Below are 57671 nucleotides of genomic sequence, written 5' to 3'. Positions count from 1 at the left end.
CCCTGCCGAATGGGTGACCAAATTAAACGGCAAGCAGGAGAATTCCATCGGGACCTACAGCTATGTGCAGGCCAGGGGAGCACTAGGCAGTTATCCTGACGGATCGACGGCGGTGACGGCAAAAGATTACGACAGGGGGCATGCCTATGCCATCGGCATCGATCTCGGCGCACTGTTGTTGAAAGGCTATAACAACCGTACCGATGGATTCACGGCCAGCTTTGATAATCAATTCGACCCAACGTTGGATGTCTGGTTGCGTGTGCTGAAAAGGATGTATCAAACGGGAGAGCCGAATGCGGTGACCATCGGCACGGTGCCGTACGGGAAGTCGCTTTCCGTCATGTTCACGCACGATGTCGATTTTACGGAGTCCATGGCGAATGCGGTGGCCTATGCGGAGTTTGAACGAAGCAAGGGCCTGACCGGAACCTATTTTGTCCAGGCGAAATATATCCGAGATTACAACGACGACATTTTTTTTAATGAGCAAGGAGTACGACATCTTGCCAGACTGGCAGACCTCGGCATGGAGTTAGCAAGCCATACTGTGGCACATTCCGCCTCATTCAACAGTTTTGCAATGGGGACGGGAGTGGAACAGTACCCCAGCTATCGTCCGTTCGTGAAAACCCGCTTGAAGGCCTATGGTGCGACGATTCTCGGTGAACTGCGGGTGAGCAAATTTCTCATTGATCGGCTGGGCGGCGGTCCTGCGATGGTTTCGTTTCGGCCCGGTGAGCTCTCGAATCCGTTCGGCCTGCCTCAAGCCTTGGTTGCGACCGGATTTCGGTATAGTTCCGCAGCGACGGCCAACAATTCATTGACGCATTTGCCGTATCAGATGACCTATGACCGGTTGTCTGAAGCGGAAGTCGAGATATTTGAATTTCCTGTGACGATTGAAGACGAAGAACTGCCGCCGATGGGGGAGCGAGTCCCACAGGCTCTAACACTGGCGAAGCAGATTGCCCGATATGGTGGCAGCGTCGTGGTCTTGATTCATCCGAACATACTTGGTCACAAGCTGGAGTTCGAGAAGCAATTTTACGAAGCGGTCAAAGGCTGGGCTTGGTTCGGATCAATGCGAGAGTTCGGAGATTGGTGGTCGGCTCGCAACGCGTTGCAGGTAGAGGCAGCCGCCGAAGCCAATCGAATGACAGTGTCCATCAATGCGTCTCGACGTATGTCCGGTATGACACTAGAAGTTCCCGCCGGGTGGACCGTATTACCGCAGGCGGGAGTGAGGCAAGACGGACGTATGATTATTTTGGATGTGGTTGAAGGGGCGCATGAGTTGCACTTCGCTGTCGATAGATCATACGGTGGGATGGAGTCGGGATCGTCTGTGACCTCTCGCTCATGGGGAAGGGCCGCTCTGAATTAGTCTGTTGCACCACCAAACACCGAGTCCTTATCCATCCTGACAGAAGCGGCTCTGATAGGCCGAGTCAGCGTGTCGTTGATAAGGCGAGAGGCTCACGCAATGTAATGACGATAGTACTGAGACCAGCTTCCGAGGCGAGCCTGTCACGACGTTTTGGACCGTTATGCCGCCGGCTTACTTTATCCAAACCAGGAAGGTGTATTGACGGAAATCGAACAGGGTACGAAAGTCGACGCAGCGGATCGGTTCTTCGAGGAGGGGGCGGGCCGCAGAGCAGCCTGCATGATTTCACGTGCTCATGTGAAGTCCTTTCTGATGACACAGCCTACGCATTCCCTAGCTGCCGCCGTATAGATAACTGTCTCCTGCAGCCCAATAGACTTCTGCCGAGTATCTCTCTAGGTGCACCCGCGCACAGAATGTGTGTCCCTACACAGTAGGTGTGCCTACACACAGTAGTTCCTCGCTTTCCCTGCTTTTAATTATAATGAACACCACATTTCTTCGGGTACCGTTCTTGCTGAGACTTTTGCTAGAAATCAACATCGAGGTGTTATGCAGTTGGTTGCGGCGCTTATCACGATCCTATCACCGTTAGTTGCGAGTTCCCTGGTCATGCTCTTTGGGTCTTCCCTTGGGGAGCGTGTGGCCAAGATTGGAATAGCGGGCCTGTTTATTTCGACAGGAGCTGCACTTTTCTCACTGTATGGGCTGGTGTACGGTCCTCCGCTTCATCTAGTTCTCCCTGGTTTCCCTGATCTCATTGCTCCACATCTGCTCATCGATCGCCTCTCGGGCGTCATGATGGTGCTGGTGGCCGGAGTCAGTCTCGTGATCCATGTCTATTCAAGTCGGTACATGCAGGGCGATCAAGGCTATGTGAGGTTCTTTGGCCTCTTGACCCTCTTGACCTTTGTTTTGTTGGTGCTCGTCACCAGTGGGCATCTCTTGTGGTTGTTTGTGGCTTGGCATGCCGTCAGCTGGCTATTACAGACACTGCTCGCATTTAATAGAGATAGTCGGGCAGCCCGGGAAGCCGGACAAACAACGTTACGCGTGCACGGAGTGGGGGACACAGCACTGCTGGTGGGTATCGGATTAATTTATACAACGTTCGGAACATTCGACTTGTCGATCCTGTATGAAAAGTGGAGCAGCGGCATAGTGGTTCCAGCTTTTGGCGAGGGAACCTGGTGGGAGATCTCTGCCGCCACGCTCATCACACTCATCATTGCCGTATCCGTCCTGACAAAGTCGGCTCAGTTTCCGTTTCATATCTGGTTGCCCGGAACAATCGAGGCCCCGACCCCGGTTTCCGCCATGCTGCACGCCGGCATCGTGAATGCGGGCGGGTTCCTTGTGAACAGACTCGCCCCGCTCTACGGATCCTCACCGACCACATTGTATCTCTTCTTTGCCATCGGTGCTCTTACGGCTCTGATCGGGGCATTAACCATGCTGACACAGTCCAGCATCAAACGAACCTTGGTCTACAGTACGATGGGACAGATGGGGTACATGGTGATGGAATGTGGTCTGGGGGCATTTGCCTTGGCCATCTTTCACCTGTGTGCGCATGGGCTTTTCAAGGCAACGCTGTTTCTCAACTCTGGAACAAACATCCATAAGGCGAGAACTGACTTCGCAATGCCAGAACAGCATGCGGTTGCTGAGACGGCGAGCTTTCCTCTTGCGACCTGGGTCGTCGGGGTACTCCTTACGCTTGTGATGCCGCTGGTGATGGTATTGCTTGCCCATGGCGCGATCAACATCCCGCTATTCGAGGCCCAGGGCACGATGATTTTCATGTTCTTCGCATGGGTCACGTCTGCCCAAGCGATTTTCAGCCTCTATCGGTTGAGTTCGCAGGCTTCATGGAAAGTCTCTACCACGATGATCGTGACGGTGGTGTTTGTCGGCTTCACCTATCTCTGGGCTGGGGAATCCTTTACCCATTTTCTGTATCCGGTTCCCGGGCAAGCTGGTGCGTATTTTCAGGCCGCTGCATGGCATCAAGGGTTGTTCGAGGCCTTCGTTGCCGTCACCTCACTGGCTATCGTGGCTGTCTGGGGAGTGCTGTACGCAAATGCCCATGGCATGAAAATGCTGTTTCCTGGATGGCTGGAACACCTGCATCGAAAACTGTATGTGACTTTCCTCAACGCGCTGTATGTAGAAGACATTTTTCGTGCACTGAATCTGTTTGCGGGTCGTACACGTTCTACAAAGCCTAATCGTATCTGAACGAGGAGCGAATCCTGTGACGACACAGTGCGGAACGGATCGATTCACTGACGCGCAACGAATGGAGCTGCGCTCATATGTGCAAGTGGCGGGGGAGTGTGTTTCTCAGTACTGGCCCATGCGAACCTTTATCCACCACAATCCGCTCCATGGACTGGAAGGGATGCCGTTTGAACAGGCCGTACAGCATGCAGAACGGTTGTTCGGTGGAAGAGGATATTTGAGTCACGAGGAGTATCGTCGTCATTTCAGAGAAGGACGTATCACGCGGGAAGATCTTCTCGCCGCACTCGAGTCGATTGCTCTGGATAAGAGTATTACGTTTGCAGGCCAACGTTTTAGCCATCAAGAAATTCTTGCAGCCGTCATGATGTCCGGTCTTGCCGACTCGGATAGGGCGGCCGATCATGCAGATGGCGAGTTTGATGCAGAACGGGTACTCACCTGGCTTCGCACTCAGACCTGCGTGGACATCGGGTTCAGTCATAATCCGACTCCTTCGGCAGGAATATCGCACCTATCGGTACAGGAAACACTCAGTGCCTGGTGCGATGCAACACTGGGTACCACCCTTGTCGAGGGTATCAACCGGGAAATGGTGAAGTGGTGCAGCTCGTTCCTCGATGAGGGCGAGGCAGGCTGGAGCATGCCGGGGCGCGATCAGACGTTCTACCGCACATGGAAGTCGCTTGCCGTCCATGATTTTTCCCTGCGCCTCATGGGCATTACGGAGGCGGCTGCAAAGATTCGTGCATTGCCTGACCGCCCTGAAGAGGCTGTCCTGGAACATCTTGCGCACATGCGGATTCCCAAATCAGCCTGGGAATCCTATCTTGCATTGCATCTAGCTACCCTACCGGGATGGACTGGTTATCTTAAATGGCGGTCGCAACAAACTGATCACCCCTGGCAGGCAGCGTACCCGGCAGACCTCGTCAAATACCTGGCTGTCCGGTTATTCTATGAACGAGAACTTGCAGATGCTGCCTGTCGAGATGGGTTGGGGATTGAAGGCCATGAGGAGGCGATCCGCCGCTTTGTCGAAACTCATTCCCAGGCCTATCGCCTGCGTTGCGCTTGGGTCAACGGGCAGGTGGGTGACCCGTTCCGACAACAGGTTGGTCAGATGCTGAAGGTGAAGACCCGGCATGCGCATCACACATGGGATGAACTCGGTCTCCGGCACGAGGCTCATTGCCATGCCCACCAAGTTCAGCAACGCCTTCAGCGATTGGCCTCACAGCTCGTGGGTCTGTCGAAAGCGCTCGAACGAGATCCGGGGGCAATCGACACGACTACGCAGTCGGATCTTCAGACGCTAGGCGAATGGTTGGACGGCTTTTCATCGTCTATGCAGTCTTCAACATGGTTGAGCGCGTTCGAGGGGGGATACAGAAGGCGGATTCTCCAGGAGTTAAGCACAAGCCTACAGCATGGGGAGACGGAGGCCTCGGTTCGTCCCTCGCGTGCCCTGGCCCAGGTCGTGTTCTGCATCGACGTACGAGCTGAAGTATTTCGTCGGCACTTGGAGCAGTTGGGCGGGTATGAAACATTTGGCCTTGCTGGATTCTTCGGCGTCCCACTCGACTATCAGCCCTTTGGTGCCCATCAGCCTGTCGCGCACTGTCCTGTTCTGCTTAAGCCGAAAAATCGAGTTCATGAGATCCCACGAAGTTACCAGGGACTTTTGGTAGAAGAGCGGAAACAAGCTGACCAGTTGACCCGCACAGCCACTGAACTGCTGCATGACTTGAAGGGTAATGTGGTGACACCCTATGTCATGGTCGAGGCGATCGGCTGGTTTTTTGGCGTTTCTCTGTTAGGCAAGACGCTCTTTCCTACTTGGTATGCCAAGGTAAGACGGTGGGCCCAACGCGTGTTCATGCCATCGCTGGCCACCACTCTGACAGTAGAGAGACTGCAGCGGGAAGAAGCCAAGGAAATGGTGGCCACCGAGCAGCGCGCGATCATTCGGGAGGTTGTCCGCCAACGGTTCGCTCTCGACGGTGCCGTGCTCTCGCCGACACTGCTCGAGAAAATCAGACAAGCAGCGATGGGTGACGTCGAAAGTGGTCATGGAGACATTGCGAATGCTCTCAGTGTGACACCTGAAATGGAGTCGGCCTTCTATCAGGAATTACGCGATCGCCATCGCATCAGCCCAAGGGGAGTTGCCGCATACTTAGATCGCCTCACACACGCAGGATTTTCCTCAGGGGAACAAGCCTACATTGTTGAGGCGGCTTTACGGCTCATGGGTCTCACGGCCAATTTCGCGCGCATCGTCCTGTTCTGTGCGCACGGCAGCACCTCGCAGAACAATCCCTACGAAGCGGCGCTGGATTGCGGCGCCTGTGGTGGAAATCACGGATTGCCGAACGCTCGTACGATCGCGGCGATGGCGAATAAACCGACTGTTCGGGAGTTATTGAAAAAACGTGGCATCATGATTCCCGCCGACACACAATTTTTGGCCGCAGAACACGACACGACGACTGACGATGTCCGCGTCGTCGATTTGGAAGACGTTCCGGCCACTCACCGGAAAGATCTCGAGCGATTACTGCTCGATCTCGATCGAGCCGGTGAACAGGTGTCGCTGGAACGAGCGCAAGCCTTGGCGCCGTGTAGTTCCCGTGATGCTCGTTCAGCCCGGCAATCAGCCAGACGAAGGAGTGAGGATTGGGCGGAAGTGAGACCTGAGTGGGGGCTTTCAAAAAATAGTCTAATTGTGATCGGCCGTCGGGTTTGGACCCAACACCTGAATCTAGAAGGTCGCTCGTTTCTTCATTCGTATGACTACCGACAGGATGCGGCGGGCAAGATCCTAGAATCGATTATGACCGCCCCACTGGTGGTCGCGCAATGGATCAATATGGAGCATTATTTTTCGTCGGTCGATAACGAGGTTTACGGAAGTGGCAGTAAAGTCTACCATAATGTCGTGGGCCGTATCGGGGTCATGACCGGAGTGTGGAGCGACCTCAGACTTGGGCTTCCGGCTCAAACCGTCCTGAACGGGTCCGTGCCGTACCATGAACCGATGAGGTTACTGACTATTATCGAAGGACCGAAGGATCGAATCGACCGGGTGATCAACAAGCACCCCCTCTTGGACCAGTTGACCACTCTGGGGTGGATTACCATAATTGCTCTCGATCCGGCCGACTATCGATGCTATCGGTATGATCGCGTCAAGGGTTGGACAAAGGAAACTCAGCAGCAAGGAGGAGGTAGCCATGGCTGGACTGACATTGCACCCGATGAAGGAAATCAAGATCATTGTGCAGGGCGACCAACTGAAATTTGTCACTGAGCTCTTGGACCGGACCGGCGCCACCGGCTATACCATCATCAACAACGTATCCGGTAAGGGGCATGATGGCTTTCATGAGGGGCATCTGGTGTTTGATGATACCAGCAGCCAAGTGATTGTATTTACCGTCGTGCCTGACAGCAAGGTTGAGCCTATCTTGGCAGGGCTCGGGCCACTTTTCCATCGGCACTCCGGTGCCATGTTCGTGAGCGATGTGGCAGTCAGCCGACGCGAACACTTCACTCCAAAGTAAGGAGTGATCGGGCCACTGATTTCACGTTAGTTTTTCCATGCCGCATGCAGCGGAGGAGTTGCCAAGCCGAGACCTTCTCTGGTTCAGCAAAGTCCGACCGATCTTGATGCTCTTTTCCAGCTCAGGTTATGGGTGCCCTCAAAGGCGGTCCAAGACCTCGTCGAGGTTATGAACTTCAGCCTCAGGAACTTGTCGATTCGGCTCAACTGACCGGGGCAATCTGCGGGTTCCTCGTGAGGCATGTCTTGTCTTGACCACCAGGATATGCAATCCGACATCTAATATTTTTCAATGGAGAGGGTACTCACAACACGAGAGGGCAGCCATGCATTCACGTGCTGCGCCCAAGATACCGGCTGCTATGGTGAGACGAAAGAATATGTGGACAATAGAGTCATAGGCTCAAGCAATTTGATAACGATAGTGCTGATGCCAGCTTCTGGGTCGAGGTCTGTCACGATGTTTTGAACCCTTGCGCCGATGGCATGCTCAATGCGTGCTTGTAGTACGTGCTGACAGGAATCAAACAGGGCGCGGTGAAAACGACGCAACAGCTCGAGGCCTTCCGGTGAACGTGCGAGTTCCTTCTCCGCGGGAATGGAAGCGCTTCTCGTTGAGGTTACGTAGATCAGTTCATCGAACAGGTGAGCTTGGATATTTGAGTACGTGGACTTCATGAACTCGGTTTGAAAACCTAAGACCGCGAGCATGACGGCATACTCGATCTCAGCTTTGTTTGTGGCAGCTTCCGCCATGGTTACCCCTCTACGCGCCAGGATTGAATCCACTGTCCAGTTTGAGGATTTTCGAGTTTGATGCCGAAGCGATCACGGAGAAATGCTTCTTGCTGTTCAGTCAGGACCGTTGAGTCTGTAGGGGGTCGAGGAGAGGATGGTTCCAGTTCGGGCATAGGAGCTTCTATGCCTTCCCACGTTGCAATTCCAAGGTCTTCAGTCGTCAAGACTTTCATGCCTCACCTCCAGTGAGATGCGTGCCGCTCCATGGCTGAGGCGATGGCGCTCCCGCGAACGTCCATCGCCTCGATGCAGGCGTCAATAGGCCTTGCTGAAGCCGGGCTCGCCGTCGTAGTTCCACAGCTTTTGCGCGGCAGACCACCACCAACCCTTCTTGGTCAGGGTGTCCAGGAAGGTATTTACATCTGCGTCCTGCACCTCCTTGGTCGCCATGAAGCGGCATCGGTACCAGTTAACCTGAAGTAAATCGGGACTGACGAAGCCAGGCCAGACCTTCGTGCCTCGGTTCGAAATGAATTCACATTTGAATGGTCCGACATCATCGAATTTCGGGATGCCCTTCTCCGTGATGATGTACATGTCCACTCCGACGAGCTTGATGTCTCTCTTCTTCTTTGTCGCCTTGGCGGTTTCGGTAAATGTTGGCATAGGATATCTCCTTGTTCGGTCTTTGCGCTGAGGCTCAGGCCTTCGCGTGCATCTTGTCCACGATTGCTTGTGCATACTCGTCTGTTTTGGCTGTGCCACCGACGTCGTACGTGACATGTTTCCGTTCGTCGAGCACGGCGTGCATGGCCTTTTCAATGCGCGCGGCAGCCGCCTCTTCGTTGAGCCACCGGAGCATCATGATGCCGGAAACCAACACGGCCGAGGGGTTGACCTTTTTCATGCCGGCATATTTCGGTGCCGAGCCATGTACGGCTTCGAAGATTGCGCAGCCGTCGCCGACGTTGGCGCCAGGTGCAAATCCCAAGCCTCCCACCAGTCCAGCGCAGAGGTCGGTCAGAATGTCGCCGTAGAGATTGGGGAGCACCAAGCAATCAAACTGGGCCGGATTTCTCACCAGCTGCATGCAACAGTTATCCACAATAATGTCGCCGGACTCGATGTCCGGGTATTTTTTTGCGACCTCCCGGAACGCGTCGAGAAAAAGGCCGTCGGTCATCTTCATGATGTTGGCCTTGTGGACGCAGAAGATCTTCTTGCGCCCATTCGCCTGAGCCCATTTAAAAGCGAAATCGGCAATCCGGTAGGAGCCCGGCCAGGTAATAACTTTCAGACATTGCGCGACTTCATCCGACACCATGTGCTCAATGGCGGCATAGCAGTCTTCAGTGTTCTCGCGGAAATTGATGATGTCGATCTTGTCCCAGGGCCGTTTGAGTACGGGGATGAGCTTCGCCGGCCGGACATTCGCGTAGAGATCAAATACTTTACGAAGTGTCACATTGGCACTTTTGTGTCCGGTACCGATCGGCGTCGTCGTCGGACCTTTGAGTGCCACTTTGTTCTTGGCGATGTTTTGAATGGTCTTGTCAGGCAAGAGTGTGCCGTACTTTTCCAGGCAGTCCAAACCGATATCTTCGTACTCCCACTTGATGTCGACGCCGCTGGCGTCGATCACCATTCGCACCGCTTCGCAAATTTCCGGGCCGGTGCCTTCTCCCGGTAACATCGTGATGACATGCTGTTTTCCCATTGAAACCTCCCTTAAGCAGCAAGGGCGATCGGACCATCCGCTCCCTTCTTGTTATGGGAGGAACAGTGCAAATGCGATTCCAGTCGAATCATGTTGCTGCGAGGAACAAAACGAATTGCAAATGCACACAAATAAAAGCAGGTATGCTGGGAGTGAGGGGGTCAGAAATTATCCTGAGCTTCTGAAGCGTGCGCCCATACACGTGTTGCACGGAACATCGTGCGCGTGTGCTCATCCTGCGAACCACTCAGCGAGTATCATGAAACGCAGAGTCGGGTGTGTCCGGCCGCAAGGGTATGAGGGAGTGACATGGGCCCAAGCTTTCGCACCGTGAGATCGGCGGCTCCCTTCTGCGATCGACGTCACGTGGAGCTCGGAAATGATTTGAGGAATGCTAGAGGTGCAGGACGCAACCGTACCGATACAAGGTACGCACCCCAGGCTTCGATGCCGCAGCCCGTTGCTTTGATCGAAATAGAGCGTGGGGAGCGGAATTCGATCGAGATTCAAGTATTCCCAGATATTTAGCCCTGTCCGATCCTGTAGCAGATGGACACGGATATGGGAGCCGGCAGGGAATGTCGTATTGAATTGGTCTCACAGCTCCGGCGGCTGGTCTCGAAAACCCATTCGCCGTGTTTATCTCGTAATGAAGTTTTGCACGGGCTCATTCCTCATCGGCGTGAATGCCGAGGATGACGGTAGTCCATTTGTGTTTGACCATGGTCTGCTTGAGGTCCTCGATCTGCATGGCTGTACAATGGGTGATGCGTCCTTGCTCCAGCCCCATGCCAGCTGCCGGTGCCTCCGTGTTTTTGGTAACGACCAGGCCGAGGTGCCATTCGCGACGGAGCCGATCCCGATACTCGATCAGTTCGGGCATTCCATATCCGGTATCGGTATGTACCAATGGAAACGGTGCATGCTCGAGGAACGCTTTTCTCCCGAACCCACAAGTGTTTCATGGTCGTTGTTCCAAGCCCTCAATAGGCTGCGGGTTTCGAGAATGTCTGGTTTGAGACCAAGTCCAATACGTGGAGCCCGTGAAACTGTGCCTCAACTGGCCCCAAGGCGATGAGTCCTACTTGTCCGTCCTGGGGTAAGACTGCATCATCGACGGCAGCCACTTGGGCGCCATCGATGTAGACGGCAAGCCTCCCCTTATCGAGGTGCAAGAAATTGACTCGTTGGACTCGTATCGTATGCCAGGATTTTGGCGCGAGCTTCGCAGTGACTTGTCCCAGGACGGTCACGATGCCATTCACACTGCGTCTGGTCGTAACCAAGCCGGTTCCTGGCCGAAGCGTGATGGCGTAATAATTGGACGGGTCTGTGACGGCGATCGCGAGCCCAAGTTCACCTTGCTCAGTAGAACTGGGGGTACGTACCTGAACGGTTACATCTGGGTAAGTGGTTCTGACCTCCGTGGCAACGAGGAGCCGGGCACAGTCCTGTGCCCGGCAGGGGGCGGCGCGGACCAATCGCTGTGATCCATTCGGCAGGACCTGATCGACTTGGACTTGCCATCCATCAGCTTGTTCGCTCTGTCGGTCCAGCGTGGCGAATCCGGCAGGAAGGCGCCCCAGTTGGTCTTGATCAAAATTCCATTGCCAGATGATATTCTGCTTAGGTGGATTGGCGTGGACCGCCACATCGAGGACTTCACGTGAACGCGGTGGGCTCGGCAAGACGATTGCGGCAGCTTCCGGAGTCAGTGACTTGACGAGATCGTTTGCAACCAGTTGCCCTTGCAGACCTTTGACTCCAGCAATCTCATCCAGATCCTGTCTGGTCTGCCGCATCCGCTGCTGAAACCGATCCAGATGGCGCGGCACCGAGAGTGATTCCACTGCAACCAGTGCATAATGCGCATGGAGCATATCGTGAGGTTGCGTCAACAGCTCAACAGCTTGTTCCGCTTCGGCTTGGGCCTGTTGCAGCCAAGGATGGTCATAGCGTCGGTTCCACGATACAAACTGGATGCGATCCCAGGCCATCTCCGTCAAGATCCTCGCGTACTCGGCCGTACCAGGGGTTGTATCGCGTAGCAACGCCTCATGGATGCCGAGGGCATCGGTCGGATCATTGTTCCAGCGGGTCAATACACCAAGACGTCGGCGCTGCTCTGCCGTGGTTTGATGAAGTTGTCCCAAGGCCTCGTACGAGGCGAGGGATCGATAGAGTGCGTCTGCTGCCGGTTCATAACCCTCCGTCACCGCCGTTAATTCCTGCCGCCAGGTTTGGGCTTGGATTGTCCAGTACAGTTCAGCGATTCGCTGTAGTGCTTCCCCGTCATTGGCTGCTAAGCCACCTTTTACAACGCCTTGCTTGAGGAAGGCCTGATACGCGTCCTCACCACGCAGACGGTGGGCGTCTGTATGGTTCGGATCAATCAAGAGGAGTCGAGTCAGCAATTCCGCCCGTGCGGTCGATGAAAGATGAGAGGCTCGCCCCAAGGCTGCCTGTATGATAGGCGTAGCCTCAGTACGTTTCCACCACTGCGCCGACCCTGGGACGAGTTCTCCCTTTACTAAAGGCTGGGTCGGATCAGCTCGGTCAAACTTCCTCCCATTGTCCGGACGGAGACCATAGTGGGTAGTTGCAATCAGTGGGGTGCCGGGCAACACCTCATTCATCACGGCTCGATCCACGCTGAAGCCGAACGTGCGCAAGCCGGTCACTACAATAAACCGAGCCGTAACCTCGCGCACTGGTCCAAACTGACGTTGAGATCCATTCACCCACCAGATTTCTTCTGGGCTGAGGGCGAGCGGGGCGGTGAACGGATCAGGGTAGACGATCTGAATATCGACGGCTTGACCGGATACGGAGACTAGCGAATCATTCTTGATATTCGACAGGGCAAATGATTGCACCGGACTGGTTCGTATGACTGTTGTCTGAGGAATCGGAGCGTGGTCGTTCAAAATGATCGGTGGAGAGACGAAGACCGTCGGTGGGTAGTCTTTCCAATTTTCCGTGGTACGGTGGCGGTCAGCCAGGAGCCCAAGCCCGATTCCTCGTCCAGTCGCGTTGAAGACGCCGGATTCCGCTTGCTGGCTCACCATCAGGATGTGACCATGTAACGTGTCGTCCCAGCAACGTCGGGCCATCTCCGGCGATAATTTGGCTGGGTGCATGCCTGCAGTTTCCCGAGCGCGGTTCAGACAGCCTAAGTCGGCTGAAGCCCACGTCTCGATCTGGGAGTGGGACAAGGCTTCAACGTAGCGGAGGACAAAGCGGCCGGCGTCCTCGCTCGGCTTCATTCGGGAAGGTGCGGCGTTACTCAATGAGGAACAAGCGAAAAAGAATTCGCCTGCCAGGAGAATGACAAGTCCAATGGGGCGTAACAACATGGTTCGTGCTCCGAGGCAGTAAGAAGATCAAGAACGATCACCGGTGCGGTGATGCCAGTTGTGGTCGCAGTGGCGTCATTATTTGATGCAATCGCCAGTCCTGAGTGTTACAGAAAAAGGTGGGGAATAGTTGTTCGAGTGTCATCAGAAACGGGGGAAAGTGGGTGGTAGTGTTGCAGCTATCCCTGGGGATGTAAGGTAGGCTGTGTGTCAGTGCACAGGTCACTGTGCGAATGTGCGCCCATGCTCACTCAGCATGGGGCTTTCGCCGTCGATCCAGCATCCAACGGGTGATCCCAAGATGCTTGGCGGCCAGAGATTTATTTCCGTCAGACCGCTGCAATACTTCACTGATAATGCGGTCCTCAAGGTCAGACAGGGATTCACCGAGGCGGAATGATAGATGGATGTGATCGGCATTCGCGGTATCAGAGAACACCGATTTATGACGAACGGCATCTGTGACCGGCCGTACGGGCGTCTCTCGCACATCGGAGGGGAAATGCATCGCTTCAAGTGTCTCCGCGGGACAGAAGAGCACCGCCCGCTCCATCAGATTACTCAGCTCACGCACATTGCCTGGAAAATGGTACTGCAACAGAATCGCTCGTGCACTCTCGCCCAGATGACGAACCGGCTTCCTCAACGAGAGGGCTGAACGGGTCATGAATTGCTCCGCCAAGGGAATGATATCGTCTTGCCGTTCACGCAGGGGGGGGATCACAAGAGTCACGACGTTCAGTCGAAAATAGAGATCTTCACGAAACTCACCTTTCGTGACCGCTTCCTTCAGATTGCGATTCGTGGCCGCCATGAAACGCACATCCACTGGGATCGTGGCGGATCCCCCGACGCGGCGGAGCGTCCGTTCCTCGATGACCCGCAACAGCTTCGCTTGCAACGGGAGGGGGAGGTCGCCGATCTCGTCGAACATGAGGGTCCCTCCCTCCGCAAGTTCGATCAAGCCAGTTTTGCGACCTACAGCTCCAGTAAATGATCCTTTCTCGTGGCCGAAGAGTTCACTCTCAAAGAGCTCCCGTGGAATCGATGGACAGTCGACTTCGATACAGGGTTTGTTGGCTCTGGCGCTGTTATAGTGGATCACCCGCCCCATGTACTGTTTCCCAGTGCCGGTCTCGCCTTGGAGCAACACGGTGACACGGTCATTATTGGCGAGCTCCCGGACCTGAGTCATGAAGATCTGAGTGGCAGGGCTCTTGGCGATGACGCGGTCAAGCGCGTATCGGTCAGCGTCTTGCCCGCTCTGCACATGAACCTGGCGCTGCAACGTGAGCAGTTGCGTCGCTCTGCTCAGTGCATGCAGGAGGTCTTCCATGTCGATGGATTTGGCGACAAAGTCAAAGGCACCAAGTTTCGTCGCTTCAACGGCGTCCTTTACCGTGCCTCTCGCGGTGACCAGGATGACCAATAAGTTAGGCGAGGTCTGTTTGACACGGGCCAGCACGTCCAGGCCTGTGAGGTTCGGCATGACCAGATCAAGTACGAGAATATCCGGCTCAGCGGTGCGCAACAGCCCAAGCGCCTCCTCGCCTGAACTCGCGGTCTGGACCATATACCCGTGATCGCTGAGGCGCAGCGCGAAGGCTTCGCGAACAGACGCTTCATCTTCAACGAGAAGCAGTTGCCAGGTCATACTATCGCTCGGGTTTCAAGGGAAGCCACACGTCTACCACCGCGCCACTGCCGGAAGGGCTTGTGATCACGAGTTGACCACCATGCCGTTCGATAATGTCGTGGGTGATGGTGAGTCCAAGCCCAACGCCTTTTGCCTTCCCACTGGTGAAGAACGGCTCGAAAATCCGCTTGAGATCGCCTGGGGCAATCCCCTTTCCAGTGTCGGAGAAAGCAAGAAGCACACCAGGACCTCGTCGGGGTTCCATTCGCATGGTGATCGTGAGGTCTCCACCGTTCGGCATGGCGTCGATCGCATTCATCGTAATGTTGAGGCAGACCTGTTGGAGATGCGCACGGGAGGCCTCCACCAACGGCAGATCCGGGGCAATCGTCTTTCGTACCTGAACGTTCTGTTTGGTCAAGTTGGGTTTCAGCAAGGTCATGGTGTCATCGATAAGCGAGGGAAGATCGCAGGAATGGAGATCAAACGGGCGCTGCCGAAGTTGGCTTAAGTGAGACTCCAGCAGTTCATCAATTCGGGAGGCTTCCCGAGCAATGAGCCGGCAACGATCTCTCGCCGTCTGCGGCAAGTGTTCCTGATCGGCGAGGTGGGTGGCCAGACTGCCAAGCCCGATCAATGGATTGCGGACCTCATGGAGAATGCCACCGGTCAATTGGCCGACCAATTTCACCTGCTCGGCGTGGCGTAATGCCTCCAGCATGCGTTCGCGTTCGGTCAAATCCGTGAGGATGGCCATATAAGACTGGGTCTTGCCGTCCCGGTCCTTGACGGGACTCACGCTCTCCCACACGAGGAAGTCGGACCCATCCTTCCGCCGATTCACGAACCGATCGACGAAGGGCTGCCCCGCCCTGAGCGCTTGCCAAAGCCGGTCGTAAAATTCTTGGCCATGCTTCCCGGACTTCAGAAGCGAAGGCCGTTGGCCCAATGCCTCCTCGCTGGTCCAACCGGTCATCCGTTCGAGTGCCGGGTTCCATTCCAAGATACAACCCTCCGTATCGGTCAGCATGATCCCGTCCTGCGCGGCCATGAAGAGTCGATGGTAGAGCTCCCGCTGTGTATCGGCCCGTCGCCGTCGTTCCAATACCGTCGCGACCGTATTGGCAACGGTACAGAGAAACTCGAGCTCCGTGACCGTGTAATCACGAACCGACTTTGAATGGGCCGTCATGGCTCCATAGACGCGGTCCTCGACCAACATCGGCACGCACATGCCGGCGATGCCACCGTGCTCAGTGAGCAGTTTCGAGGGGGTGAAGCGCGTTTCCTTGCGCAGGTCTCGGACGACGACAGGCAGTCGCTCACGGATGGCGTAGCCGGCTTGCGAATGGGTACCGCCTTCAATGGTCAACTTCCCGATCAGGTCAGGGGCCAGGCCGATTCCTGCGACGACGGCGAGATGATCGTCTGACTCCCGTTGAACGAGAATCTTACAGAGTTCGACCTGGAGCGCTTCCGCCGTATGTTTGACCGCTTCATTCATGAGCTCCTGTGCCGGAGCGTCGCTGACCGCCAGGGTTCCGATCCGGGCGAGGACCGATTGGAAACGGGCAATCTGGGAGGCTTCCTGCACCAACTCCGTATGTTCGGTCACGTCCTGCAGGACTAACAGCACGCCGGTCTCCCCATGGTAGGGGACCACGTGGTAGCGGCATTCGTAGACGAATGTTTGACCGTGACGATCCAGGAGACGATAGGTCTTGCTACCCCGTACTCCCAGCGTTTTCTTATTCCAGCCCATCGCATCAGCAAAGAGCTGTGATCGTAACGAGGCCCCATGAGTGGAAGACTGGCCTGAGTCCGAAGTCGGTGCTTCCACCAGTTCGCCGAATTGTGAATTCTCAAACACCAGAATCCCCTTGGCCATAAGGCACAGCCCACCCTCCAGGCAATCGCTTACCCACGCCAATACCTCAGCGGCGGCGATTTCCGGTTTGGCACGAGTCGAATCTTTGAACCGAGAGGGAAGTGTTGTACGGCGCTTCACACAGAGCTCCTCTTGTGGGGCGGCGGCACGTCGTAAACGGGTAGTATACCGAGGTAGCTAAGATATCGTCGAGCGGTAAGAGGTGGACAAGGGAGTGCCCTGGATCGTGACGAGTACTGGCCAGCTCAGTGGACAGCGCATTCCGCGCGAACTACTGAAGGCATAGCAAAGGCCATGAGGGTCGTGATACAGAAAGGTATGATCCAGCGAACACTTGAAACGCTGTCCTTTGATAATACCTATGCCCGTCTTCCCCAGGCGTTTTATGCACGATTGAACCCAACTCCATTTAGCGCGCCTCCCTATTTGATCCATGCCAACCAGTTTACGGCTGAGTTGATCGACCTTGACCCCGAGCAATTGACGCGGCCAGAGTTTGCAGCGCTCTTCGGCGGGAATGTCCTCGCACCGGGCATGGAGCCACTCGCGATGCTGTATTCAGGCCATCAATTCGGGGTGTATGTCCCACAGCTGGGTGATGGGCGTGCGATCCTCCTCGGAGAAGCGACGAACGAACGAGGTGAACGGTGGGATCTTCACCTCAAAGGAGCGGGGATGACGCCGTTTTCTCGAGATGGGGATGGTCGAGCCGTGCTGCGCTCCACGATCCGTGAATACCTCTGTTGTGCCGCGATGCAGGGGCTTGGCATTCCGACCGCACAGGCACTGTGTATCGTCGGTAGTGACGACAAGGTCTATCGCGAGCAGATCGAAACCGGTGCAATGTTGGTTCGGATGGCGCCGTCACATGTCCGCTTCGGGAGCTTTGAAGTGTTCTATTACCGAAAGCAATATGACCATTTGAAAACCCTGGCCGATTATGTGATCGACCAGCATTTCCCCCACCTCCGCGATGTTGACGAAAAGTATGCGCACTTCTTCACCGAAGTCGTTGCACGAACCGCGAGGTTGATCGCGCACTGGCAGACTGTCGGTTGGGCTCATGGGGTGATGAATACGGACAATATGTCGATCCTCGGTCTGACGATGGATTATGGGCCGTATGGGTTTATGGATGACTATGATGCGGGGTTTATCTGCAACCATTCTGATTACAACGGTCGTTATGCCTTCAACCAGCAGCCTTCTATCGGACTCTGGAATCTGAGCTGCTTAGCTCAGACTCTGTTGCCGTTGGCAGAGAAAACAGCGCTCAAAGCAGGTCTGGAGACGTATCAACCGTTGTTTGATCGGGAATATCAGAAGCAGATGAGGGAGAAAGTCGGGTTGGCGGATGAACAGACCGGAGACGCGGAGCTGATTCGAGATTTCCTTGGACTGCTTCAAGGGAGCCATGCGGACTACACGACGGTGTTTCGAGAGTTGAGCACATTCTCCACATCGAAGGATGAGGTGCATGGGAAGGTGCGTGAGCACTTTCTCAACCATGAGCGGTTTGACGAGTGGGCGGTACGTTATCGAGATCGATTGCGACGTGAACGCAGCCGCGACGAGGAACGGTGTGACCGAATGAATCGAGTGAATCCCAAATACGTGCTGAGGAATTATCTTGCGCAGATCGCAATCGAGAAGGCACAACACAAAGACTTTTCTGAAGTCGATCGACTTTTCACATTGCTCCAAACTCCCTTTGCCGACCAGCCGGGTATGGAATCCTACGCCCTCCCGCCACCGAACTGGGGGAAACACTTGGCAGTCAGTTGTTCATCCTGAATCAGCTTGATGATCTACCTGTCAGGTGTACGGCCGGGACAGAGTTCGAATCCAAGGCGTGATTTTCTCATGCCGCTCTCTCCTAGTCCCGCGACACCAAACGGATCTGTCTCAACATTGTGTATGACTTCGCGGTCTGGGCGTTGGGTTGTGGTGGGTAGGTTGCCAGCCTGCGCGGCCGATGGCCACAATAACTTATAGCCTGCGAGCAGGGCACCACCGAGAGAGGTTTTCATAAATGTCCGGCGAGTCCAAGCCAAGGAATCTTTGTGTGTCATTGACCGCTCCGATTATGGTGGCTTGTCATCTGTCTTGAAATCAGTTCACTCCCGATAAATAGTTTCATGATTGTCCAATGGCGAGGGAGTCTTTTGCTCATACAATCAGCTCCAGTGCGCGCGTGTGCCAAGAGAGGACTGCTTTACGGATATTGATCTTGTCCGCAATTTTGGCATGGTCTGATCGGATGATGTGGGCGGCAAAATCAGCCATAAATCGGCTCTTGAGCGTGGCACGTGCACGATCGACCCCGACCTCTTGGTAGGGGGCGACGGCCAGCAGAAGAAAGCCATCATCGGGAATGCGGTCGTCTCGCATGTTGGCCGCAATGATCCCACCGGCTTTGCTGAGCGGATCGGCAAGTTCTGGGCTGTATGGGCCGATAATCAGCGCCAGGTTCGGCATGTGGAGCCAGTGGAACCCGCGTCCAATACCGATCATCCATTCGTGATGGACGATCTCCAGCGTGCGGTCGCTTTTTCGGATTTCCTCGATATGGGCGATGTTGCCCTGTACGAGAGGCAAGAGATCCTCCTGCATCTCTTCGGGCATGTCGGGATACAGCCGAGACAATGAGGCAGGCAAGGAAGCAAGATCTTGTGTGGAAACGGTCGAGAGGTCCAAGATGTCACGATGGTTGCTTCCGTGAAGAATCAGAGCGTCCTCGTCGGTTTCGAATCCACAGACCAGGGGGTACACCGTGCTGTGTGCCGAGCCGAAGACCTCCTCAACCTGCCGTTTGGTCCGCAGCGCATGGTCCCGGGAGGCATCGGTGTTATAACCCCAACCCGCACAGCCACGATGTTGATCACCCTTTGAATAGTGGTAATTGATCAGGACCAGCGTACGTCGGCCATGTCGGACCATGTGCTGGACCTGCTCTGTCATGACCTCTCCGAAATGTGGCCATCCCATGTCGAAGCGACCGCCGATATTGCGGATCGGCTGGATAATTCCGGATGGGGTATTGGTGGCCACGGAGAGATTGAGGCGCCCGTCCATGCATTTGAGGGCAATGATGGCAGTGTCATGTTTCGCACTGTACCGTTCGCGCGCCAGAAAGGATTCCGGACTCTGGTAGACCTGGGCATAGCGGCGGGCATGTTCCATCAGCCAATCAATTCGCTGTTGTATGGGAAGGTTTCGAATCACCGAACTGTCTGGACTTGCTTGAGTCAAGGCCGAGTTGCCCATCAGGATCTGCCTCCAGGATTGAGCGGCTAGAGTTTCTTTCAATCGGTTTCCTATTCTTGCCTAGACCTGGAAGCAAAATAAATACCTCCTCAAAACCCTATCTTCACTCCATACGGCTTTAGGTGACACAGTGATGAGCGAGGTGTGCGAAAACAGAAAGAAGAATTACTGCGCACAGTGAGGCACTAGATGGCAAATGCAACGTGCGATTGATGGTGGTCTTCGATGTAACAAGTGAATATGAGCGATTTCGCAATGAGCGAGACGTGCGAAAACGAGTGTACTGATAGGGGGAGGGGTATCGATTCTGGGGCCTGATGATGATCGAGTACAAGGTTCTGTCCAGACTCCATCCTCGGCCGTCAAGGGGTTGTTGGTTCATGCTGTTAACGAGCTCCTGTAAGGCGCTGCGTCTGGGTTCAGGGCGCCTTATCGTAAGGCGTCGTATCCTTCGAGCAGCGAGGTGGCAAAGAAGCCAAGCGACTCCAACAATGCCGTGGCAGTGGATCTATCCCTAGTGTTGGTTGGAGTCCTGCGGACTACACGATTGTGTTTTGACATGTGGCCCGGTTGCACGCAGAAGAACGTCTTGAGCGAGAAGTCGCGGGAGTATTTTCTCGATCATGCAAGGGTTTGATAAGTGGGCCGTACGGCATCAAGCTTTGGTTGCAAGCGGAAGGCAGCCGTGACGACGAACGGTGTGACCGATGGATCGCGTGAATCCCAAGTACGTGCTGAGGAATTGCCTGGCCCAAATCGAGATTGAGAACGCGCAGAGCTAAGACCTTTCCGAGATCGATCGACTCTTCACGTTGCTCCAAGAGCCCTTCAAAGACCACCCAGGCATGGAAACGTATGCCCTCTCTCCATCGAGAGTTGGGGTAAGCCTTTAGCAGTCAGTTGCTCATCGTAAGAACCGTAGGCCACCCTATTTCTACCGTCCATCGCGCTGTCTCTCTACTTCACAGTCTCGGATGTCTGATGTAGAGTGTCACGCACGGACGCTGCACAAGTGTCTGGATGATGGCACTCATCTCCTAAAAGCCAGATGGCCAAAAAGCAAAGCGATTCAAAAATTGCCGTGGCAGGGGCATTAACCCTGGTGCTGGCGCTGGCGGGAGCCATGTTGGTTAAGGAACCGCTGCGCAGTTCACGTCCGGTCGGCATGGGACTGGACATGAGGGCCACCGTTGAAGAGCAAGCGGTACGCGCGCGTTTGTGGGAAGATCCTGTCGCCGCGGTGCAGCGGGGCCTACGGGAAGTCAAGACGAACCGATCAGCCGCTACACCGTTCCCTCCACTCACACAACGGCTCCGGTCGCTTCGGCAAGCCATTACCGAGCGGGTCAAGGAGGGCCAGCGTCTTACGGTCCTCCTGGTGACGACCAGTGGAGGTCCCTATGTCGAAAGCACCGAGTCACGCCTTCGAGATCGGTACGCCATTGGTACGGCACTCGGTGTCGCGTGTTATGTGCCTGAACAGGAAGGTCAGCTGTCATTTGTCGAGTGGGACCCACAGAGTCCTCTGTCGGCGCTTCCCTATGAGTGGTACCGACTCAGACGGACCAGGCTGTGTGATGAGGAGTCGTCGCGCTCGCACAGTGTGCTGGTCGTCTGGTTCCCGGACGAAGCACTCGGTCGAGGCGTTCTCGCCAGTCTGACATCCTTCTCTCAAGCGCTCGTCTGTCGAGAGGCTGAGACGAAAAGCGAGTGTCTCCTCACCGAGGACACACGCAAGCTCGTTCGCTTGAATCCGCAACTGCAACGGGCGGTCACCTTCAAGATCCTCGGCCCTCACAGCTCCTCGGCATTTCGGGCGCTCCTGGCCGAGGCGGGAGAGTCCTATGGCGAGCCACATGTGGGAATCAGCGTCTGGCCGAACACTGACGGTTGGATCGAGCTGTATTCCCCGTGGAGTAGTGCGATGAAAGGGCTCCTGGCCTACGGACTCAAGCCGAGGAGTGGGAAAGGTTCAACCTGCGATTCCTACACGTCTTGTGAACAGGAATTTGCTCGCCGACTGACGGGTGCAAATATCCGGCTGACCTATGATATCGGGTCGGATGACCAGTTGTTCGAATCACTGGTCGAGGAATTAGAACGTCGGCAGGTTCGACTCGGCTGGGACGCGGTGATCCTGATCGGTGAATGGGATTCGTTCTACGGAAGGACGCTCCCGATCGAGTTCAGGGCTGCTGCGTGCAAGAAGATCGCGACCTTTTCCGAGCGGGATCTTATGACGATCGACGTTCCGGTAACGATCAAACAATGGTGTTCCGATATTCCCCATGCCGTCGATCTTCAAATTCGGCAGCAAGCCGACTATGAATCGTTGCGTCTCAATGTTCAGCGGTACAGCTACCTGAGCGGGCTGGATGGTGAAGTGCCGGGGGAAGACAAAAACAAAGCCGCACGTGCCGATAGCGCCAAAGACAGCCAGCGGGAGCGTCCGGAAGGGACCAGTCAGTTGGACTATGTGCGGGCGTTGGTGAACCGAATCCATGACGAGGGAGAAGGGGCTCGAGCCATCGGGATTTTTGGAACTGATCCGTATGATTCATTGCTGATTATCAAAGCCCTCCGTCCTGCATTCCCGCACGCCATTTTCTTTACGGTCGGTCTGGATGCGCGACATCTTCACCCCAGTGAGTACAAATGGACACGCAACATGGTCATGGCGTCGCCGTTTGGGCTGCAGTTGGATGGTGGTTTACAGCGCGATGTCCCACCCTTTCGGAGCAGTTATCAGACGTCGACCTATTTTGCGACCTTGCAGGCCGTCGGTCATGTCATGTGTCGTCGTGAGCCGTCTGGCATGACGAGCGGTCCCTGCAGGTCGACGTATCATGCTGTACTGATGCCTGAGGACCGTGTGTACGATGCCGGAGTTCATCCGAGATTGTTCGAGGTGGGAAGAAACGGTGCGGTTGATTTGAGCCTTGTCACACAAGAAGGTATCCGGACGATTCATCCGCTCCGTCCGGATCTGGGCTATACGGACGGGTACGGCCAGCTACGGCAAGGCATCGGATTCGACAATGCCGCGGTAGCGGCGGGGACGGTTGTGGGATTCGCGCTGTTCATTCTGATGGCTTGGAGCAACCAGCGTCTTTGGTCCGGCATCGTGAGGTATCCTCGTGTGTTGAGCATCACGGCGGTCGTGCTCGTCGCGCTGTTTGCAGTTTTTGTCGTGGCCGGCGGCGCCGACGCGCTGTTGGCCGGACATGACGAAGGTGAGCCGTTTTCGTGGACGGCCGGCGTCAGCATTTGGCCGAGCGAGTTGCTGCGTGTGGTGGTTGTGGTGCTGTCCGTCCTCCTGTTTGTCAAGGGTGCCCGCGATCTCAAAAAAAACAGCGAACAGATCGACGAAAAATTTCAGTTCGAAAACACTGCGAAGCGTCAGCGGCTCTCGCCGAGCACATTTTGGACGAATCTCCAGCGGGTCTACCATCCACTTGCCTCGGTTACCTTAATGAAGGTCGACCAGGCCTGGGGCCGCTATCGAGAAGCGAGCCAGCTGAGCCAAGGCATGGCTCGCACGGTTCTCCTGTTCATCCTCTACATGGGAGCGATGTGGGCCATCGGGCATTTCGTGTTGGACGAAGAATATATCCATCCCTGCCGTGGATCTCTGAGTTGCAACGCCGACTCGTTCATGACGCTTGCCAGCGTCGGGATCGTTGTGCTGCTGAACCTGGCGGTCTTCGATGCGGTCATGCTCTGCCGCCGATGGGTCGGGTGGGTGATCAGCTCAACGGGAGGGTGGTCCGATCGCGTACAGGAAGAGTACCTGCGCAATTATGGGTTGGGGGAGGCGCAGAGCGCGGAATTCGAGAAGTTGAAGTATCTCGCCGTGGTGGATCTGATTGCGCAACGGACAGAGGTGATCAATCGACTGATCCGCTATCCCTTTATTACGCTCCTGATCATGATCGCCGCGCGTAACGAGTATTTCGACATCTGGAACTATCCGCTCTTGTTGTTACTGTCCTGGTCGGTCAATGTTCTGGTCGCGCTCCTCGGAGCGTTCCTCCTGTATCAATCGGCTAGTCAGGCGAAAGCGGCCATGCTGGCGGGACTCAACCGACAAATCGTTCAAACCTTGGGTATCGGGAAGGACCACGATATTCGTGTGAAGCAGATTCAGCATGTGATCAGCGAAGTGGAAGACAATGAACAGGGTGCCTTTGTGCCGCTTTATCAACAGCCGGTCGTCGAATCGTCGTTGTACGGTCTGGTGGCGTTGCTGCAGTATCTGTATCTCAGCTAGAGGATGGCATGCGCGAAGCCTCACTCGGTGGATTAAAGGTCAGACTCGCCGGCGGCTCAGATGGAAGAGGCGGAGGCGATGGTCCGGTTGTCATCCTGCTCCATGGATTCGGCGCCCCAGGTGACGACCTGGTCCCGCTTGCAGATGTGATCCAGGTTTCCCGTGGGACCCGCTGGCTCTTTCCTGAAGCGCCGCTCTCGCTCAATATGGGGTTCGGCGACTCGCGGGCTTGGTGGATCATCGACTTTGCACGCATCCAGGCTGATCGAGAGGCAGGCCGCATTCGCGATCTGTCCGTAGAGGTCCCTCAGGGGCTGGCTCTCGCGCGTGAACGAATACTCACATTTCTCAAGGAGCTTCCACGGCAGTTCCCTGTCGACTACAAGAGAGCGGTCATTGGTGGATTCTCGCAAGGGGCCATGCTTACCTGCGATGCCGTGCTTCATACCGACTATCCCTTCGCCGGCCTGGTACAGTTGTCCGGTAATCTGTTGGCGCAGACTGTCTGGAATCCGTTGATGTCGAAGCGCAAAGGTCTACCGGTCTTTCAAAGTCATGGCCTACAAGACGATATCCTTCCCCATATCGGTGCTGAACGTCTCCGTGATGCGTTGACTCAATCAGGTCTCGTTGTGGAATGGCACAGTTTTCGCGGCGGGCATGGAATACCTGAGCCGGTGTTGCGGCGACTGAGCCTATTCATCACGAAGCTGCTGGGATAAGACCATGACATCGTTTGAGCTGATCGGGGCGGACGGCAAACGTATCAGAGGTGATCGACTCGATGGGACAGGACGACAGATCCTGTTCATCACGGGTTTTCTCTCCAAACGCTGGGGCAACAAGAGCAAGGCGTTGGTGCAATGGTGTCAGCAGCAAAGATGGGGATTCTGCTGTTATGACGTGCGCGGCTTCGGCGACTCGGAGGGATCCTTTACGGATTATACGCTTTCCGATTGGATCACCGATGCAAGGACAGTCCTCGAATCCATGCAAGCTGGTCCGCCCGTCACGATCATCGGCAATTCGCTCGGTAGCCGGATTGCCTGGCTGGTTGCGCAGGAATTCTCGATTGTAGGAGAACTCATCTTAATTGCACCCGCGTTCAACATGATGGGTGAACGAGCCAAGAGCATCCAGAAGGAACGGCTTCATGATTGGCATACCGCCGGATGGATGCCGTGGGATGATGACCCGTTGCATAGAGACTGGCCGTTGTCGTGGAAGTGGGTCGAAGAAAGCGAACAGTATTGGACGAAGACATTTGATGTCGTGCGCCATGTGAAGACGACGATTCTGCATGGGAAGCAAGATAGCGTTGTCTCACCGCAGGGGAGTCAGAGGTTTTCCGATGAGCTGTTGCGTCTCAACCCCAGTTTCCCGCTTGATCTGCGGCTCATCCCCGGCGACCATCGGCTGAGCAGCCCCGAACATCTCGATCTGTTTCGGCGACTGGTGTTGAAGCAGGCATGACACGGGGCTGAATCCTACTGGCGTCTGGTGGTCGGAGGTAACAGGAAGATTCTGACTCCGGATATAGCAGATCGCTCTGCCCACGTGTTCGGCAATGATGGCGATGCCTGTGTGTCAACTCAATGCAGTGTCCTTCCCTTAGTTCCTTCCGAGTGCGGGAGGGTTTCTCATGTTCGGCAACCTATCTTTATGTGTTCAGGAATCGGATCTTGCGAGAGCTACGTAAGTGGACTAGAATTCATTGCCAGTGATGACACCAAAAGCTACGAAGAAGAAGCGGTGGATCAGAGCGCGACCGAGTGCTCAGGTCCAGCGAGTCGGAGATCGGCCAGGAGTTGTGACCGAGTCAGCCAGAGACGAGTTCTTCGCTGAAGCCTTCCGTCTCAGTTCCCATCCCATCGGTATTACGGAACTTGAAACCGGGCGTTGCCTGGAAGTCAACGATGCGTGCCTCAAGACATTCGGGTTTCGCCGCGAGGAAGTCATCGGTCGGACTACCTTGTTCTTGGGGATCTGGCCAGACGCGCGAGACCGAGCCAGACTGGTTGATCGACTTCGATCGCAAGGGACCGTCACAAATCTCGACGTATTGGTACGGGTCAGGGACGGTGACCTTCGACAATTCCTGATCTCTGCAGACCTGATTACGCTCAGAGGGACACCCTGCGTGCTGACGATCGGTAACGATATTACCGATCGTCAGAAGGCTGAGGAGGCATTGCATCGGACGGCTGAGGAATTGGAACAACGTATCCGAGAGCGAACGGCGGATCTCAAGCGAACCAATACGGCGATGCAGGAGAGTGAGGAACGCTTTCGCTTGTTCGTCGAGCATGCGCCGGCTGCCATTGCGATGTTCGATCGTGATATGCGGTATCTGGCGGCCAGCCGGCGATGGATTGATGATTACCACCTCACAGACGGGATCCTCGGTCGATCGCACTATGATGTCTTCCCGCACAGTCACGTGCGCTGGAGGAATGCCCACCAGCGAGGTCTTGCCGGAGAGGTATTACATGCTGACGAAGACCAGTTCCTTCAGCGTGATGGCTCTAGCCAATGGATTACCTGGGATGTTCGGCCTTGGTATCGCAGTGATGAAGTCGGTGGAATCATCATTGCTACGGAAGACGTGACGGTTCGGGTCAAAGCCAAAAAGGCGCTTCATGAACGGGAGGAACGGTCCGATCAGGTCGTTCGATTAGCCAACTTCGGGATTCTTGATCAGGACCATCGCACAGGGAACGTCTATTGGTCTCCGGTGATGCGGGAAATCTACGGCGTCGGATCCGATGCCCCTGCCTCGTTGGAAGGGTTCATCCAGTTGATCCATCCAGAAGATCGCACCATGGTGCGATCGGCGATTGAGCAGGCGTCTGACCCTGTGAACGACGAGTTGTATTCGGTCGAGCACCGCCTGCTGCTGTCGAATGGCCACGTGCGGTGGATCAGCTTTCGAGCCTGGACCCTGTTTGACCAGGGCGGACCGGCGCGCCGCCCCACTCGAACGCTGGGTGCAATGATCGATATTACGAAGCGCAAACAGGCCGAGGAGGCCCTAAAAGTCAGTGAGCGCCGGTTTGCTTCATTTATGGATAATTTGCATGGCTTTGCATGGATCAAGGATGCCCAGGGTCGATATGTGTATGTGAATCGACTCTTCCAAGAATCTCTGCTGAAGGGGAAAGACTGGAACGGAAAGACCGCGGACGAATTGTGGCCGACTCAGGTGGCGGAACCGTATACGCGCAATGATCGGCAAGTACAGGAGACTGGCGTCCCGTTGCACACTGTCGAGTCCTTCATCCAGCATGGAGAAGTTCGACACGCCCTTGTCAGTAAGTTTCCCATCGTTGATCATCAGGGAGAGTCGGCCTTGTTCGGAGGGGTGGCTGTCGATATCACAGAGCGCCAGCATACCGAAGAGCTGCTCAAACAGCAGGCCGACATGCTGAACCACTCCAGCGATGCCATCTTGGCGTGGAAGATCGGCGGAGGAATCGTGTATTGGAATCACGGAGCAGAGGAGCTCTATGGTTGGCGATCACATGAGGTGATCGGGCGCGGGAGTCATGAACTGCTCAGCACCAATCCATTGTCGACGGTGACCGACATGGAAGCGTGTCTCACTCGAGACGGCCGCTGGTCCGGTGAGCTGTCCCACGTCACCAGGGATGGGCGGCAGGTGATTGTCGAGAGTCGACTTGTGCGGGTCACGTATGGCGGAATGGACTATGCCTTGGAGTCCAATCGTGACATGACGGAACGCAAAAGAGCGGAAGAGACGTTGCATCGCAATCAGTTGGAGCTGCACCAGCAGCAAGTGCAATTGGAAGAGTTGACCTCAAAACTATTGAACGCCCAAGAATGTGAGCGTCAACGGATCGCTCGAGAGCTGCACGATGATGTGAGTCAGCGGTTAGCTGCCGTGGTGTTGGAGGTCGCCTCGTTGGAACAACAGCCGGCTCCTGTGCTCGGTGTCTGTGCCAAAGCGCTCGCCGCGCTCCGTGAGCAGCTGGAACAATTGTCCGATGATGTGCACACGCTTGCCTATCGGCTGCATCCTTCCCTCCTAGAACATGCTGGACTCCGTCCCGCGGTGGAAGATCATGTCCATCAAGTGTCCCGTCGTGTCGGTCTGCCCATTGCACTCAAGATTGCCGGGGTGCCGACTGCAATTTCTCTCGATCATGCAACCTGTCTCTTCCGCGTCATGCAGGAAAGTGTGCAAAATGTGGTCAAGCATGCGCACGCGACGGCGGTGACGGTCCAGCTCCGAGGATCATCGAAAGGCGTGGGGTTGTCCGTGACCGATAACGGGAAGGGGATCGATTTGAGCGATCACCAAACCCTTCAACGGGGGTTGGGGTTGAGCAGTATGGAAGAACGGCTACGACAACTGCACGGGCATTTTCAGATTCGATCTCACCCGGAGGGAGGGACAAAGGTGTGTGCCTGGATTCCCTGTGAGGTGGAGGTCCCATGAAACGGCCACGTATCTTGATGGCAGATGACCATGCGATCGTGTTGGCTGGGCTTCGGAAGTTGGTCGAAGCTGAGGGTGACGTGGTGGGGATGGTAGAAGATGGACGTGCATTGGTCAATGCCGCGCAGGAGCTGCGTCCCGATATCGTGTTGCTCGATATCTCTATGCCGCTCCTGAATGGGTTGGATGCGGCTCGCCAGTTGACTAAGTTGGTGCCGGAGACCAAGCTGATCTTTCTCACCATGCACGCGACTCCTACCTATGCCACTGAAGCCTTCAAAGCCGGTGCGGCAGGGTATCTCATTAAGCGGTCGGCGGCCGTGGAACTCAAGCAGGCCATCCAGGCTGTTATGCGAGGCCAGCACTATATGACTCCACTGATTACGAAGGATGTGTTGGCGGCCACGCTACAGTCCGTAGATGGTTCATCGACCAAGGCGATGGTAACCGCGTTGACTCAACGGCAACGTGAGGTCTTGCAGCTCGTTGCGGAGGGGAAAGGGACCAAGACGATTGCCTCTATCTTGAATATCTCGGTGAAGACCGTTGAGTTTCACAAATTCAGGATAATGGGCGAGCTCAATCTGCATTCCACTGCGGACTTAATCAAGTATGCGATCGCCGAAGGCCTCGTCAGCGTCTCCTCCTAGACGAACGCTCCAATAGGTGTTCTTTCTCCCATCCGACACTACTCGGCTGATTCTTCAGGTGGATCTCTCGAAGGACTCCCTGTTTCTCCTAGATCCACCAGGATGGTGTGCCGACATGGTGTTGTCGGCGGGTAGAGGGATGAGCCTCTGAACGATCCAAGTCCCATGTGCAGACGGGCATTGCCAATCCTCGGCACGGAATCTCGGTTCCGCTATCTCTTGGTCAATGCCGAGTCTATGTTAGGTTGCGCAGAGAGATTTCGACTCCCACAACAATCTCCAGACTGCTAGTAAGATCTCCTTGTTCGACTAGTGACTTCCCTAGTTCACCGATCAGGCAAAGGCCAAGTATATTTCAAAGAATGAGGCGCGATGGAAATAGGGAAAGATCCATCATGCTGATAGGGTACCTACCTCTGTTTATGTAGGAGGCGCCATGCTGGTAGCAGCGATCATAGAGCGAGTTCATCGTGCGTTGGAAGAGTATGGGAAAGATTGCTCTATGGAGGAAGTGGTGGGGCTCTGCCCGGACCTCACTTGGAACCAGGTTTACTTGGCCATCGATTACCTGAGTAAAACCGGCTTGGTTCGCATCGCATTGGATCCAGACCGGACTTATACGATCCAAATTTATCCGGCGTTCAGCGAACCACCATCAACCGCGTCGCAGCAGAGTTCGATGCAAGAGGCTGCATCCGAAGCGAACGCGACCGCACTCCTTCCTTTCTGAACCATTCTAGGAAACATCGATACTGAGGTCTTCTAGGGCTATTCCAGTACCACTGTATTTCTCGATGAAGACAGTGTTGAGCTGGCGTGTCGTCGAATGGATCACATTTCGAAATTTGAAAAATAAAGTTGGGGGGGTATTAATCCGGCTTTCCCTCCGAGGGGGAAATGAGTGTCGGCAATAGGGTCACGTGCGAAAAGATCATTGAGTTTCATGTACTTATGGATCAATGATGCTTCTGGGTCGCCGTCGCGAGTGTTCCCTACAGACGGTCGCAATACTGATTGCAAGCTACTTGACACTGGATTATGAGCGGAATAAATATAGGCCCGACATTGGTTCCCGAAGGTGCGGTGGGCCGAGTTGTTGTTTGACGTCAAACCATGGTGATGTCTTCTGCAACTTAGTTCAGGGGAAGGATGTCGGCCAATCCCATTCCTTGAGAAGTGTGCTGTTATCTACTGAGTTCGTTGCGTGACGGGTCCGAACGAAAGGAGTAGTGATGGATACTCTCATCATGTTTATCATCGTGATGCTCGTGCTGTTTGTGGCCGGCCTATTCGTGTGGAAGAAGAGCCAGTAAGAATTGTCTGCGCTGCTTCCAAGAGGCTATTGCTTGCGGAGCAAGGTAACCCATCTCGGCTGAAGATCCTCGGGTTGGTCGGGATGGGAACCGCGGTCTGTTGTGTGCGATCTGTGGTTCGGGTTAACTCGCCATCTCGTCGAGATTAGCCCTATGGGTAGTTCTGCCAGGATTCTTGGTCTCTTTTGTGAGCCTCATCAGCAGACTAGCCAGTAACGGCCTCATCCTCATGCCAATCAGATGCGAATGAAAATGGCGGCTGCTGCCGAGAGGCAGCTGCGCGTGGTAGTTGTTAGGGCCGCGAGTTGTCTGGAAATCAGCGCGATCCAGAGTGGGGGCTATTCACGGATTGCCTTAGCTCGTTTCTGCAGGTAGGCATTTCTTACTGCGGCATAGAGATCTAGGGTGGATTCTTCGACGCCTTGAAACTTTTCTAGATTCAGCGAACGGTCATTGACGATCTCTGTCGCACGCGCACCGATCGAGATGGCATACGTGGCCACTCGTTCATCAACATCCACCACTGTCGGAATCGAATGGATGTTATGCATGGTGGGCAGGATGAGCCAATAAATCGGATTGAGCGCGATATCCCCGCCATACCCGATAAGGTCTCGAACCGTATAGGGGCCTAGCAGCGGCACCATCAGGTAGGGACCAGGCTTCACCCCGTAAAATCCGAGTGTCTGCCCGGTATCCTCTTCCGGTGTAGTGAGATTGAACCGTTGGGCGACATCGAAAAACCCACCGATCCCAACCGTTGTGTTAATAAGAAACCGCCCCGCTTCAATCCCGGCGCCTTTGAATTTCCCTTGGAACAGGTTATTCAGGAGTCGCGGGGTTACACGACTATTGTAGAAGACGTTACTGACACCGACTTGGACGATATTCGGGACAACGGCGTTGTAGCCTTTGGCAACCGGCTTGAGTATCCATCGATCGAGTTGCCGATTGAACTCAAAGAATTTGGCATTCATCGGCTCCCAGGGATCATACTCTTCTATCCCCTCCACATCCGATTTAGCGAAGGGATCGAATGGCTCATCTGGAGAGGAATCCGTAACGGCTCCAGGAGGCGGTGTCTGGGAGGAGGCTTCAGGCGGCAGTATGCCCTGGGGCTGCTGTGCGGGTTGGGACGTCATGGGGCCTGATGTGCTTTTGGCAACGGCACAGCCGGAAGCGAGCAGCAACACAAGAGCAAGGGCACACCCTTCTATAGCCAGGAACGGCCTGAGCGGCCTGTACGTAATGATCGTTCTCATTCTTGGCGTGATCCTCCTCAACCTGACCAGGATTCTACCGACAATTCGGCCCAGCACTGTACCAAAAGTCGCGTCGCCGGCCAATCACTTATTTCTGATTTCTTCTTCCTTCAGTGATGACGTGCAAGGTGCAAAAGTGATCGCTATAATGAGAAAAGATGTGCGATATGGTGTCGCGAATCAGGAAAGCCTGACCACAGTGCGAACAGCGGCTCAGTAAACCCGGATCATGATACTATTGGGCCAAGGGGTGAGAGACATCCGATGCTCGTCTTGATTCACAAAGAGTGTGGCGGTCCGGCACTGGAAGAGTCGCCGGTCGGAGAAGTCTGCGCGATCCCCGTCGATCGATTTCCCTTCTCCTGCTTTACTTGTTTGGAAGAGCTTCTCGACGAATCTGAAGTGCGGTGGTCGGAAGAGCTGGGGATCTAGTAAAGAGATCAACTGCATCCTAACCCAGGCAAGAAAGCGCCAGGCAATCAAGCCTTCCGCCTAGGGTTTCGTAGCCTTTCGAAAAGCCGCTCTCGCGGTTTGGACAGCAGTTAATATTTCATCCCGCTGCCCGTTCTCAAATGACTTGATCAGCTCAATGAGCCATCGGCGGTGCTTGGCAAAGATCGGATTCTTGTCGATGAAGGTAATGATTGAGCTGAAGTCCCACGTCAAAAAGAAATCCGAGCCTTGTTGAGAGAGTAGGGACAAGGTCCTTGCCAACTCTGTCTGTGTTCGCTCGACGGTTCCAAGAGCCACTGAATTCGAAATTCCAATGGCAAGTAAGGCGATACCATTTGAAGGTCCCAGATCTGGGTGGTCTAGTAACATCGCGAGGTGATCGCGTGTCTTGGCGAATTGGCTACTAAGGAACAAAGTTTCTGTGAGACTGCCGGAAGTATCGATCCAGGCTTGTGGAAACTGTTCCTTTGTGTAGACCGTGAAGGTCTCGAGTAACGCGGCCTCGGCTGCCTGGAGGAGGCGCGTACTGTCCATTCCGCTGACCCGGACCCCTTGGTCGCTGAGCACGGTGCCGAGATTCATCTGGGTTCTGGCCCAATCTTGGGGGAGCAACGCTTTCGTGTAGACCGTCAAGGCCTGGCGGTAGGCGGCCTCAGCCGCTTGAAGCAACCGCATGCTGTCGGCCCCGGTCGCCCGCCGCCCTTGGTCGCTCAGTACGAGGCCGAGGTTGTTCTGAATCATGGCCCAGTCCTGCGGGAGCGCGTCTTTCGTGTAGACCGTGAGGGTCTCGCGATAGGCGGCCTCGGCTGCTTGGAGGAGGTGCGTGCTATCCGTTCCGCTGGCCCTGACCCCTTGGTTGTGCAGCACAATGCCGAGATTGTTCTGGGTCCTGGTCCAGTCTTGGGGCAGCTGGTCTCTTGTGCGGACGGTCAAGGCCTGGCGGTAGGCGGCCTCAGCCGCTTGAAGCAACCGCATGCTGTCGGCCCCGGTCGCCCGCCGCCCTTGGTCGCTCAGTACGAGGCCGAGGTTGTTCTGAATCATGGCCCAGTCCTGCGGGAGCGCGTCTTTCGTGTAGACCGTGAGGGTCTCGCGATAGGCGGCCTCGGCTGCTTGGAGGAGGTGCGTGCTATCCGTTCCGCTGGCCCTGACCCCTTGGTTGCGCAGCACAATGCCGAGATTGTTCTGGGTCATGGCCCAGTCTTGGGGCAGCTGGTCTTTGGTGCGGACGGTCAAGGCGGCTTGATAGGCCACGACGGCCTGGCCAAGGAGCTGCGTACCGGCCTCGCCGTCGGTGCGGCTGCCTTGGTTGCGCAGCACAATGCCGAGATTGTTCTGGGTCTTGGCCCAGTCTTGGGGCAGCTGGTCTTTGGTGTAGACGGTCAAGGCGGCTTGATAGGCCGCGACGGCTTGGGCGAGGAGCTGCATGCCGGCCTCGCCGCTGATGTGCGTGCCTTGCTCCTTCAGCACGACGCCGAGGTTCATCTGGGTCCCGGCCCACTGCTGCGGGAGCGTGTCTTTTGTGCGGACGGTCAAGGCGGCTCGATAGGCCGCGACGGCTTGGGCGAGGAGCTGTGTGCCGGCCTCGCCGCCGGTGCGGCTGCCTTGGTCGCGCAGCACGACGCCGAGATTATTCTGGGTCATGGCCCAGTCTTGGGGCAGCTGGTCTTTGGTGTAGACGGTCAAGGCGGCCCGATAGGCCGCGACGGCCTGGGCGAGGAGCTGCATGCCGGCCTCGCCACTGGCGCGCGTGCCTTGCTCCTGCAGCACGCCACCGAGGTTGTTCTGGGTCATGGCCCAGTCTTGCGGGAGCGCCTCTTTCGTGTAGACCGTGAGGGCCTCGTGATAGGCCGCGACAGCCTGGGCAAGGAGCTGCGTACCGGCCTCGCCGCCGGTGCGGGTGCCTTGGCCATTCAGTGCAGCGCCCAGGGCGTTCTCGATTTCAGCCCAGGCTTTGGGAAACTCCGTCTTTGTATAGATAGTTTGCGCCGCACCATATCTATTCACCGCTTCTGCCAAATGCTCCTGAATGGCAGCGTCTTTTGTTCTGATGCCTATTTGCCAATTCGCCACGCCAATCAGCCATTGCATGTCTGCCCAGAGGGTCGGAAGGTCTTTCATCTCGACATAACTGAAGCCTTCTTTGTATGAGACAAGTGCCTTGTCGAATTGGTAGTTGGCGTAATAGGTATCACCGGTGGCTTTGAATTCCGCCACTACTTCCTCGGTGAGCTTGAGGAGTTGGCGCTTCGCCTCATCTAATTGTTCTGGGGTAGGTTTGCCAGTGGGCGATACCACAAAGCGTGGGACGCGACTCTCTCGTGTCTCGGTGTTGGGTTGGAATCGCTTGCCAGAGTTGGTCACGCGAATCACTTTGTCTGACACATATACAAACGAGGGTTCAACGGGACAGTCACTTCTTAAATGGCCCTTGGATAGGGTCTCAACCTCCTGACGCTTCTTCTTGAGCAACTCCACCTTGCCGGTCGCATTCTGCTCGCATCGTGTCGCCGCCTGTTTCAAATCCTTTCGATAGATCGCGGCAAGGCATTGCTTGCCCAAGTCGCTCGATTGCTCGTATTGCTTCACGAGGGCGGCAACCTTTGCGTTCACCTCTCCCTCGGGCAGTCCATGTTCGCTCGCATAGTCTTTCACCACTTGTGCCGGATCTGCGCTTCCCTCTTTGCCATCAGGTTTGATCTGGCCTTTCAGCTTGTCTGGTAAGCTCTCCAAGAGCTTGTCGAGCTGTGCAGGGGACAGAAATTCCGAAGACGCTTCCGGCGAGAGGACGATGTCGCTTGTGAAATCTTTCTTCAGCTCCACTTTTCCACCGACCGGCGTGGCAATCGCCCACCCCCTGCGCTTGACATAGAGCACGATGGTTTGTCCGATCCGGTATGCATCGGGCACCAGCACACGATAGCCTCCATCCACCTGCGTCAGATAGGGATTGCCGACGTTCACGATCCAGACCTGCGCGCCGGCTGCCGGTTTCTTCGTGTCACCGTGATTCTCAAGTATTTGCCCCTGTAGCCAGTTCTCAGCTTGCGCGAGCCCTTCCAGAGTCGTGACCATGAAGACGAGCAAGGTGATGAAGCGTACGATGTGTATCACGTACATTTTCGAGAGTTTCCTCGTTGTCTCTTACGGCGTCTGCATCGGAGAGACCGATTGGGCTTTCCGATAGGCTTCGTCGGCCTCGCGGAGGAGCTTCGCCCCCTCCGGTCCGCTGGTGCGCTCGGCGTCTTCCTGGAGCGCGTTGCCCAAGTTGTTCTGGATCTTGGCCCACAACTCCGGAAAATCCTTCTTCGAGTACACGGTACAGGCATCTCGTAAGGCCACGGCTGCGGCACGGAGATTCTGATGAAGGGCTGCCTCCTCCGACCGAACGGCGATCTGTCGCTGCGTGTTGCCGATGTCGATCATGAGGGTGGCCCAGAGGGTCGGCATCTCTTGTTTGGGCACATGCCGCAGGCCCTCCTGATAGGCCGCCAACGCCTGATCAAACTCGTAATTCGCGTAATACGCATGTCCCGCGAGCCGGAAATCCTCCACGACATCTTCCGTGAGCTGGATGAGCTGGCGCCTGGCCTCTTCCAATTGAGTGGGATCGGCGATCTTGGTCGGGGGCTCACCGGCAAGGAACAACCCCGATCGATTGCGTCGTGAGTCGGTCCAGAGAACGGGTTGGGATTCGGCCTGCCCTCGGATGGCCGCCAGGAATCTACCTGCAACACTAGGTTCTCGAGGTGCGTCGCTTTTCTGGAGCGAACGGGACAGAGTTTCAACCTCCTGGCTTTTCCGGTTGAGCAGGTCCAGCTTGCTGATCGTGTTTTCCTGGCGGCACGTAGCGGCTTGTTTGAGGTGCTTGTGATAGATGGCGGCGAGGCACTGTTTCCCTCGGTCACCCGATTGCTCGTATTGCCTGACCAACGCTTCGACCTTGGCTCTGACCTCTTGTTCCGGCAGTCCGTGGGTGGCCGCATATTCCTTCACCACCTGCACTGAGTCAACCTCACCGTCCTTGCCTTTCAGTGTGACCTGTTTCTTGAGCTTCTCCGGCAGGCTCTCTAGGAGCTTGTCAACCTGTGCCGGTGAAAGAAATTCCGGAGAGGCCTCGGGCGCGAGGACAATGTCGCTCGTGAGCTCAGAGGAGAGCTGTACTTTTCCGGCCAGGGGTGTAGCAATCGCCCACCCCTTCCGTTTGACGTACAGCGCGATAGTTTGTCCGATTCGAATGGCATCGGGTACCAGCACACGATAGCCTCCGTCCGATTGCGTCAGATAAGGATTGCCGACATTCACGATCCAAACCTGGGCACCGGTTGCCGGTCTTTTCGTGTCGCCGTACTGTTCCAGGACTTGGCCCTGCAACCAGTTCTCTGCACGCGCGAATCCTCCCGACATCAGAAGCATCAGGACGAGCACAATCAAGGAGGTCCTTGTACGCATTATTCCCCCTTCTCCATGGGGAAACGGAGATCCGTATTCCCCAGGGTGGCGTAGTTTGTGTAACTCTTGTAGCCGTTCTTCTGGGCTGCGAATTTGATCCGAGCTTGTTTTTCCTTCGTGACCCGAAACTGAAAGTGTCCATTTGATTCGGTCGTTTTCTTCATGTCGAAATCCGGCAGAGAGATGACGACGCCCTGTAGAGGTTCCCCGGTTGCTTCGTCCAGTACAGTTCCTGAGAGCTGTTGCTCGAAGGGCACATGTGGTTGCTCTAAAGGCACAGGTAAGGGAGGTGACCCGCTCCACTTCGCTGGAAGATCTGCGAGGAGCGTCGCTGCAGTGAGAACAGCCACAGCCAATCCCGCCCAAGCCTGCCATTTCTCGACAAGCGGTTTGACTTTCACTGTTCCGGCTGGCGTGGACGGCTCATGGTGGATGTGGATATCGCCCGCAGCCTGGTAGACGTTTCCTTGAATGGTCCATTGTTGCTGCGCGAAAACGGCCTTGGCCTGTGTGAGCACAGCGTTCCCTTCCGTCGCCGTGATGTCATTCAGTTTGTGAATGACGGGCGTTCGTCTGCTTTGGTCAGCCAGCGACGCAGTTGCCAACGAGGTGGCTAGCCCATCGACATCCCGCACTGGATAGCCATGAAACGCTCTGAGCGAGGGAGCCAGGGGCGTGCCATCAAGTAGGCAGGGGATGATGGTCTTCTTGAGCGCGATAGCGGTATTCCATTCCAGCTCGACGAAATGGGATGCGGTCGCGTGCTTCGACCAGGCGAGCAGAAAGACATCCTGATCCGCAATGGCCTCGCCCAACACCTTCGGCCATTTCTGCCCGCCATAGATCTTCTCCTGGTCACGCCAGATAGAAATCTCGGACGACGACGCGCGAAGGCGGGCCTCCAGTTGCTCGATCAACGGTAGGTCTGCGCGTGAGTAGCTGAGAAAGACGCTGGGCATTCGAAGGAGGCCTCCTACGTAGGAAATGGCAGGGTACCATATCGCAAAGTTCCCTGCCTCTCAAGGCAGTATGAAGGCCGGTTCAGTTGTGATCAAAAGCCTTGTCTGGTATGGTGCGCTCTTCATTTAGGACCACCAGAACACCGAGTAGGGGGGAAGGTAGCGCTCATGGCCACGAACGATAAGCAGGTGATTTTTTCACTCGTCAATGTGGGGAAGGTCTATCCGCCGAAGCGGCAGGTGCTGCGGGAGATCTATCTGGGTTTCTATTACGGTGCCAAGATCGGCGTGCTTGGCTTGAACGGTTCGGGGAAGAGTTCGCTGTTGAAGATCATCGCAGGTGTGGATCCGAACTACACGGGCGAGATTACGAGATCCAAAGGCTACAGCGTAGGTTTGCTCGAACAGGAACCGCAGCTCGATCCGAACAAGACGGTCAAGGAGGTGGTGGAAGAGGGGAAGCACGAACTGGTCGCCTTGATGAAGGAATACGAGGACGTGAGCAACCAGATTGGATCTGCTGATCCCGATACGATGGAAAAGCTGCTCGACAAACAGGCGCAGCTGCAAGAAAAGATCGAGGCGGCGAACGGCTGGGAACTGGAGAACCAGCTCGATATCGCAATGGACGCCTTGCGCTGTCCGCCAGCCGATCAGAAGGTTGGGACGCTCTCTGGCGGAGAAAAACGCCGAGTCGCGCTCTGTCGCCTGATGATTCAAGAACCGGATATTCTCTTGCTCGACGAGCCGACGAACCATCTCGATGCTGAATCGGTTCAGTGGCTTGAGCAGCACCTGCAACAGTATAGGGGTACGGTCATCGCGGTGACGCACGACCGGTACTTTTTGGACAATGTGGCTGGCTGGATTTTGGAGTTGGACCGAGGCCATGGGATTCCCTTCCAGGGCAACTACAGCTCCTGGTTGGAGCAGAAGAAGGATCGGTTGGAGAAAGAGGAAAAGGCCGAGTCGAAGCGGAAGAAGACGCTGGAACATGAATTGGAATGGATCCGCATGTCGCCGAAGGCCCGGCAGTCCAAGGGTAAAGCGCGGTTGAGCCGTTACGAGGAACTCGTCAATCAAAAGCAGGAGCAGGTGGCGGAAGATCTGGAGATCTATATTCCGCCGGGGCCTCGTTTGGGTGACGTCGTTGTGGAAGCGAATGGAATCGGCAAGAGCTTCGGTGACAAAGTGCTGTATGAAAATGTGAATTTCAGCTTGCCGAAAGGCGGCATTGTGGGCGTGGTTGGTCCCAACGGTGCGGGAAAAACCACGATGTTCAAGATGATCATCGGCAAGGAGAAGCCGGATGCCGGCACGATCAAGGTTGGCGAGACGGTGAAGCTCGGCTACGTCGATCAGGATCGCAGTCTGGATGGGAACAAGTCGGTGTACGAGATTATTTCCGATGGACAAGAGACGATCACGCTCGGCAAAGCGGAAGTGAATGCCCGCGGGTATTGTGCCCGGTTCAACTTTGCCGGGACGGATCAACAAAAGAAAGTGAAGGATCTGTCGGGGGGCGAGCGCAATCGCGTTCATCTCGCACGGATGCTCAAGGAAGGTGCGAATCTGATTATCCTCGACGAGCCGACGAACGATCTTGATGTGAATACGTTACGTGCGCTTGAAGAAGGGCTCGAAAGTTTCGCCGGCTGCGCCGTGATCAGCAGCCACGACCGGTGGTTCCTCGACCGCATCGCCACGCACATCCTGGCCTTTGAAGGTGACAGCAAAGTCGTGTGGTTCGAAGGGAACTATAGCGAATACGAAGCGGACCGGAAGAAACGCTTGGGCAAAGATGCCGATCAGCCGCATCGGATTCGATACCGCAAACTCACGCGGTAATCGTGTGCACCTCGGCCGTCAGGGCGCGCTCCGGCCTGCTGCCGGGTTCATCGGGGAGCCTGCACCAGCGGGTCCATTGCCTCACCGTATACCGTCATGTCATCTACCGTTGACGCCTAACGTATCTGCTCTTATCCGTTAGAATGAGAAGACAGAAGCGATCGGAGGATAAGGAGGAAAACTATCAGAGCCTGGCTCCAATCCATTCAAGTTCTTTAATGATCATGCCGATATGAACAGCGCGCAGAGAAGAGCACCATCGAGTCTTCAATGACAGGCGATGGTATTGGGACCGGTTCTATGCGGCTCAGGTCTCTGCCGATCGGTGTGGGCCAGTTCGGCTCAGCATCGTCAGGCAGGTGATTCCACGGAGCGACGCATGACCGCAGGTTCGTTCAGGAATCGATACCGTTCCCGCCTTTCCCCCCTTCCCGTGAAGAACCTATCCCATTCAACGTGTGCGTCCCCCCCCTTCCCCCGTATATGGTGCTCTCATGACTGATTGGCGCGCTGACGAAGCTGACTCATGGGGGAGACCTCCCAGCGCCGAGCCCTGGGCGTTCGCCTTGGAAGGGAGCGGCGTCGGCCTATGGGATTGGGATGTCACCACGAACAGGATCACCTTCTCGGGCGGGTGGATGGATCTGTTCGGTTATCCGCAGGGTGACGTTGAAAAGCATTTCGATGAGTGGTGTTCTCTGATCCATTCGGACGATCGTTCGAAAGTCCTGGCCGCTATGCATCATCTGGTCCGAGGCGAGAGTCCTATGTGCGCCACTGACTACCGCATGCGGTGCAAGGATGGGTCATATAAATGGATTGTCGCACGAGGAAAGATCTTTTCGCGGACTCACGATGGTGCACCCTTCCGCATCCTCGGCACCTATACGGACGTTACCGAGCGCAAGCGAGAGGAAGAAGAGCGACTCAAACGGGAAGTGCTTCTCTCACTAATGCTGAAGACGGGACCTGGGTGTATCAAGCGCGTTGCGTCGGACGGGGCCCTGCTGCACATGAATCCGATCGGACTGCACATGATCGAGGCGGATAAGGAGGAAGAGGCGATCGGATGCTCTGTCTTCGATCTGGTCGTACCCGAGCACCGGGCTTCATTCATCGAAATGCACCAAGCGGTGATCAAGGGAGCGTCGCGAACGCTTGAGTTCGAGATTCAAGGATTCCAGGGAACGAGACGATGGATGGAAACCTACGCAGTCCCGTTCATGAATCCGGTCACAGGTCACACAGAGCATCTTGCCATTACTCATGATATTACCGCCCGCAAGCAGGCCGAAGAGACACTGGCTCGAAGCCGTGACTTACTCAAATCCTTTGTCGAGCATACGCCCGCAGCGGTCGCAATGCTGGACAAGGATCTCCGATATCTCGCTGTCAGCCGTCGGTGGTTGCAGGACTACCGACTTGGCAACTGGAATCTCATCGGCAAACACCACTACGACGTGTTCCCGGAAATTCGATTAATGGAAGAATGGCAAGCAATCCATCGGCGCTGTTTGGGCGGGGCCGTGGAACGCTGTGAAGAAGATCGGTTCGTTCGCGCAGACGGCTCCGAAGACTGGCTCCGATGGGAGGTGCGTCCTTGGCAGGAGACCACGGGTGCCATCGGCGGCCTCATCATGTTTACGGAGGTCGTCACCGAGCGCAAACGAACGGAGGTATTACTGCGGTCCTCCGAGGAGAAACTCCGCCAGGCCCTTGATGCATCCAATACCGGATTGTGGGATTGGAACACGGAGACCCATGAGGTTCGATTCTCGCGAGAGTGGAAGCGGCAGCTTGGGTACGAAGAAACAGAGCTTCCGGACACATTTGACACCTGGGAGCATCGACTTCACCCCGACGACCATGCCAGGGCGATCGCCTATGTACAGGCCTATCTCGTCCACCCAGAAGGGGACTATCGACAGGACTTCCGACTTCAACACAAGGACGGTTCCTACCGTTGGATCGAGGCACGGGCTACCTTCGTCACAGAACCGGATGGGCGATGTGTTCGTCTCCTCGGTTCGCATACCGACATCACCGCCCGCAAGCAGGCTGAAGAAGCGCTCCAAACTAGTGAGACCCGCCTCCGGCTCACACTCGATGTTGCCACCGATGGACTGTGGGACTGGAATTTATCGACGAAGCAGGCCTACTACAGTCCCAGTTGGGTTCGCCTTTTGGGTCTTGAGGATCAGGAGATCCCATTGAACAATATGTTCGATTGGAAAAATCGCATTCATCAGGACGATCGTGCATGGGTCGAACAGGCCCTGAACCGCCATCTGGAAGGGGAAAGTGCTGGGTATATGGTCGAACATCGTGTCCGCCACCGCTCTGGTGAGTGGAAATGGTTCGCGATGCGCGGGAAAGTGGTGGCGTGGGATGCGCAGGGTCGTCCTGTTCGCATGATGGGCGCGATGACCGATATTACGGAGCGCAAGTTGTCGGAGGCAAGATTGGCACAAGCGGCACAGGAGCTCGAACGGAAAAATAAGGAGCTGGCGGTAGCCAGAGATAAAGCCCTTGAGGCCGTCAAAATCAAGGCGGAGTTTCTGGCGACGATGAGCCATGAAATCAGGACCCCGATGAACGGCGTGATTGGGATGACCGGATTGCTGCTCGATACTCCGTTGAATACACAACAACGTGAATATGCCGAAGTTGTACGCGTATCCGGCGAGCATTTACTGGGTATTATCAACGAAATTCTCGATTTCTCAAAAATTGAGGCTGGAAAGCTTGATTTGGAAGATCTCAACTTCGATCTTTACACCACCGTGGAGGATGCTATCGGTCTGCTCGGAGAACCGGCCTATGCCAAGGGGCTTGAACTAACCAGTCTGGTGCATGTCGGCGTACCGACGACTCTCCGAGGCGATCCTGGTCGCCTCCGTCAGATCTTGGTGAATTTGATCGGGAATGCCGTCAAATTTACGGAGCAGGGCGAGGTCGTGGTGACGGTGAGCCTAGAGCCTGACGAGGGGACCGCGGCTCGTTCGGATTCATCGTACCGGACATTGCGGTTTGAAGTGTCGGATACCGGAGTCGGCATCGCCCCGGAGCAGCAGACAAAGTTGTTTCAACCGTTCACGCAAGCCGACGGTTCGAACACAAGAAAGTACGGTGGGACTGGGTTGGGTCTTGCCATCTGTAGGCAGCTCGTTGGGATGATGGGAGGGAGGATCGGGGTCCGCAGTAAGGTTGGAGAAGGGAGTGTCTTTTGGTTCACGGGGACTTTCCCCCTACGAGCGGAAGAGGCGTACGCAGCTGTATTGCCGCACACGGCCCTACGAGGCCGTCGAGTGTTGATTGTGGATGATCATCTTACGAATCGGCAGGTACTTGAGCAGAGTCTCCACAAACAAGGTGTGATTTGTGAAAGTGCGGCGGATGGGTTTCAAGCTCTGGAGCGTTTGCGTCACGCGGCTGGTCGGCAGAGTCTTCCTGATTTGGCGATCTTGGATATGCAGATGCCCAATATGGATGGGCTGGAATTGGCTCGACAAATCAAATCGGACCCTCGGATCAGTGCGACACGCCTCGTTCTTTTGACATCGGTCGGTCAGCGCGGCGATGCCAGAAAGGCTCAGCATGCCGGTATCGCTGCCTACCTCACGAAACCCATCCGGCAGACACTGTTATACGAATGCCTCAGCGTTGTGTTGGGAAGTGTTTCGGAGGCTGGCGCTCCGACTACTCAGCAGGCCACTTCGATCATTACTCGGCATAGCCTTTCGGAAGCGCAGACACGAACCAAGCCTGTGATCTTGGTTGTTGATGACAATCCGGTCAATCAAAAGGTGGCGGCGAACATGCTTGAAAAACTCGGGTATCGGGTCAATGTGGCAGCCAATGGACGTGAAGCGGTCGAATCCATCGCTCGCATTCCCTATGCATTGGTATTTATGGATTGCCAGATGCCTGAGATGGACGGGCTTGAAGCGACAAGGGCTATCCGCGGTCAGGAAGAGTGTCAGTGCCGAGCTGGCAACGATCTGTCCCGTCTTCCCGTCATCGCGATGACCGCCAATGCGATGCAGGAGGATCGTGATCGGTGTTTGGCTTCAGGGATGGATGACTTCCTGAGCAAGCCAGTGATCAAGAAGGCTCTCGAAGCGGTCCTCATTCGCTGGCTGGGGCCGGTCCAAGTCACCAAGGACGTCACATCGAAGGCCGCATAATCAGAGAACGAATACAGGCAGCAACGACATCCTCCCCTCGCCTGATTTCTCTACCAGAGGCACAAGCTCGCCAGCGGTTAGAGCATTCTGCCATCCATATCGTAGCTGCTGGTCATCATACCTTCTCCAAGTGGTCTCAGAGGCGGTGCAGATTCTCCCTTCAAATCGAACCTGGCAGTGGGTTACGATGGCGAAGTGTCGAATGTGTGGTCCATGATTGATTCATTGGAACGTCTGACGAGATGCTCTTCCAAGCCGTGCAGGGTCTTACGAGAGAGTTGCCATGACACGGTGTGCCGTGATTACCGGAGCAGCGGGGTTGATCGGACAGTACGTTGTCAGGAGTGCCACTCGATGGGTTCCCGGGTGGGAGGTGCGTAGCCTTAGCCGGGCTGATCTAGATCTGACAGACCAGGGAGCTGTCGAGCAGGTCTGGCAGGCCCTCAACCCAAGCGTGGTCATTCATTGTGCGGCGTTGAGCCGAACAAAGGATTGTGAAAGCGATCCGCAGCAGGCCCGACGCATCAATGTCGAAGCCACGGCGCATCTCGCTTGCCGCTCCGAGAAGATCCCCTTTGTCTTCCTGTCGAGCGGCGAAGTCTTTGATGGACGGGCTGGGTGGTATCGAGAGACGGATGACCCCAATCCGATCAATGTCTATGGTCAAACCAAGCTTGAAGCTGAACAGCGAGTGCTGCAGAATCCAAGACATACAGTGGTGCGCATTGTGCTGACGGCGGGCACCTCGCTGAATGGTGATCGGAGTTTTGTCGAAGATATGAGTCGGGTGGCCAAGAGTGGCAAAACCATGACGCTCTATGGCGACGAGTTCCGATGCCCCTTGCCGGCTGGGGTGATTGCGAGGGCGGTCTGGGAATTAGTGAATCGAGAGGCCTCGGGTCTCTATCACTTAGGTGGTCGAGATCGACTATCTCGGTGGGAAATTGGTCAGGCACTGCTGGCCTGGTATCCTGAGCTGCAGGGGCATCTCATTGAAGGGGCATCCACCGATCATACGGGTGCGCCGCGACCACCAGATCTGTCCTTGAATTGTGAGAAGATCCAGGCGCTCCTGTCGTTTCCCATTCCGGGCTTCCGTGAGTGGTTACAGGACCGGATGCAGCAAGAGGGCGACCTGTGGGATTATGAATCAACCTTGGCATAAAGGGTAGGAATATGGGAACTCAAGATGGGCTGGGTGAAGCGGATCCGCTGTCGCTGGTCGTGATCGCCTATATCACAGTGGCGGTCCTGATGGTGATTCTGTGGTTCGTGCAACGGAAGACCAAAAATGCCGCAATCGGGGATGTAGGGTGGTGTGTGGGCCTGATTGCCTCGGTGCTCTTGTATATCACGCAAGCCTCCGTGGGCATTGAACGTATCCTGCTCACGGCAATGCTGGTGCTGATGTATGCTGGGCGACTGGGGCACCACATTTATTCGCAACGCATAACCGGGCAACCAGAGGATAATCGCTATCGTCGTTTGCGGAAGGAATGGGGTGATTCCGAGTCGGTCAATATGTTCGTCTATTTCCAATGGAAGGCGGTGTCTGTGGCGGTATTTTCCCTTCCGTTTCTCGTGGTGTTGTGGAACCCACGAATTCCGTCATCGATCGTGGAAATGCTCGGACTGTTGATCTGGGGGCTGGCGGTGTCCTGGGAGGCGAAGGCTGATCGGCAGCTTGCCTATTTCCGGGCCGATCCAAGGAATCAGGGGCGTGTCTGCCGGGAAGGGCTCTGGCGTTATTCACGGCATCCGAATTACTTCTTTGACTGGCTGCACTGGTGTTCCTATGTGGTGATGACCCTGGGAGCTCCTGGCTGGTTGTTTACCTGGGTAGGCCCCATCGGCATGGGGTGGTTATTGTTCAGAGTCACCGGTATTCCACGAGCGGAACGGGAAGCCCTCTCCACTCGTGGAGAGGAGTATAAAGCCTATCAGGCGACGACCAATGTCTTTTTCCCATGGTTCCCTCGTCCGACACCCGATAGCGCTACTCAGTCCTAAGCGGAGGCCAGGCCAATATGGCTGGATCAAGAGCGTGAGCCCGTCAAGATTTCCTCTGTTGGGCTGGCCGATCTGAGCTTTTCGACGAAGTGGGTCAACCGGGTTCGGTTCGCTTCATCAATCCGGAGGATTTCCCAACCTGCAATTTGACCATCCGACCAGCGTACAACAGCGGCATCGATGAGGATGTTATGCGGCTGGTCTCCTTCAAGAATGGTCATATAGACGGTCGATTCAGTTCCAGCATGAACGGGACGTTCTCCAGCCGCGCGCCAGCCTCCTTCTGATAGATCCCATACGATCCCGGTGGTGAGGGATCCGTCACAGAAGTAGCAGAGCTGGCATCGAGCGGAAGTCCGTAACTTCTTGCGAACTGTATAGGTCTTCATGTTCTCCCCCCTGATTTGGTTCAGCCCTATCTCATCATTGCCCTCTGACAACCTTAGAGGATGAGGCGAAACATGCCATGCAACGAAAGAGGGGGAGGGAGGGGGCAAAAGTAGGATACAGAGCCCAGCTCTAGGCAATCTCTATAGAGAGAAGGAGGACGTGAAGCCCTTGCTGCAGCACTCCAGTGCCTATTGCCTAGACTTTAGATCGGCAATCCGGGCACGCGCAATTTCCCCTTCTCTACTTTCAGGATAGGCGCGAGCCAGTTCTTGGTAGATCTCCAGTGCGTGTGGAAAATTGCTTTGGCTTTCCTCGAACGCGGCAGTCTCCAACAGTTCCTTTGCCTTGTCGGAACAGCCGAATAACACGGTGATGCAGAGGGCACAGAGGACGAAGCGCGCTGTCTTCATAAATATCCTTTCCCATTATCGCTTCGGCGTGACGCCATCGGGCTGTCATGCGTCGTGCCAGATACGAGTGATTCAATATGGTAGCGTGCGGGAGTAATCCCTTCACTGCGACAGTGTGGGCAACGGCTTGGTCGTGTCAGGCGTGTACGATCGCGAAACATAAATCTACAGTCCAGGCAGCTGGACGGTTCACGGAGAAATCGCCGTGACCTGTCTCGAAGGACAGTTTTTACCACATGAGCTAGGTGTTCCTCCACCTGCCGCTCGGGGATGCCTAGGGATCGGGCGAGTTGAGAGGTCGTCATCCGAGAGTCAGCCAGGAGTTCAATGATCCGCTGGCGCATGGTTCGTTCGGAAGGCAGCATGGCGGGCATGGTAAGCACTTGATCAAAGAAAAGCCAGACGAGTCGAGGGAGTTTCATATGAATCATCTTAAGTCTTGCGCACTTAAGGGTTGCACCGCTGCGTGCATTCTGTCAGAATCCGTCCCCGCATCGACTATCACATCACCAGTAACCAAGTGGGCCTGATCAGTCCTTCGTATTCACGAACGGTTGTGCCAGGCCTAGCGTGCTATAGACGAGGAGGTTGGGGACCATGAAGTTCCTCGCAGTCCATCCCGGTCCGCTGATGTACACGAAGATTTATCTCCGCCTGGAGCCGCTCGGCCTCGAGATGGTCGCGCAGGCCTGTCGCCAAGCGGGGCATGACGTTCGTCTGATCGATCTGCAGGCGGATACCTGGAAAGACTACGAGGCACTCATCACCAGCTGGAAGCCGGATGCAGTGGCGTTTGGCTGCAACTATCTGGCGAATGTCCCAGAGATCGTCGATCTCGTGAAACTGACCAAGAGCCTGTTGCCGAATGCCTTTGTCTTCGTTGGGGGGCATAGTGCCTCATTTGTGGCGAGGGACTTTTTGGAGCATGCCAACGGTGCGCTCGATTGTGTGCTGAAGGGCGAAGGCGAAGTGGCGGCCCCCAAGTTGCTCGAAGCGGTGGAGCACGACCGCAAGGCGATCACCAAAGTTCCCGGTGTAGTGACCCTGGATGGAGAGGGACCACCAGCCCAGTTCATCGAAAATTTGGACAGTGTCCGACCTGCGCGTGATCTGCTCCGGAACCGGCACAAGTATTTCATCGGCGTGCTGGATCCCTGTGCCTCCGTCGAATTTGCACGAGGCTGTCCGTGGGATTGTTCATTCTGCAGCGCCTGGACGTTTTATGGGCGCAGCTATCGAACGGTCAGCACCGAAAGGGCGGTGGAAGAGCTCGAACAGGTTCAGGAACCGGGTATCTTTCTGGTAGACGATGTGGCCTTTATTCAAGCCAAGCAGGGCATGGAGATCGGCGAAGCCGTCGCTCGTCGCGGAATCAAGAAACAGTACTACATGGAAACGCGTGGCGACGTCTTGCTGCGCAATAAAGAAGTCTTTCAGTTTTGGAAAAAGCTCGGGCTCCAGTACATGTTCTTGGGCGTTGAGGCCATTGATGAAGAGGGCCTCAAGATGCACCGTAAGCGTATCTCACTGGGCCGAAACTTTGAAGCGCTGGAGTTTGCTCGATCGCTCGGCATTACCGTCGCCATCAATTTGATCGCGGATCCGGACTGGGATCGGCAACGGTTCGAGACCGTTCGGCAATGGTGCTTGGAGATCCCGGAAATCGTGAACATCAGCGTGAACACACCCTATCCCGGCACCGAAAGCTGGCATACCGAATCACGCAAGTTCCAGACGAGAGATTACCGGCTGTTCGACATTCAACATGCCGTGCTGCCGACGAAAATGCCGCTGCCGGAGTTTTATGAAGAACTTGTCAAGACACAACAGGTCTTGAACAAGAAACATCTCGGCTGGGCCGCGCTCAAGGGGACGGCGAAGATCGCAGCCGGACATTTGATGCGTGGGCAGACTAACTTCATCAAGATGCTGTGGAAGTTCAACAGCGTCTACAATCCCAAACTCCAGATCGCTGATCACCAGCGCCGACCGACCTACGAGATGACGCTTCCGTCAGCTCCACAAGAAATGAAGAATCTCGATGCCAAGCAGCTCTTTATTCTGCCGGCCAAGGGACGACGGGGGCGCGCCCTCGACGAGTCGAGCGAACAGTTTGTGGAGGCGACTCGGACGGGGACGAGTATCTAGTTCTCTTGCTTCCTTGGCCGAGGCTGAGGATCGTCGCTATTCATCGGCTGGCCCAGCAAGGGAGCCACACTCTGGTGGGCCACGTGCGGCAAAAGAGTTTGTATCCTTCAGATTGTGCGAGGGGACATCTCGACGGACATCACTGGACTCCTTAGACGGCGTTCCCAAATTAGGTCATAAACCTCGACTCACCCTTCTCTCCGTCGCCCTGTTATACTGATCCATCCCTTCATTCAATTCGAGAGTGATCGCCATGAGCTCTCCGACCTGGGATGAATTCGCCGAGCTTGCGTTGAAACGTATTGTCGCCTCAGGCGCGGAGTATAGCGACATTCGCATTCAAGACAGCATCACCGAGCATATTGAGGGCGAAGACCGCAGGATCGCTTCGATCAACGATGTTCGGGACATCGGCTTTGGGGTGCGCGTGCTCTATCACGGAGCCTGGGGATTCGCGGCAAGTTCGATTCTGTCGCTGGAGGAAGTGCCGAGGGTCGCCGACCTGGCCACTGAAATCGCCAAGGGATCTGCCTCCGTCGCGCTTGAGAAAGTCCGATTAGCTCCGGAACCGGTTCATCACGATCGTGTGGTTACGCCTTGCCGCATCGACCCCTTCCGCGTTCCGCTCAAAAACAAAACAGACTTGTTGCTGAACGTGATGGAAACTCTCCATCGACGAAAGGAGGTCGCACGAAGCCGTGCAAGCTTGTGGGCGCGTCGAGACAGGAAATTGTTTGTGTCGACGGAAGGATCACGCTTGGAATTCGATCTGCTGGCCGCACAAGGTGACTGTACCGCAACTGCACTGCATGAAGGTCGGTTTGCGTCGCGCAGCTTCAGTACGCCACATCTCAGGAAAGGCTACGAGCTGATCGAAGAAGCTGATCTTCTGCGGGAGGTTTCTCGTGTCGCTGATCAAGCCATTGACAAGGTCAAGGCACCAGTGGTGAATGCGGGTCTGTTTGATCTCGTACTCGATCCAGAACATCTGTCGCTGACGATTCATGAATCATGCGGCCATCCGAGCGAACTTGACCGTGCGCTCGGGTACGAAGCCAATTATGCCGGCACCAGCTTTCTCACGACGGAGAAGTTGGGACACTTTTACTATGGCTCTCACCATGTGAACCTCGTGGCCGATAACACCGAACCGGACACGCTCGCGGCCACTGGCTATGACGACGATGGGGTCCAATGTCAGAAGTGGGACATCGTGCGTGAGGGGCTGTTCGTCGGCTACTGTACCAATCGGGAAGTTGCACCGAAGATTGGCGCGACCCGTTCACGTGGGTCAAACCGCGCTGATGGGTGGGGGAGTGTTCCGATTGTCCGCGTCGCCAATATCGGGCTCGAACCGGGGTCGGCGACAGTCGATCAGCTGATCGCAGATGTGAAACGCGGGATCTATATCGAAGGGCATGGGTCTTACAGCATCGATCAGCGGCGGTATAACTTCCAGTTTGGCGGCGATGCATTTTGGCTGATTGAAAACGGCAAGCGGACTCATATGGTGCGAGACGTGATCTACCATGGCATCACGCCGGAGTTCTGGAACAGCTGCGATGGTGTGGCTGATCGATCGGCTCGTCGCCGGTATGGATTCATTACCTGTGGAAAAGGGCAGCCAGGCCAGTCTGGCTGGATGACCCATGCCGCTTCAACGGCAAGGTTTCGACAGGTGCAGGTGATCAGAGGAGAGGGTCACTCATGACCAGCGTGAGTGGGAAGTCGTGGCCACACATGACGAGTCGCGATGAGTTTCGTTTTCTCAGCAATCTGGTCTTCACACGTTCGTCCGCCGATCAGACGATGGTCAGCCTTCATGACCATCATGCCGGAACGACCCGGTTCGCCAACAATCAGGTTGTACAAAATGTGGACACGAGACAGGGGATACTATCCGTTAGCGTTGCATGCGATGGGCGGCATGGAACGGCCAGTACGACGGATTTTACGGCCGGAGCGATCCAGGACACCTTAGCGCGTGCCGAGCGGATTGCCAGAGTCTCTCCGGTCGACCCTGAGTATCTCCCTCCTCCTCCACCGTATGAGTTTCCGGTGCGAGACACTGCAAGATCAGAGACGGTGGCAGCGGGACCATCTCGACGTCTGGAGTATGCCAATGAAGCGATCGGCCAGTGCCGAATGGAGAATCTTATGGCGGCGGGGATCGTGTCGTCATCGATGACGGCGGTTGGAATTGCTGCTGACAATGGTCTCTTCGGCTATGAGCATCGGGGAGAGGCACGATTTAGTCTGACTGTACAAGCCGGAGACGCAACAGGCTGGAGTGCAGCTGCGCATCGGTCGATCGATCACCTTAGGGTCCAAGAGCGGACGTTAGCCGCCATTAGAAAAGCCAAGTCTGGCCGTGACGTGCAGGAACTGTCTGCTGGGGACTATCCCGTCATTCTTGAGCCGGCTGCTGCAGCTGGACTTTGGGCTTGGCTGATCTGGGCACTCGATGCCAAATCCTATGCAAAGGGGACCAGTCCCTTTGCAGGGAAACTGGGTGGTCTCGTCGTGGACGAACGGATCCGCCTCCGGAATATGCCGGATCATCCCGACCTATTGGGAGAGGGATTTACCGCCGAGGGGCTCGCAAGCGGTGCATCGGTGTGGATCGATCACGGAACTCTACGGCAGCTAGCCTATGACCGGTTTACGGCTAACGCTGATGGAGTGGACCCCATCCCCACACTGGACGCCCCAGCCTTGTCTGTAGAGGGACTCCCTGTTGCCTCGATTCAGGACCTTGTGAAGAACACGGAACGGGCGATTCTGGTCACGAATTTTTGGTATATCCGGCCCGTCAATGCTCGAAACTTATTACTCACTGGTATGACACGCGATGGCACATTCCTGGTGGAGAAGGGGGAGATCGTGTCCGCCGTGAAGAATTTCCGCTTTCATGACAGCCCGCTTGCGGCATTTCAGCGGATTGAGGCCTGGACGCATCCGATGGAAGCGGTGAATGCAGAGATTGGAAAGATGCTCGTCCCTGCCATGGTTTTGCCGCGGTTTCATTTTTCTAGTGTGACCAAGTTTTAAAAAACAGTAATGAATACGAATATGTTTATGCCGCTGCCGAATAAAAAGGTTGACTCTTGACGCCGTGAGGAGTAGGTACATTAATTGTAAGTGACTAGGTCCAAATGAAGGGATCCGCTCCATGCCCCCGCGATTCAATAAAGAACCAATCAACCTGATCAATCGTATCCCGTCACAAAAGCAGATCGATGAGGCTCGGCCCGTTCCCCCAGCATACGGCCAGGTTTTGCTGCAGGCGGGGGCTCTCTGTGCCCAGAAAGTCCGTAATTTCTTTGCACATGTAACGCGCTATGTGGGGGAGACCTCTGCTCGAGTCAGAAAGCCGCTTGCGCTTCCGGATCATACGAAGGAACGGATGGACAGGCGTGAAGGTTTTGGTGGTTATGGGGTGGGACGGATGAACGTGGTCGAAGAACACACCCAGGTGGCAGCCACTTCGTTGGCACCAAACGTCACCATTCTCAAAAATGCCACTCCTGTTCAGTCAGCAGAAGTTGCAGACCTTCGAGCCTGCTTGGTTGGACAACAGGATGAAATTGCTCGGCTGACGTCGCACATTCAAGAGCTGACCTCACTGGTGAGCGCTCAACAGCAGGTTCTTGTTCATCTCGGGAAAGAACTTGAAACCGGAGAGTTTTCAACCACATCGAATGGGACAGCGGCTGCAACGGTGAAACGAAACCGTGTTAGCCGAAAGAAGCCGCCTGTCACTGAAGTGCAGAATCATCCCCAGGGAAATGAACACCCCTTTCCCCATCAGGAAACTGAAGGCCCGTCGCTTAACGTATAGCGCTAAGCTTTAACGGGTTACCTGTCCGGTTTCCTTACGCCATTTTTCTGAAACGAATACGACCTCAGTTCTCTGTGAGGGAGAGGTGACGTCTATGGTCTCCTCATCCTCTAGTCAGGTGCCTACCTCGTCTGCTAAGAATCTTTCAATGATTACCGTTCAAGTCTGCTTGTGGGCTGTGTTCTGTCTCAGTCTGTTGGTCCCGAGTTCAGCTGAGGCGGCTGAGCGCGTTGTGAGTCGAGTTCCCCTCTTCGACAATCTCGGGACCTTGCATCATCCGATCACCATCCGTTCCAAGGAAGCCCAACGATATTTTGACCAAGGGTTGCGGTTTGTGTACGCCTTTAATCATGAGGAGGCGATCCGCGCGTTTGAGGAAGCAGCCAGACTGGATCCTTCCGCTGCAATGGCCTATTGGGGCATCGCACTGGCGCTCGGGCCCAACATTAATGCGGCCATGGACAAGGCCGATGAGCGCCGGGCCTGGGAGGCCCTGCAGAAGGCCCGGTCCTACAGTGCGCAAGTGACCCGAGCCGAACAAGCCTATATCTATGCAATCGGCAAGCGCTACAGTCTGAAGGGATCCACCAGACCGGTCATGGATAAAGCCTATGCGGATGCGATGCGAGTCGTCTGGAAACAATCCCCTGACGATCTCGATGCCGGAGTCTTATTTGCAGAAGCCCTCATGGACCTTCACCCCTGGGATCTCTGGACCGTCAATGGAAAGCCGAAGTTCGGGACAGAGGAAATTGTCTCAACGTTGGAGGCGGTTCTTGCACGAGAGCCGAATCATCCTGGGGCCTGCCACTACTACATCCATGCCATGGAAGCATCACCGACTCCAGAGCGAGCCTTGGCTTGTGCGGAGCGGTTACCTGGGTTGGTGCCTGGAGCTGCACATCTCGTCCATATGCCGGCGCATATCCATATGCGACTCGGTCGCTATCATGAAGCCGCAGAACATAATGCACAGGCTGCCGAAATCGACAGGCGCTATTTGGCAGAGAGACCCTCTGCCGGCGACGATGCTGAGGGGTATTACCGGCACAACCTCCATTTTCTCTGGGCTTCTTTAGTGATGGAGGGACGAAGCGCTGAAGCCATGAAGGTCGCCCGACAATTAACGGTGACGATGACGGAAACGCAGGTACGGCACGATCCATCGAAGGAATTGTACCTGCCTGTGCCGCTGTGGTCGATGATCCGCTTTGGACAGTGGGAAGCGCTGCTGAAGGAACTGCCTCCACCGAACACCCTTCGACTGAAACAGGCGATCTGGCGATTGGGACGAGGCATGGCATTGATTGCATCCGGCCGGGTGCCTGGAGCTGAAGGAGAGCATGCCGCATTGGCGACGCTGGCAAAACGATTTGTCCGAAACAGGACAGCCGAAGAACAAACGGAACGGGCACTCATTCAGATTGCCGAGCGACTGCTTGCCGGGGAGATTGCCACGCATCACAAGCACTATGACGAGGCAATCACAGCCCTTCGAGAGGCCATCAAACTGGAAGACGCACTGCCCTACACGGAACCACCGTTCTGGCCCATTCCAGTGCGCCACTATCTAGGAGTCGTCTTGCAGAAGGCGGGACGAGCTCACGAAGCCGAATCAGTCTACCGAGCCGATCTGATCAAGAATCCACACAACGGATGGGCGCAGTACGGGTTGATGCAGAGCCTTCGCGCTCAACGGAAAGACCGTGACGCGAACGAGGTTGAGAAGCAATGGAAGCGGGCATGGGTCCATGCAGACGTGAATCTGATCGCGTCTCGATTTTGAGAGTGGTGATGCTGTGGAGGCAGGCATGCGATTTGTCGTTGGAGTGATGGGACCAGCCAAGGCACCGAAGAAGGATCTCGACAATGCGCGAATCCTTGGCGAGTTTATCGCCAGGCGTGGCTGGGTAGTGCTGACGGGAGGAAAAGACGTGGGCGTCATGGATGCCGCCTGTGAAGGCGCCAAACGGGTTGGGGGTAGTCTGACCATCGGTGTCTTGCCGACGGCGAAGGATAAAGTGTCTCGCCATGTCGATGTGTCCATCATCACCGAAATGGGGAGCGGTCGGAACAACATCAACGTATTGAGCAGCCATGTCGTAGTGGTGTGTGGATTGAGCGGGTCGGGCACGGTCTCGGAAGTGGCATTGGCCGTCAAGGCGGGGAAGCCCGTCATTCTGGTCGCTGCCTCGGAGGCGGACGTGGCTTTCTTCAGAAAACTCGACAAGCGTTTAGTCAATGCGGCAGCGACACCCGAGGAAGCAATCGAACTCATCATGAAGCTGATGGATAAGCGGCAACGACGAGGGCACCGTACGGAACAGAAAACATACGGATACTCGCCGGTCTAGCAGGGTAACCGGTGAATGCGTACTTTGGCTCTTTCGCGAAACAGGTGATGCGACAGCGATCTCACAAAGTACATCGTCGGATGATGTAAGAATGGAGCCTCTGCAACGACGATGAGGAAGGAGGATATCAACATGATAACTCAACGGCGGTTCCTGGCTCTGGCAATCGGTCTCATGGTATGGACAATTCTGGCAAACGTCCCACTTGTCGAAACGTCAGGTACATCCCCAAGCGCCAAGGCGTATTTTGCCGGTGGATGTTTCTGGTGTATGGAGGAAGCGTTTGAAAAGGTGGAAGGGGTGGTCAGCGTGGTCTCCGGGTATATGGGTGGCACCATGGTCAACCCGACCTATGAGGAAGTGTCCGCCGGACGCACAGGCCATGCGGAGTCGGTGGAAGTCACCTATGACCCCACAAGAGTCATGTATCAAAAGCTCCTCGATGCCTTTTGGCACAATGTGGATCCGCTGACACCCAACGCGCAGTTTTGCGATCATGGAACCCAGTACCGATCCGCCATCTTCTATTCCACCGAGGACGAAAAGCGACTAGCGGAAGAATCCAAAACTGCACTTGAGCAGGCCAAGAAATTTCCGGTACCAATCGCGACGCAGCTGACCTCTGCATCGACCTTCTATCCCGCCGAAGACTATCACCAGGATTACTACAAGAAGAATCCGCTCCGATATAAGTACTACAAATATGGATGCGGACGAGCCAACCGGTTGGAAGCTCTGTGGGGGAAGCCGTAGCGATCAGCAACCTGCGCCAAGCAGGACGACGGTTTGCAAGGCCTGCGTGCAGAGCGGCGGATGATTGCATCATGACGCACGGGGTTTGCGCTGAGTCCAGAGCTGTCAGGCCGTTGGAACTTTTTGCAGGAAGTGAAGCAGGGTGCTCAGGAATCCTCCTCCCTTGGCCAAACGAACAACACAGTCTTCAGTAACGCTCCAAACCCGTAGCCCAAAACTCGTCTCTAATCCTTCTCTAAACCACCTCCGGTTCAGTCTTGATACCAATGGTTTGATGCACTAGTGCTTGAACAGTCTGAGTGCTGCTCAACCAGAAACCAGAAAGTTGAGAGATTGGATAGCTGTGCCAGACGCGCGAATCATGCGGGAGGAATAGCATCGTTTAAAGGTAGTTCTTGTCATTGAGTGTTACTCCTGGAGAATCAGAACCTTTGGCGCACTCCGGATTTGCTTAGAATCAATCTCGCCTTTTAATCCTTCTTTGGAATTCAAAGTTGGGCGGGTTCTGTGAGGTTCTGAATCTGTTTCGATACACAGGCGTATCAAAATAGATCCAGAGCCAGTAACGAGGTGGTTTTACTAGAAGATCACAGTTAAACGGATTCTATAAAATTTGTAAATAATTCATGATGGTTAGAGGTGAACAAGGAGGGTGCTAATTTACCGGGCATGATTCATGCGTTACGTATACTTCATGAGTTGTGGCAGCGCAGGGTATTCTGCCCTGTTTCTACGAACAGTTCAGTTATTGCTGAGCTTGTGCGGTTGTATCTTCCACAGAAACAGGAGGTGGTTAAAAATGCTTTGCCTTAGAATGCTGATATTGGGAATGCTTGTTGCCGGATCAACTTCGGCGCATGGCGCAGACACGCTTGAATCTTTTGCCCAGCAATGTGATCAGGCGACCGGTGTCACGGTTCCTGATTTTGATGCCGATGTGGGGACGCTGGTGCCAACGACCCATCTCACGCCAGCTAATGCAACCTATCCCAATGGCACCTGTGATCGGCCAAATGTTCTCAACGGAAATTGCGACCCTGGCAGCCGATTTCAGGTGTTGGTCAACACTCCAGAATCCTACGTGGTGGCACACGCCCGAAAAACTGGGGACCCTCCTGGGCAGTATGGGGACATAGCAGTTATCCAGCACAATAAGGCTAACGGCGCCACCTGTTTTTATCAGGGGGCGCTAAATAAAAGTCACAACGGCAATGTGAAGGCGCCATCCAAAGGAGTTGGAAATCCTCCTTTTTGGATGACGCCTACGGAAATTGCGACAAGCACGTTTCCCTGTGTCCGTTGTCACGACAACGGACCGATTATCCGGTCGCCATATCTCGCGCAGATAACAGGCCCTAATAAGCTACCTGGTGCTGGCGATAGCACCTTCAACCGTAACCAACCTTACTCTTTTGTCGGATCCGATTTTGCTCATTGGAAAGCTTACAAGGTAGAAGTGAGCGGCAACATATGCAACAGCTGTCATCGCCTGGGTGTGAACAACGTAAGCAGCACTGGTACTGCTCGCACCTTAGGTATCATTGCCACAAATCCCTCACAGGACAGTAAGAACCCCCACTCAGCTGACTCGCCAATCTGGATGTTGCCTGGGCAGGTCACCTATAGCCAGGCAAGCGCTGATGCGGCTAGGGCAATCAAGCAGTGCGCTGATCAGTTTCACGAAGGCTCACCGTTACCTAATACGACGGGATGTAAGATTACCCTGTTTGCCAGCATGCATGCAGCGAACGGCGGCAACATGGGTACAGCAGCCGGTGGATGGGTTGCTGCCTGGGGCAACAACCGGCTGGACATCTTTGGACTGGGAACAGATGGGGCGATGTATCACAAAGCGTGGGACGGCACCGCATGGCGGCCGTCGGTATTGGACTGGGAACGGTTAGGGGGAGTGTTCACGAGCCCACCGGCCGTGACTGCCTGGGGTAACAACCGGCTGGACATCTTTGGACTGGGAACAGATGGGGCGATGTATCACAAAGCGTGGGACGGCACCGCATGGCGGCCGTCGGTATTGGACTGGGAACGGTTAGGGGGAGTATTCACGAGCCCACCGGCCGTGACTGCCTGGGGCAACAACCGGCTGGACATCTTTG

At 55.5% G+C, this 57671-nt stretch carries 39 protein-coding genes and 1 pseudogene (1 of these 40 running past the window's edge); 24 read left to right on the top strand and 16 right to left on the bottom strand.

Annotation, left to right across the window (positions count from 1 at the left end; genetic code table 11):
• From ACYX34_RS03775 to ACYX34_RS03760, 4 genes are all read left to right on the top strand, one after another.
• Positions 1–1387 carry the 3' portion of a polysaccharide deacetylase family protein gene (locus ACYX34_RS03775; protein WP_462075225.1) on the top strand. Its footprint begins 560 nt before the window's first position, so only the last 1387 of its 1947 coding nucleotides appear in the window; the start codon falls outside the window, past its left edge; the stop codon is at positions 1385–1387.
• Positions 1388–1942: 555 nt separating this feature from the next.
• The gene (locus ACYX34_RS03770) at positions 1943–3631 is read left to right on the top strand and encodes an NADH-quinone oxidoreductase subunit 5 family protein (RefSeq protein WP_462075224.1); all 1689 of its coding nucleotides are present in this window, start codon (positions 1943–1945) and stop codon (positions 3629–3631) included.
• 16 nt (positions 3632–3647) lie between these two features.
• A complete protein-coding gene (locus ACYX34_RS03765; protein WP_462075223.1) occupies positions 3648–6947 on the top strand; it encodes a DUF2309 domain-containing protein in 3300 nt (1099 codons plus the stop codon).
• On the top strand, positions 6871–7200 hold the full coding sequence (locus tag ACYX34_RS03760) for a P-II family nitrogen regulator (protein ID WP_462075222.1): 330 nt from the start codon (positions 6871–6873) through the stop codon (positions 7198–7200). Before ACYX34_RS03765 ends, ACYX34_RS03760 begins: the two co-directional genes overlap by 77 nt.
• A 359-nt stretch (positions 7201–7559) precedes the next feature.
• On the opposite strand, the gene ACYX34_RS03755 is transcribed toward ACYX34_RS03760, so the two are convergent.
• The 8 genes from ACYX34_RS03755 to ACYX34_RS03720 all read right to left on the bottom strand — a co-directional run bounded on the left by ACYX34_RS03755 (position 7560) and on the right by ACYX34_RS03720 (position 16654).
• Positions 7560–7955, bottom strand: coding sequence for a Na-translocating system protein MpsC family protein (locus tag ACYX34_RS03755; RefSeq protein WP_462075221.1), 396 nt, complete (start codon positions 7953–7955; stop codon positions 7560–7562).
• Between the two features lie 2 nt (positions 7956–7957).
• Positions 7958–8170, bottom strand: a complete 213-nt coding sequence (locus ACYX34_RS03750; RefSeq protein WP_462075220.1) for a hypothetical protein — start codon at positions 8168–8170, stop codon at positions 7958–7960.
• 82 nt (positions 8171–8252) lie between these two features.
• Entirely contained in the window at positions 8253–8603 is a 351-nt protein-coding gene (locus tag ACYX34_RS03745) for an isocitrate dehydrogenase (protein ID WP_462075219.1), read from the bottom strand.
• A gap of 34 nt (positions 8604–8637) precedes the next feature.
• Positions 8638–9654: an isocitrate/isopropylmalate dehydrogenase family protein gene (locus ACYX34_RS03740; RefSeq protein ID WP_462075218.1), complete on the bottom strand. Its 1017-nt coding sequence runs from the start codon at positions 9652–9654 to the stop codon at positions 8638–8640.
• Between the two features lie 667 nt (positions 9655–10321).
• Positions 10322–10564 (bottom strand): phosphoadenosine phosphosulfate reductase domain-containing protein, encoded by a 243-nt coding sequence (locus tag ACYX34_RS03735; RefSeq protein WP_462075217.1) that lies wholly within the window; start codon positions 10562–10564, stop codon positions 10322–10324.
• Positions 10565–10637: 73 nt separating this feature from the next.
• On the bottom strand, positions 10638–13010 hold the full coding sequence (locus ACYX34_RS03730) for a hypothetical protein (RefSeq protein ID WP_462075216.1): 2373 nt from the start codon (positions 13008–13010) through the stop codon (positions 10638–10640).
• A gap of 247 nt (positions 13011–13257) precedes the next feature.
• Entirely contained in the window at positions 13258–14664 is a 1407-nt protein-coding gene (locus ACYX34_RS03725; protein ID WP_462075215.1) for a sigma-54-dependent transcriptional regulator, read from the bottom strand.
• A 1-nt stretch (position 14665) separates the two neighbouring features.
• Positions 14666–16654, bottom strand: coding sequence for a PAS domain S-box protein (locus ACYX34_RS03720; RefSeq protein WP_462075214.1), 1989 nt, complete (start codon positions 16652–16654; stop codon positions 14666–14668).
• A gap of 198 nt (positions 16655–16852) precedes the next feature.
• Between ACYX34_RS03720 and ACYX34_RS03715 the strand changes: the two genes are divergently transcribed.
• The gene (locus ACYX34_RS03715; RefSeq protein ID WP_462075277.1) at positions 16853–18328 is read left to right on the top strand and encodes a protein adenylyltransferase SelO; all 1476 of its coding nucleotides are present in this window, start codon (positions 16853–16855) and stop codon (positions 18326–18328) included.
• A 375-nt stretch (positions 18329–18703) separates the two neighbouring features.
• Here ACYX34_RS03715 and ACYX34_RS03710 read toward each other — a convergent pair whose 3' ends face one another.
• Positions 18704–19801 (bottom strand): hypothetical protein, encoded by a 1098-nt coding sequence (locus ACYX34_RS03710; RefSeq protein WP_462075213.1) that lies wholly within the window; start codon positions 19799–19801, stop codon positions 18704–18706.
• Positions 19802–20849: 1048 nt separating this feature from the next.
• On the opposite strand from ACYX34_RS03710, the gene ACYX34_RS03705 reads away from it, so the two are divergent.
• From ACYX34_RS03705 to ACYX34_RS03680, 6 genes are all read left to right on the top strand, one after another.
• Positions 20850–24071: a hypothetical protein gene (locus tag ACYX34_RS03705; RefSeq protein ID WP_462075212.1), complete on the top strand. Its 3222-nt coding sequence runs from the start codon at positions 20850–20852 to the stop codon at positions 24069–24071.
• Between the two features lie 8 nt (positions 24072–24079).
• Positions 24080–24793 (top strand): alpha/beta hydrolase, encoded by a 714-nt coding sequence (locus tag ACYX34_RS03700; protein ID WP_462075211.1) that lies wholly within the window; start codon positions 24080–24082, stop codon positions 24791–24793.
• Positions 24794–24797: 4 nt separating this feature from the next.
• Complete coding sequence (locus tag ACYX34_RS03695; RefSeq protein WP_462075210.1) at positions 24798–25544, top strand: alpha/beta hydrolase; 747 nt, start codon at positions 24798–24800, stop codon at positions 25542–25544.
• Positions 25545–25794: 250 nt separating this feature from the next.
• Entirely contained in the window at positions 25795–28530 is a 2736-nt protein-coding gene (locus ACYX34_RS03690) for a PAS domain-containing sensor histidine kinase (protein WP_462075209.1), read from the top strand.
• Entirely contained in the window at positions 28527–29180 is a 654-nt protein-coding gene (locus tag ACYX34_RS03685; protein WP_462075208.1) for a response regulator, read from the top strand. Before ACYX34_RS03690 ends, ACYX34_RS03685 begins: the two co-directional genes overlap by 4 nt.
• A gap of 436 nt (positions 29181–29616) precedes the next feature.
• Positions 29617–29910 (top strand): hypothetical protein, encoded by a 294-nt coding sequence (locus ACYX34_RS03680; protein ID WP_462075207.1) that lies wholly within the window; start codon positions 29617–29619, stop codon positions 29908–29910.
• Positions 29911–30831: 921 nt separating this feature from the next.
• Here ACYX34_RS03680 and ACYX34_RS03675 read toward each other — a convergent pair.
• Positions 30832–31755, bottom strand: coding sequence for an MlaA family lipoprotein (locus ACYX34_RS03675; protein WP_462075206.1), 924 nt, complete (start codon positions 31753–31755; stop codon positions 30832–30834).
• Positions 31756–32019: 264 nt separating this feature from the next.
• Here ACYX34_RS03675 and ACYX34_RS03670 point away from each other — a divergent pair, with 264 nt between their 5' ends.
• Positions 32020–32187 carry a hypothetical protein gene (locus tag ACYX34_RS03670; RefSeq protein WP_462075205.1) on the top strand — a complete coding sequence of 56 codons (168 nt, stop codon included), beginning with the start codon at positions 32020–32022 and terminating at the stop codon, positions 32185–32187.
• A 60-nt stretch (positions 32188–32247) separates the two neighbouring features.
• Here the strand turns inward: ACYX34_RS03670 and ACYX34_RS03665 are convergent, their stop codons facing one another.
• The 3 genes from ACYX34_RS03665 to ACYX34_RS03655 are packed head-to-tail and all read right to left on the bottom strand — an operon-like array spanning position 32248 to position 37616.
• Positions 32248–35325: a hypothetical protein gene (locus tag ACYX34_RS03665; RefSeq protein ID WP_462075204.1), complete on the bottom strand. Its 3078-nt coding sequence runs from the start codon at positions 35323–35325 to the stop codon at positions 32248–32250.
• Positions 35326–35349: 24 nt separating this feature from the next.
• Positions 35350–36657 carry a hypothetical protein gene (locus tag ACYX34_RS03660; protein ID WP_462075203.1) on the bottom strand — a complete coding sequence of 436 codons (1308 nt, stop codon included), beginning with the start codon at positions 36655–36657 and terminating at the stop codon, positions 35350–35352.
• A complete protein-coding gene (locus tag ACYX34_RS03655; protein WP_462075202.1) occupies positions 36657–37616 on the bottom strand; it encodes a TIR domain-containing protein in 960 nt (319 codons plus the stop codon). The genes ACYX34_RS03660 and ACYX34_RS03655 overlap by 1 nt, the downstream gene beginning before the upstream one ends.
• 168 nt (positions 37617–37784) lie before the next feature.
• Here ACYX34_RS03655 and ettA point away from each other — a divergent pair, with 168 nt between their 5' ends.
• From ettA to ACYX34_RS03635, 4 genes are all read left to right on the top strand, one after another.
• Positions 37785–39464 carry an energy-dependent translational throttle protein EttA gene (ettA, locus tag ACYX34_RS03650; protein WP_462075201.1) on the top strand — a complete coding sequence of 560 codons (1680 nt, stop codon included), beginning with the start codon at positions 37785–37787 and terminating at the stop codon, positions 39462–39464.
• A 494-nt stretch (positions 39465–39958) separates the two neighbouring features.
• The gene (locus ACYX34_RS03645; RefSeq protein WP_462075200.1) at positions 39959–43651 is read left to right on the top strand and encodes a PAS domain-containing hybrid sensor histidine kinase/response regulator; all 3693 of its coding nucleotides are present in this window, start codon (positions 39959–39961) and stop codon (positions 43649–43651) included.
• Positions 43652–43934: 283 nt separating this feature from the next.
• Positions 43935–44816, top strand: coding sequence for an SDR family oxidoreductase (locus tag ACYX34_RS03640; protein ID WP_462075199.1), 882 nt, complete (start codon positions 43935–43937; stop codon positions 44814–44816).
• A gap of 11 nt (positions 44817–44827) precedes the next feature.
• The gene (locus ACYX34_RS03635; protein ID WP_462075198.1) at positions 44828–45661 is read left to right on the top strand and encodes a DUF1295 domain-containing protein; all 834 of its coding nucleotides are present in this window, start codon (positions 44828–44830) and stop codon (positions 45659–45661) included.
• A 26-nt stretch (positions 45662–45687) separates the two neighbouring features.
• Here the strand turns inward: ACYX34_RS03635 and ACYX34_RS03630 are convergent, their stop codons facing one another.
• From ACYX34_RS03630 to ACYX34_RS03620, 3 genes are all read right to left on the bottom strand, one after another.
• Complete coding sequence (locus ACYX34_RS03630) at positions 45688–46050, bottom strand: PilZ domain-containing protein (RefSeq protein ID WP_462075197.1); 363 nt, start codon at positions 46048–46050, stop codon at positions 45688–45690.
• Positions 46051–46239: 189 nt separating this feature from the next.
• Complete coding sequence (locus ACYX34_RS03625; protein WP_462075196.1) at positions 46240–46461, bottom strand: hypothetical protein; 222 nt, start codon at positions 46459–46461, stop codon at positions 46240–46242.
• Entirely contained in the window at positions 46458–46805 is a 348-nt protein-coding gene (locus ACYX34_RS03620; protein WP_462075276.1) for an ArsR family transcriptional regulator, read from the bottom strand. Before ACYX34_RS03620 ends, ACYX34_RS03625 begins: the two co-directional genes overlap by 4 nt.
• A 253-nt stretch (positions 46806–47058) precedes the next feature.
• Between ACYX34_RS03620 and hpnR the strand changes: the two genes are divergently transcribed.
• From hpnR to ACYX34_RS03580, 8 genes and pseudogenes are all read left to right on the top strand, one after another.
• Positions 47059–48609, top strand: coding sequence for a hopanoid C-3 methylase HpnR (gene hpnR / locus ACYX34_RS03615; RefSeq protein WP_462075195.1), 1551 nt, complete (start codon positions 47059–47061; stop codon positions 48607–48609).
• 253 nt (positions 48610–48862) lie between these two features.
• Positions 48863–50320 carry a TldD/PmbA family protein gene (locus tag ACYX34_RS03610; protein WP_462075194.1) on the top strand — a complete coding sequence of 486 codons (1458 nt, stop codon included), beginning with the start codon at positions 48863–48865 and terminating at the stop codon, positions 50318–50320.
• The gene (locus ACYX34_RS03605) at positions 50317–51660 is read left to right on the top strand and encodes a TldD/PmbA family protein (protein ID WP_462075193.1); all 1344 of its coding nucleotides are present in this window, start codon (positions 50317–50319) and stop codon (positions 51658–51660) included. Before ACYX34_RS03610 ends, ACYX34_RS03605 begins: the two co-directional genes overlap by 4 nt.
• Before the next feature lie 121 nt (positions 51661–51781).
• On the top strand, positions 51782–52450 hold the full coding sequence (locus ACYX34_RS03600; RefSeq protein WP_462075192.1) for a hypothetical protein: 669 nt from the start codon (positions 51782–51784) through the stop codon (positions 52448–52450).
• A 148-nt stretch (positions 52451–52598) separates the two neighbouring features.
• Entirely contained in the window at positions 52599–54236 is a 1638-nt protein-coding gene (locus ACYX34_RS03595) for a tetratricopeptide repeat protein (protein ID WP_462075191.1), read from the top strand.
• Positions 54237–54261: 25 nt separating this feature from the next.
• On the top strand, positions 54262–54804 hold the full coding sequence (locus tag ACYX34_RS03590) for an SLOG cluster 4 domain-containing protein (RefSeq protein ID WP_462075190.1): 543 nt from the start codon (positions 54262–54264) through the stop codon (positions 54802–54804).
• Positions 54805–54936: 132 nt separating this feature from the next.
• On the top strand, positions 54937–55557 hold the full coding sequence (gene msrA, locus ACYX34_RS03585) for a peptide-methionine (S)-S-oxide reductase MsrA (RefSeq protein WP_462075189.1): 621 nt from the start codon (positions 54937–54939) through the stop codon (positions 55555–55557).
• Positions 55558–56371: 814 nt separating this feature from the next.
• A pseudogene (locus tag ACYX34_RS03580) lies at positions 56372–57671 on the top strand (hypothetical protein); the annotation flags it as partial.

Source organism: Nitrospira sp. CMX1, from assembly GCF_054902215.1.
The sequence above is the reverse complement of the archived record's forward strand: the minus strand, read 5'-3'. Positions and strand labels throughout refer to the sequence as shown.

Coding starts and splice junctions, on each gene's coding strand:
- ACYX34_RS03770 (WP_462075224.1), top strand. CDS start 1,943: ATGCAGTTGGTTGCGGCGCTTATCACGATCCTATCACCGTTAGTTGCG.
- ACYX34_RS03760 (WP_462075222.1), top strand. CDS start 6,871: ATGGCTGGACTGACATTGCACCCGATGAAGGAAATCAAGATCATTGTG.
- ACYX34_RS03755 (WP_462075221.1), bottom strand. CDS start 7,955: ATGGCGGAAGCTGCCACAAACAAAGCTGAGATCGAGTATGCCGTCATG.
- ACYX34_RS03750 (WP_462075220.1), bottom strand. CDS start 8,170: ATGAAAGTCTTGACGACTGAAGACCTTGGAATTGCAACGTGGGAAGGC.
- ACYX34_RS03745 (WP_462075219.1), bottom strand. CDS start 8,603: ATGCCAACATTTACCGAAACCGCCAAGGCGACAAAGAAGAAGAGAGAC.
- ACYX34_RS03740 (WP_462075218.1), bottom strand. CDS start 9,654: ATGGGAAAACAGCATGTCATCACGATGTTACCGGGAGAAGGCACCGGC.
- ACYX34_RS03730 (WP_462075216.1), bottom strand. CDS start 13,010: ATGTTGTTACGCCCCATTGGACTTGTCATTCTCCTGGCAGGCGAATTC.
- ACYX34_RS03725 (WP_462075215.1), bottom strand. CDS start 14,664: ATGACCTGGCAACTGCTTCTCGTTGAAGATGAAGCGTCTGTTCGCGAA.
- ACYX34_RS03715 (WP_462075277.1), top strand. CDS start 16,853: ATGATCCAGCGAACACTTGAAACGCTGTCCTTTGATAATACCTATGCC.
- ACYX34_RS03710 (WP_462075213.1), bottom strand. CDS start 19,801: ATGGGCAACTCGGCCTTGACTCAAGCAAGTCCAGACAGTTCGGTGATT.
- ACYX34_RS03705 (WP_462075212.1), top strand. CDS start 20,850: ATGGCCAAAAAGCAAAGCGATTCAAAAATTGCCGTGGCAGGGGCATTA.
- ACYX34_RS03700 (WP_462075211.1), top strand. CDS start 24,080: ATGCGCGAAGCCTCACTCGGTGGATTAAAGGTCAGACTCGCCGGCGGC.
- ACYX34_RS03695 (WP_462075210.1), top strand. CDS start 24,798: ATGACATCGTTTGAGCTGATCGGGGCGGACGGCAAACGTATCAGAGGT.
- ACYX34_RS03690 (WP_462075209.1), top strand. CDS start 25,795: ATGACACCAAAAGCTACGAAGAAGAAGCGGTGGATCAGAGCGCGACCG.
- ACYX34_RS03685 (WP_462075208.1), top strand. CDS start 28,527: ATGAAACGGCCACGTATCTTGATGGCAGATGACCATGCGATCGTGTTG.
- ACYX34_RS03680 (WP_462075207.1), top strand. CDS start 29,617: ATGCTGGTAGCAGCGATCATAGAGCGAGTTCATCGTGCGTTGGAAGAG.
- ACYX34_RS03675 (WP_462075206.1), bottom strand. CDS start 31,755: ATGAGAACGATCATTACGTACAGGCCGCTCAGGCCGTTCCTGGCTATA.
- ACYX34_RS03670 (WP_462075205.1), top strand. CDS start 32,020: ATGCTCGTCTTGATTCACAAAGAGTGTGGCGGTCCGGCACTGGAAGAG.
- ACYX34_RS03665 (WP_462075204.1), bottom strand. CDS start 35,325: ATGTACGTGATACACATCGTACGCTTCATCACCTTGCTCGTCTTCATG.
- ACYX34_RS03660 (WP_462075203.1), bottom strand. CDS start 36,657: ATGCGTACAAGGACCTCCTTGATTGTGCTCGTCCTGATGCTTCTGATG.
- ACYX34_RS03655 (WP_462075202.1), bottom strand. CDS start 37,616: ATGCCCAGCGTCTTTCTCAGCTACTCACGCGCAGACCTACCGTTGATC.
- ettA (WP_462075201.1), top strand. CDS start 37,785: ATGGCCACGAACGATAAGCAGGTGATTTTTTCACTCGTCAATGTGGGG.
- ACYX34_RS03645 (WP_462075200.1), top strand. CDS start 39,959: ATGACTGATTGGCGCGCTGACGAAGCTGACTCATGGGGGAGACCTCCC.
- ACYX34_RS03640 (WP_462075199.1), top strand. CDS start 43,935: ATGACACGGTGTGCCGTGATTACCGGAGCAGCGGGGTTGATCGGACAG.
- ACYX34_RS03635 (WP_462075198.1), top strand. CDS start 44,828: ATGGGAACTCAAGATGGGCTGGGTGAAGCGGATCCGCTGTCGCTGGTC.
- ACYX34_RS03630 (WP_462075197.1), bottom strand. CDS start 46,050: ATGAAGACCTATACAGTTCGCAAGAAGTTACGGACTTCCGCTCGATGC.
- ACYX34_RS03625 (WP_462075196.1), bottom strand. CDS start 46,461: ATGAAGACAGCGCGCTTCGTCCTCTGTGCCCTCTGCATCACCGTGTTA.
- ACYX34_RS03620 (WP_462075276.1), bottom strand. CDS start 46,805: ATGCGCCAGCGGATCATTGAACTCCTGGCTGACTCTCGGATGACGACC.
- hpnR (WP_462075195.1), top strand. CDS start 47,059: ATGAAGTTCCTCGCAGTCCATCCCGGTCCGCTGATGTACACGAAGATT.
- ACYX34_RS03610 (WP_462075194.1), top strand. CDS start 48,863: ATGAGCTCTCCGACCTGGGATGAATTCGCCGAGCTTGCGTTGAAACGT.
- ACYX34_RS03605 (WP_462075193.1), top strand. CDS start 50,317: ATGACCAGCGTGAGTGGGAAGTCGTGGCCACACATGACGAGTCGCGAT.
- ACYX34_RS03600 (WP_462075192.1), top strand. CDS start 51,782: ATGCCCCCGCGATTCAATAAAGAACCAATCAACCTGATCAATCGTATC.
- ACYX34_RS03595 (WP_462075191.1), top strand. CDS start 52,599: ATGATTACCGTTCAAGTCTGCTTGTGGGCTGTGTTCTGTCTCAGTCTG.
- ACYX34_RS03590 (WP_462075190.1), top strand. CDS start 54,262: ATGCGATTTGTCGTTGGAGTGATGGGACCAGCCAAGGCACCGAAGAAG.
- msrA (WP_462075189.1), top strand. CDS start 54,937: ATGATAACTCAACGGCGGTTCCTGGCTCTGGCAATCGGTCTCATGGTA.